At 64.3% G+C, this 57,135-nt stretch carries 49 protein-coding genes and 1 other RNA gene (2 of these 50 only partly in view); 32 read left to right on the top strand and 18 right to left on the bottom strand.

What is annotated here, in order from left to right:
- Nucleotides 1-1,305, bottom strand: the 5' portion of a protein-coding gene (locus tag ACZXDY_RS06060; RefSeq protein ID WP_464344853.1) for a phytoene desaturase family protein. The gene continues 303 nt to the left of window position 1, outside the view; only the first 1,305 of its 1,608 coding nucleotides appear in the window; it begins with the start codon at nucleotides 1,303-1,305; the stop codon falls past the left edge of the window.
- 1,155 nt (nucleotides 1,306-2,460) lie between these two features.
- Between ACZXDY_RS06060 and ACZXDY_RS06055 the strand changes: the two genes are divergently transcribed.
- The 4 genes from ACZXDY_RS06055 to ACZXDY_RS06040 all read left to right on the top strand — a co-directional run bounded on the left by ACZXDY_RS06055 (nucleotide 2,461) and on the right by ACZXDY_RS06040 (nucleotide 8,227).
- A complete protein-coding gene (locus ACZXDY_RS06055; RefSeq protein WP_464344852.1) occupies nucleotides 2,461-4,722 on the top strand; it encodes a fused MFS/spermidine synthase in 2,262 nt (753 codons plus the stop codon).
- Between the two features lie 170 nt (nucleotides 4,723-4,892).
- The gene (locus ACZXDY_RS06050; protein WP_464344851.1) at nucleotides 4,893-5,801 is read left to right on the top strand and encodes an acyl-CoA desaturase; all 909 of its coding nucleotides are present in this window, start codon (nucleotides 4,893-4,895) and stop codon (nucleotides 5,799-5,801) included.
- Between the two features lie 58 nt (nucleotides 5,802-5,859).
- Nucleotides 5,860-7,242: an MBOAT family O-acyltransferase gene (locus ACZXDY_RS06045; protein WP_464344850.1), complete on the top strand. Its 1,383-nt coding sequence runs from the start codon at nucleotides 5,860-5,862 to the stop codon at nucleotides 7,240-7,242.
- Nucleotides 7,217-8,227: a hypothetical protein gene (locus tag ACZXDY_RS06040; protein WP_464344849.1), complete on the top strand. Its 1,011-nt coding sequence runs from the start codon at nucleotides 7,217-7,219 to the stop codon at nucleotides 8,225-8,227. The genes ACZXDY_RS06045 and ACZXDY_RS06040 overlap by 26 nt, the downstream gene beginning before the upstream one ends.
- On the opposite strand, the gene ACZXDY_RS06035 is transcribed toward ACZXDY_RS06040, so the two are convergent.
- The 3 genes from ACZXDY_RS06035 to ACZXDY_RS06025 form a co-directional block, all read right to left on the bottom strand.
- The gene (locus ACZXDY_RS06035; protein ID WP_464344848.1) at nucleotides 8,228-9,949 is read right to left on the bottom strand and encodes a fatty acyl-AMP ligase; all 1,722 of its coding nucleotides are present in this window, start codon (nucleotides 9,947-9,949) and stop codon (nucleotides 8,228-8,230) included.
- A gap of 32 nt (nucleotides 9,950-9,981) precedes the next feature.
- Nucleotides 9,982-10,236 (bottom strand): acyl carrier protein, encoded by a 255-nt coding sequence (locus tag ACZXDY_RS06030; protein ID WP_028168850.1) that lies wholly within the window; start codon nucleotides 10,234-10,236, stop codon nucleotides 9,982-9,984.
- 252 nt (nucleotides 10,237-10,488) lie between these two features.
- The gene (locus tag ACZXDY_RS06025; protein ID WP_028168848.1) at nucleotides 10,489-11,265 is read right to left on the bottom strand and encodes a L,D-transpeptidase; all 777 of its coding nucleotides are present in this window, start codon (nucleotides 11,263-11,265) and stop codon (nucleotides 10,489-10,491) included.
- Nucleotides 11,266-11,552: 287 nt separating this feature from the next.
- Between ACZXDY_RS06025 and ACZXDY_RS06020 the strand changes: the two genes are divergently transcribed.
- Nucleotides 11,553-11,885: a hypothetical protein gene (locus ACZXDY_RS06020; protein ID WP_464344847.1), complete on the top strand. Its 333-nt coding sequence runs from the start codon at nucleotides 11,553-11,555 to the stop codon at nucleotides 11,883-11,885.
- Between the two features lie 138 nt (nucleotides 11,886-12,023).
- Here the strand turns inward: ACZXDY_RS06020 and ACZXDY_RS06015 are convergent, their stop codons facing one another.
- The 3 genes from ACZXDY_RS06015 to ACZXDY_RS06005 form a co-directional block, all read right to left on the bottom strand.
- Nucleotides 12,024-12,785 carry an ABC transporter permease gene (locus ACZXDY_RS06015; protein WP_028168846.1) on the bottom strand — a complete coding sequence of 254 codons (762 nt, stop codon included), beginning with the start codon at nucleotides 12,783-12,785 and terminating at the stop codon, nucleotides 12,024-12,026.
- Nucleotides 12,782-13,705, bottom strand: coding sequence for an ABC transporter ATP-binding protein (locus ACZXDY_RS06010; RefSeq protein ID WP_028168845.1), 924 nt, complete (start codon nucleotides 13,703-13,705; stop codon nucleotides 12,782-12,784). The genes ACZXDY_RS06015 and ACZXDY_RS06010 overlap by 4 nt, the downstream gene beginning before the upstream one ends.
- Before the next feature lie 108 nt (nucleotides 13,706-13,813).
- Nucleotides 13,814-16,345: an ATP-dependent helicase gene (locus ACZXDY_RS06005; protein ID WP_464344903.1), complete on the bottom strand. Its 2,532-nt coding sequence runs from the start codon at nucleotides 16,343-16,345 to the stop codon at nucleotides 13,814-13,816.
- 246 nt (nucleotides 16,346-16,591) lie between these two features.
- On the opposite strand from ACZXDY_RS06005, the gene ACZXDY_RS06000 reads away from it, so the two are divergent.
- The 4 genes from ACZXDY_RS06000 to ACZXDY_RS05985 all read left to right on the top strand — a co-directional run bounded on the left by ACZXDY_RS06000 (nucleotide 16,592) and on the right by ACZXDY_RS05985 (nucleotide 19,609).
- Nucleotides 16,592-17,578 carry a chymotrypsin family serine protease gene (locus tag ACZXDY_RS06000; RefSeq protein ID WP_464344846.1) on the top strand — a complete coding sequence of 329 codons (987 nt, stop codon included), beginning with the start codon at nucleotides 16,592-16,594 and terminating at the stop codon, nucleotides 17,576-17,578.
- 27 nt (nucleotides 17,579-17,605) lie between these two features.
- Nucleotides 17,606-17,851, top strand: coding sequence for a hypothetical protein (locus ACZXDY_RS05995; RefSeq protein WP_464344845.1), 246 nt, complete (start codon nucleotides 17,606-17,608; stop codon nucleotides 17,849-17,851).
- A 24-nt stretch (nucleotides 17,852-17,875) separates the two neighbouring features.
- Nucleotides 17,876-19,261 (top strand): phospholipase D-like domain-containing protein, encoded by a 1,386-nt coding sequence (locus ACZXDY_RS05990; RefSeq protein WP_464344844.1) that lies wholly within the window; start codon nucleotides 17,876-17,878, stop codon nucleotides 19,259-19,261.
- Nucleotides 19,262-19,435: 174 nt separating this feature from the next.
- The gene (locus tag ACZXDY_RS05985; RefSeq protein WP_027578166.1) at nucleotides 19,436-19,609 is read left to right on the top strand and encodes a DUF1328 domain-containing protein; all 174 of its coding nucleotides are present in this window, start codon (nucleotides 19,436-19,438) and stop codon (nucleotides 19,607-19,609) included.
- 10 nt (nucleotides 19,610-19,619) lie between these two features.
- Here the strand turns inward: ACZXDY_RS05985 and ACZXDY_RS05980 are convergent, their stop codons facing one another.
- On the bottom strand, nucleotides 19,620-20,132 hold the full coding sequence (locus ACZXDY_RS05980) for a thioesterase family protein (protein WP_051397288.1): 513 nt from the start codon (nucleotides 20,130-20,132) through the stop codon (nucleotides 19,620-19,622).
- Between the two features lie 86 nt (nucleotides 20,133-20,218).
- On the opposite strand from ACZXDY_RS05980, the gene ACZXDY_RS05975 reads away from it, so the two are divergent.
- On the top strand, nucleotides 20,219-21,634 hold the full coding sequence (locus ACZXDY_RS05975; protein ID WP_464344843.1) for an FAD-binding oxidoreductase: 1,416 nt from the start codon (nucleotides 20,219-20,221) through the stop codon (nucleotides 21,632-21,634).
- Nucleotides 21,635-21,840: 206 nt separating this feature from the next.
- Here ACZXDY_RS05975 and ACZXDY_RS05970 read toward each other — a convergent pair whose 3' ends face one another.
- Complete coding sequence (locus ACZXDY_RS05970; protein ID WP_464344842.1) at nucleotides 21,841-23,529, bottom strand: SulP family inorganic anion transporter; 1,689 nt, start codon at nucleotides 23,527-23,529, stop codon at nucleotides 21,841-21,843.
- A gap of 94 nt (nucleotides 23,530-23,623) precedes the next feature.
- On the bottom strand, nucleotides 23,624-24,355 hold the full coding sequence (locus ACZXDY_RS05965) for a cytochrome c biogenesis CcdA family protein (protein ID WP_130230768.1): 732 nt from the start codon (nucleotides 24,353-24,355) through the stop codon (nucleotides 23,624-23,626).
- A gap of 294 nt (nucleotides 24,356-24,649) precedes the next feature.
- Between ACZXDY_RS05965 and ACZXDY_RS05960 the strand changes: the two genes are divergently transcribed.
- The 5 genes from ACZXDY_RS05960 to ACZXDY_RS05940 are packed head-to-tail and all read left to right on the top strand — an operon-like array spanning nucleotide 24,650 to nucleotide 30,566.
- On the top strand, nucleotides 24,650-25,846 hold the full coding sequence (locus ACZXDY_RS05960; RefSeq protein ID WP_245287164.1) for an ABC transporter substrate-binding protein: 1,197 nt from the start codon (nucleotides 24,650-24,652) through the stop codon (nucleotides 25,844-25,846).
- Between the two features lie 23 nt (nucleotides 25,847-25,869).
- Nucleotides 25,870-26,727 (top strand): branched-chain amino acid ABC transporter permease, encoded by an 858-nt coding sequence (locus ACZXDY_RS05955; protein ID WP_035689052.1) that lies wholly within the window; start codon nucleotides 25,870-25,872, stop codon nucleotides 26,725-26,727.
- A complete protein-coding gene (locus tag ACZXDY_RS05950; protein ID WP_464344841.1) occupies nucleotides 26,727-28,526 on the top strand; it encodes a branched-chain amino acid ABC transporter ATP-binding protein/permease in 1,800 nt (599 codons plus the stop codon). Before ACZXDY_RS05955 ends, ACZXDY_RS05950 begins: the two co-directional genes overlap by 1 nt.
- Nucleotides 28,507-29,256, top strand: coding sequence for an ABC transporter ATP-binding protein (locus ACZXDY_RS05945; protein ID WP_165435612.1), 750 nt, complete (start codon nucleotides 28,507-28,509; stop codon nucleotides 29,254-29,256). Before ACZXDY_RS05950 ends, ACZXDY_RS05945 begins: the two co-directional genes overlap by 20 nt.
- Nucleotides 29,256-30,566: an MFS transporter gene (locus ACZXDY_RS05940; RefSeq protein ID WP_464344840.1), complete on the top strand. Its 1,311-nt coding sequence runs from the start codon at nucleotides 29,256-29,258 to the stop codon at nucleotides 30,564-30,566. The genes ACZXDY_RS05945 and ACZXDY_RS05940 overlap by 1 nt, the downstream gene beginning before the upstream one ends.
- A gap of 43 nt (nucleotides 30,567-30,609) precedes the next feature.
- Here the strand turns inward: ACZXDY_RS05940 and ACZXDY_RS05935 are convergent, their stop codons facing one another.
- Entirely contained in the window at nucleotides 30,610-31,248 is a 639-nt protein-coding gene (locus tag ACZXDY_RS05935; protein WP_464344839.1) for a TetR/AcrR family transcriptional regulator, read from the bottom strand.
- Between the two features lie 139 nt (nucleotides 31,249-31,387).
- Between ACZXDY_RS05935 and ACZXDY_RS05930 the strand changes: the two genes are divergently transcribed.
- Complete coding sequence (locus tag ACZXDY_RS05930; RefSeq protein WP_464344838.1) at nucleotides 31,388-32,617, top strand: cytochrome P450; 1,230 nt, start codon at nucleotides 31,388-31,390, stop codon at nucleotides 32,615-32,617.
- A 131-nt stretch (nucleotides 32,618-32,748) separates the two neighbouring features.
- Complete coding sequence (locus ACZXDY_RS05925) at nucleotides 32,749-36,438, top strand: AsmA family protein (protein WP_464344837.1); 3,690 nt, start codon at nucleotides 32,749-32,751, stop codon at nucleotides 36,436-36,438.
- Nucleotides 36,439-36,650: 212 nt separating this feature from the next.
- Here ACZXDY_RS05925 and ACZXDY_RS05920 read toward each other — a convergent pair whose 3' ends face one another.
- The 6 genes from ACZXDY_RS05920 to ssrA all read right to left on the bottom strand — a co-directional run bounded on the left by ACZXDY_RS05920 (nucleotide 36,651) and on the right by ssrA (nucleotide 41,661).
- Nucleotides 36,651-38,225 (bottom strand): ABC-F family ATP-binding cassette domain-containing protein, encoded by a 1,575-nt coding sequence (locus ACZXDY_RS05920; protein WP_464344836.1) that lies wholly within the window; start codon nucleotides 38,223-38,225, stop codon nucleotides 36,651-36,653.
- Between the two features lie 116 nt (nucleotides 38,226-38,341).
- Entirely contained in the window at nucleotides 38,342-38,605 is a 264-nt protein-coding gene (locus ACZXDY_RS05915; RefSeq protein WP_035688975.1) for a ribbon-helix-helix domain-containing protein, read from the bottom strand.
- Nucleotides 38,602-38,790 carry a DUF4169 family protein gene (locus ACZXDY_RS05910; RefSeq protein WP_028161785.1) on the bottom strand — a complete coding sequence of 63 codons (189 nt, stop codon included), beginning with the start codon at nucleotides 38,788-38,790 and terminating at the stop codon, nucleotides 38,602-38,604. Before ACZXDY_RS05910 ends, ACZXDY_RS05915 begins: the two co-directional genes overlap by 4 nt.
- A gap of 328 nt (nucleotides 38,791-39,118) precedes the next feature.
- Entirely contained in the window at nucleotides 39,119-40,540 is a 1,422-nt protein-coding gene (gene fumC, locus ACZXDY_RS05905) for a class II fumarate hydratase (protein WP_464344835.1), read from the bottom strand.
- Between the two features lie 72 nt (nucleotides 40,541-40,612).
- Complete coding sequence (locus ACZXDY_RS05900) at nucleotides 40,613-41,134, bottom strand: SspB family protein (protein ID WP_464344902.1); 522 nt, start codon at nucleotides 41,132-41,134, stop codon at nucleotides 40,613-40,615.
- Between the two features lie 164 nt (nucleotides 41,135-41,298).
- Nucleotides 41,299-41,661, bottom strand: a transfer-messenger RNA (tmRNA) gene (gene ssrA, locus ACZXDY_RS05895).
- Nucleotides 41,662-41,749: 88 nt separating this feature from the next.
- Between ssrA and ACZXDY_RS05890 the strand changes: the two genes are divergently transcribed.
- The 12 genes from ACZXDY_RS05890 (at nucleotide 41,750) to ACZXDY_RS05835 (ending at nucleotide 52,773) form a co-directional block, all read left to right on the top strand.
- Entirely contained in the window at nucleotides 41,750-42,361 is a 612-nt protein-coding gene (locus ACZXDY_RS05890) for a chromate transporter (protein WP_028161788.1), read from the top strand.
- Nucleotides 42,358-42,891 carry a chromate transporter gene (locus ACZXDY_RS05885; RefSeq protein ID WP_028161789.1) on the top strand — a complete coding sequence of 178 codons (534 nt, stop codon included), beginning with the start codon at nucleotides 42,358-42,360 and terminating at the stop codon, nucleotides 42,889-42,891. Before ACZXDY_RS05890 ends, ACZXDY_RS05885 begins: the two co-directional genes overlap by 4 nt.
- An 87-nt stretch (nucleotides 42,892-42,978) precedes the next feature.
- Nucleotides 42,979-43,743, top strand: coding sequence for a tripartite tricarboxylate transporter TctB family protein (locus ACZXDY_RS05880; protein WP_464344834.1), 765 nt, complete (start codon nucleotides 42,979-42,981; stop codon nucleotides 43,741-43,743).
- A 7-nt stretch (nucleotides 43,744-43,750) separates the two neighbouring features.
- Entirely contained in the window at nucleotides 43,751-45,268 is a 1,518-nt protein-coding gene (locus ACZXDY_RS05875; RefSeq protein WP_028161791.1) for a tripartite tricarboxylate transporter permease, read from the top strand.
- 123 nt (nucleotides 45,269-45,391) lie between these two features.
- On the top strand, nucleotides 45,392-46,375 hold the full coding sequence (locus tag ACZXDY_RS05870; protein ID WP_028161792.1) for a tripartite tricarboxylate transporter substrate binding protein BugD: 984 nt from the start codon (nucleotides 45,392-45,394) through the stop codon (nucleotides 46,373-46,375).
- A gap of 330 nt (nucleotides 46,376-46,705) precedes the next feature.
- On the top strand, nucleotides 46,706-47,500 hold the full coding sequence (locus ACZXDY_RS05865) for a thymidylate synthase (protein WP_028161793.1): 795 nt from the start codon (nucleotides 46,706-46,708) through the stop codon (nucleotides 47,498-47,500).
- A gap of 10 nt (nucleotides 47,501-47,510) precedes the next feature.
- The gene (locus ACZXDY_RS05860; protein ID WP_028161794.1) at nucleotides 47,511-47,996 is read left to right on the top strand and encodes a GNAT family N-acetyltransferase; all 486 of its coding nucleotides are present in this window, start codon (nucleotides 47,511-47,513) and stop codon (nucleotides 47,994-47,996) included.
- Complete coding sequence (locus ACZXDY_RS05855) at nucleotides 47,996-48,508, top strand: dihydrofolate reductase (RefSeq protein WP_464344833.1); 513 nt, start codon at nucleotides 47,996-47,998, stop codon at nucleotides 48,506-48,508. Before ACZXDY_RS05860 ends, ACZXDY_RS05855 begins: the two co-directional genes overlap by 1 nt.
- Before the next feature lie 161 nt (nucleotides 48,509-48,669).
- Nucleotides 48,670-49,812: an FtsH protease activity modulator HflK gene (gene hflK, locus ACZXDY_RS05850; RefSeq protein WP_028161796.1), complete on the top strand. Its 1,143-nt coding sequence runs from the start codon at nucleotides 48,670-48,672 to the stop codon at nucleotides 49,810-49,812.
- Nucleotides 49,809-50,729 carry a protease modulator HflC gene (gene hflC / locus ACZXDY_RS05845; protein ID WP_464344832.1) on the top strand — a complete coding sequence of 307 codons (921 nt, stop codon included), beginning with the start codon at nucleotides 49,809-49,811 and terminating at the stop codon, nucleotides 50,727-50,729. Before hflK ends, hflC begins: the two co-directional genes overlap by 4 nt.
- Before the next feature lie 74 nt (nucleotides 50,730-50,803).
- Entirely contained in the window at nucleotides 50,804-51,004 is a 201-nt protein-coding gene (locus tag ACZXDY_RS05840; RefSeq protein ID WP_028161798.1) for a DUF2065 domain-containing protein, read from the top strand.
- A 263-nt stretch (nucleotides 51,005-51,267) separates the two neighbouring features.
- Nucleotides 51,268-52,773 carry a Do family serine endopeptidase gene (locus ACZXDY_RS05835; RefSeq protein WP_028161799.1) on the top strand — a complete coding sequence of 502 codons (1,506 nt, stop codon included), beginning with the start codon at nucleotides 51,268-51,270 and terminating at the stop codon, nucleotides 52,771-52,773.
- Between the two features lie 93 nt (nucleotides 52,774-52,866).
- Here ACZXDY_RS05835 and serB read toward each other — a convergent pair whose 3' ends face one another.
- On the bottom strand, nucleotides 52,867-53,760 hold the full coding sequence (gene serB, locus ACZXDY_RS05830; protein ID WP_464344831.1) for a phosphoserine phosphatase SerB: 894 nt from the start codon (nucleotides 53,758-53,760) through the stop codon (nucleotides 52,867-52,869).
- Here serB and miaA point away from each other — a divergent pair.
- From miaA to ACZXDY_RS05815, 3 genes are all read left to right on the top strand, one after another.
- Nucleotides 53,759-54,697, top strand: a complete 939-nt coding sequence (gene miaA, locus ACZXDY_RS05825; protein ID WP_464344901.1) for a tRNA (adenosine(37)-N6)-dimethylallyltransferase MiaA — start codon at nucleotides 53,759-53,761, stop codon at nucleotides 54,695-54,697. The genes serB and miaA overlap by 2 nt on opposite strands.
- 377 nt (nucleotides 54,698-55,074) lie before the next feature.
- Nucleotides 55,075-56,850 carry an acetolactate synthase 3 large subunit gene (locus ACZXDY_RS05820; protein ID WP_464344830.1) on the top strand — a complete coding sequence of 592 codons (1,776 nt, stop codon included), beginning with the start codon at nucleotides 55,075-55,077 and terminating at the stop codon, nucleotides 56,848-56,850.
- Nucleotides 56,851-56,859: 9 nt separating this feature from the next.
- A protein-coding gene (locus ACZXDY_RS05815; RefSeq protein ID WP_464344829.1) for a threonine dehydratase crosses the window boundary here: on the top strand, nucleotides 56,860-57,135 show its 5' portion. It continues 708 nt past the right edge of the window; the window shows 276 of its 984 coding nt (coding positions 1-276); its start codon is at nucleotides 56,860-56,862; the stop codon falls past the right edge of the window.

The following is a 57,135-nucleotide window of genomic DNA, read 5'->3' as shown; positions in this document are numbered from 1 at the left end:
CGCGATCATGAGATCGGCAACCTCATCGCGATGATCGTCCCAGGATTTGTGGCCCGGCAGTTCCGGCGCGACGTGCTGGCAGAACAGGCTCGCGACATGCTGTCCCGCCGGCGCCAGCTTGTCGTCCAGCGTCGAGGGGATCAGCATTTCGACGATGGGCTCGCGGCTCCAGCCAAAGCTGCGCGCATCAAGCCATGCGCGGTCCATGTAGCCAAGGCTCGGCGCGATGATGATGCCGGCGGTGAGGTGATCGCCTGCGCCCGGCAATGCGGTGAAGGAGGGCAGGGCGGCTAGCGCGACATTCATGCGAAAGGTGCCGGAGGCGTTGCGCCAGCGCGACATGCGCTGCAGGAATTCCGGCGCCAGCGCGCCCGCCGGCAGCAGCTGCGTGTAGAGCAGTTTCGGATTGACGTTGGCGGCAACGTACTTGGCGCGAATGGCGGTGCCGTTGTCGAGCACGACACCGGCGGCGCGGCCGTTCTCAACCATCACTTCGCGCACGCCGCTATCCACTTCGATCTCGGCGCCATGCGCGCGTGCCGCGGCCGCCATCGCCTGCGTGATCGCGCCCATGCCGCCGATCGCGTGGCCCCACACGCCTTTCTTGCCGTTCACCTCGCCGAAGGCGTGATGCAGCATCACGTAAGCCGAGCCGGCGGCATAGGGGCTCGCATAATTGCCGACGATGGCATCGAAGCCGAACAGCGCTTTTACCAGGTCGTTCTCGAACCGCTCGTCCAGCATCTCGCCGGCCGAGCGGGTGAAGAGGTCGAGCAGGTCGCGCTGCTGTTCCAGCGAAAGCTTGCGCAAGAGGTTGGCGGAGCCGAGCGCGTTGAAGGCCTCGCGGAGCGCGTCCGCGCCAAATCCCTCGACGAGGTTCGGCGGTGCGCGCAACACGAACTGGCGCAGCACGTCGGCGATTGCCTCGAGCTGGCGCGAGAAGATGCCGATCTCCTCCGCATCATGCGCGCTGAGCCTGGCGACGGCTTCGGTGGTGCGGCCTTCGCCGGTGAGGAGATGGCTGCCGTCGGGGGACGGAAGAAAGTTTTGCGCGCGTCGTTCGACGATCCGCAGGCCGTGCTCGGCGAGCCTGAGATCGGCAATGACCTTCGGATTGAGCAGGCTCACCGTATAGGCGGCGACCGAGTTGCGGAATCCGGGATGGAATTCTTCCGTCACCGCCGCACCGCCCACCACCTTGCGGCGCTCGACCACTTTCACGCGCAACCCCGCCATCGCGAGATAGGCCGCGCAGGTGAGGCCATTATGCCCGGCACCGATGATGACGACGTCCGTTTCGTTCATGTCAGCTTCATTTTCTTAAGGAGCTTGCCAGTAACCCATCGTTGCGCACAAGCCACGAGTTATTTCGCCACTCGCCCGCTCCATCATTCCGGGACGCCCTCCATCCGCTCCGTCATTCCGGGCTCGTCCTTCGGACGCCCCGGAATGACAGTGGGACGCATCGCGCAATCCTCTCCTCCGTCATGGCCGGGCTTGACCCGGCCATCCACGTTCTCTCCGCGCACGGAGCCAAAGGACGTGGATGCCCGGGACAAGCCCGGGCATGATGGCGTCGTGTCATTCGCACGATTTTCCTTAATCCAATCAACGTGATTTGCCCCGTCCAGTCCTGGCGTAAAAAACATTCCGCTTTCGTCGTCGGGCAAATCAGCACTATGACTCCGCGCGTCTCACGGCGGATGAGGGGCGGGTCGCGATCGTCACGAACGTTGCGGTGAGATGCGGTGGACGCGGGGGTCACGACTGACGAGCGTGGCATTCACGGACGGCGAAGTCGTGTGGTCCTGGCGCCCCGACGCTGGCGCTAAGCTCGCGAGCAGCAAGAGCTGCCGCGGACGACGGTGGCAAGAAAGCCCGGTCACCGGGGAGAGCGCGAAGGAAACCGTAACACCATCGCGCAGGGAAGGCCGGAATGCTTCGGTTGAACCTGTGGTCCTACCCCCGTGCTTTTTGCTGCACGGGACCCATGGGTGCAACCAGCACCCGGCTTTCCCTGCGCCCTCTGTTCGATGAGAGGGTGAAACGAACGCAAACCTCGGGCGCAATGCGCCGCGAGAACGCGGACTCGCATCCCCACTGCTGTTTGCAATTTGAATCCGAACCTCACCCCACGTCGTCCCGGGCTTGACCCGGGACCCATAACCACAGGCATTTATTGTTTGCTCCGCTGCAACTGCTTGCTCGCACCACAACGCCTCCCTGTGGTTATGGGTCCCCGCTTTCGCGGGGACGACAGCCGTGCGAGGTTTACAGAATCGTAGGATGGGTAGAGCGAAACCCATCATTCGTTCCGTCGCTCCGCACTGGCATATCGTCAAGTCCACGTGACCGGGTTACATTGCCGGCCATGCCGTCATATGCTCAATTGAAACCTCTGGCGTGCATGCGCCGGAAATCTCGCCGCCGGCGTCCGCCGGGCCCCAAGCCGGAGCTTTCATGATTTCCAAGCCGTCCGCCGCGCAAAACCGGCTGGTGTTGATCGTCTACACCACCGCGATCTTCGTCAGCGCGCTCCTGTTGTTCTCGGTGCAGCCGCTGTTCACCAAGATGGTGCTGCCGCGGCTCGGCGGCTCACCGGCGGTGTGGTCGGTGGCGATGGTGTTCTTCCAGTCGCTGCTGCTCGCGGGCTACGCCTACGCGCACTATTTGATGAAGCTGAAGAGCCGCGCGGCTCCGGTCGCGGTGCATCTCTTGCTTTTGGTCGCGGCCATGCTGACGCTGCCGCTCGCGATCCAGAGCGGCTGGGGCGATCCACCGACCTCAGGTTACGCGTTCTGGTTGCTTGGCCTGTTCGCGGTCTCGATCGGCCTGCCGTTCTTCGCGCTCGCCGCCAACAACCCGCTGCTGCAGGCCTGGTTTGTGCGCACCGGCCATCCCAACGGTCCGGATCCGTACTTCCTTTATGCGTCTTCGAACATCGGCAGCTTTCTCGCGCTGCTGTCCTATCCGGTGCTGCTGGAGCCGATGTTCACGCTGCGCACGCAAAACCTGATCTGGACCGGCGGTTATGGCCTGCTGATCCTCTTGATCGCGGGTTGCGGCGTGCTGTTGATGCGTTCGTCCGCGAGCGCGGCGGCGCTGAATTTGCCGGTCGATGATGCCGATGCGCCGGCACCCTCCTGGCTGTTGCGTTTGCGCTGGATCTTCCTTGCCGCGGTGCCTTCGGGCCTTCTGATCGCCGTGACCGCGCACATCTCGACCGACGTTGCGGCAGCGCCGCTGCTCTGGGTCTTGCCGCTGTCGCTTTACCTCTTGACCTGGGTGCTGGTGTTCCAGTCGCGCCCGCTGTTTTCGCATGAGTTCATGCTGCGCGCGCAGCCAATCGCAATTGCGTGCGTCGTCATCCTGCTTGCGGTTGGTGGCGAACAGAGTCTGCTGCTGACGCTGGGCGGTCACCAGCTCGCCTTTTTCATCATCGCGATGGCCTGCCATGGCGAATTGGCGCGGACCCGGCCGGCAGCAAAATACCTCACCGGCTTCTACGTGGCGCTGTCGTTCGGCGGCATGGTCGGCGGCCTGTTCGCAGGCCTGATCGCGCCGTTTGCCTTCTCCTGGGTGGCGGAATACCCGATCCTGCTGGCGCTCGCCGCGCTGTGCCGGCCGTCCGGCGGGGGAGAGCGGCTGCCGCGCTGGAGTGCCTGGTACTGGCCGTTCCTTGCCGTGCTCGCGGTCGCGCTGATCGTGCCGTCCTATTCAACCGGGACGCTGTTCAACTGGTTGGACGAGCGGCGGTCGTGGGTGATCGGCGCGGTCGGCGTGCTCTCGGCGCTGCTGGCGCTTACGCTCAACGCGAGCCGCTGGAAGATCTTCGCGACCGTCGTGGTGGCGCTGCTGCTGTTGCGCGCTTACCCCTCCGATAACGGCCGGGTCGAGACCGTGCGCAGCTTCTTCGGCGTGCACAAGATCGTGGTGACGCCGAACGGCCAATATCACGTGCTGATGCACGGCACCACCATTCACGGCGCCGAGCGCTTCAAGAACGACAACGGCACGCCGGCAACCGGCCGGCCCGAACCCATTACGTACTATCACAAGGACGGCGGCATCGGGCAGGCGATCACGGCGATGCGCGAGCGCAAGGGCGCTCCGCTTAAGGTGGCCGTGATCGGACTCGGCTCAGGCACGCTCACCTGCGCCGCAGAGCCGGGCGAACAATGGAAGTTCTTCGAGATCGACCAGACCATGGTCGATACCGCGCGCGATCCGAAATATTTCACCTACATCCAGAATTGCGCCCCTGACCTGAAGCCGGTGATCGGCGATGCCAGGCTCACCTTCGCTCGCGAGCCTGATGGCATCTACGACCTCATCATCGTCGATGCCTATTCGTCCGACGCGATCCCGATCCATCTGGCGACGGAGGAGGCGATGGCGATCTACAAGGCCAAGCTGGCGCCGCAGGGCGCGGTGGTGATGCACGTCTCCAACCGCCACCTCGAGCTTTCCAGCGTCGTGGTCGGCATCGCCGAGGCCAACGACCTCAAGAGCTGGGTCTACAGCGAGGATTCCGGCCGTGACAGCGAGTACATTTTCTCGACCTCGGTCGTGATCTCCGCCCGCGAGGAGGCCGATGTCGGCAAGCTCGCCTCGTCCGACTCGTGGACCGAAACCGAGGCCGATGAAAAGCAGCGGGTCTGGACCGACGACTATTCCAACATCCTGGGCGCGGTTTACCGGCGATTGCGCGACGGCGAGTAGTGAGCTCGATATTTTTGCAACACCCGCCGCCCGCGTTCGCGATCTGCAGGGCAAATCCGTCGCAATGGTTGCGGGCGGGGGGCCGACTCTATACTGATGGAACTTGTTTCCCAATTGTTCCATTATTCATGCGCGACCATCGGATTATCCGGAGCCGGCATTTTCATCGATTGCAGCGGCAGCATTTTATCCTGCTCGATGTATTGCCATTCATCGGGACATTGATCGCGCTTGGCGCCCTGTTCTATCGCCCGATCGGGTCGCTCGAAATCAGCCTGTTCTTCGCGATGTGGCTGGTCACAGGCCTCGGCCTCACCGTCGGCTATCACCGGTTGTTCACGCACCGCGCCTTCACAACCGGGACAGCCGTGAGCGCGATGCTGATCATCATGGGCTCGATGGCCGGGCGGGGTCGATGGTATCCTGGGCCGCCATGCATCGTCGCCACCACGAACTCAGCGATCACGAGGGAGACCTGCATTCGCCCAATCTGCATTGGCGAGAGCTTGCTCGGCCGTCTGCGCGGCTTCCTGCATGCGCATTTGACCTGGATGATCGAGCATGATTACCCGAATGTCGCCCATTACGTTCCGGACCTGATGGCGCAGCCGGTGCTGGTCCGGGTCAACAGCTACTATTACGCCTGGGTGCTGGTGGGGCTGTTGATCCCGACCGCCATTGGCGGGTTGGTCGCCGGCAGCCTATGGGGCGCGGTGGCCGGGTTCCTCTGGGGCGGCGTGGTGCGCATGTTCGCGGTCGAACAGGCGATGTCGGCGATCAACTCCGTCATGCACACATTCGGTGCACGTCCCTACCGCACCCGGGGTGACAACAGCCGCAATCTCGGCGTAATGGCATGGTTGGCGTGGGGCGAGGGGTGGCACAATAATCACCATGCCTTTCCTTATTCGGCGGCGTTCGGGTTGCGATGGTTCGAATTCGATCCCGGCTATCTCTTCATCCGAGTGCTTGCCGCGCTGGGACTGGCCTGGAACGTCAAGGTGCCGAGTGCGGAGAAGATCGCGCTGCGCCGGCTGCACGAGCCGGCGTCCGACGTGGCCGAGCTCGAGCACGGATAGTCGTCGGCTTCCGGCGGATAAGGTGAGTAACCCGGGTCATGCCTGAGATTGCCGGCTGATGCTGTTCAACGACTACCCCTTCCTGCTGGGCTTCCTGCCGGCGGCAATCCTGATCTATCGATTTGTCGATCCGCATCCGCAGTGGCGGATCTGGACGCTCGTTGCGATGTCGCTGGTGTTCTACGCCTACGGCAATCCGCCCTTCGTCCTGCTGCTGATCCTGTCGATCCTGATCAACTGGATTGCGGCGATGACCTATGCCAGGACCAAGATGCCGTGGATCATCACCGTTGCGATCGTTGCCAATCTCGGCGTCCTCGGCTGGTTCAAATACGCCAACTTCCTCGTCTACAATATCGGCCTTGCGCTCGGCCGGCCGATGCCGGTGCTCGACATCGTGCTGCCGCTCGGCATCTCCTTCTTCACCTTCCACCACATCATGTATCTGGTCGACCTGCGCAAGGGAAAGGCGCCGACCTATTCACTGAACCGCTACGCGCTTTACATCTCCTTCTTCCCGCAGGCGCTGGCCGGACCGCTGGTGCGCTGGTCGCAGGTGATGGAGCAGTTCGGCAAGATCGTCTATGCGCCGGGCTGGCAGCGCCAATTCTGCATCGGCATCGCCTTCATCCTGATCGGGCTCGTCGAAAAGATCCTGCTCGGCGACCGCATCGCGAAGCTGATCGATCCGATCTATGCGCGGGCGCTCGAAGGTCCGGTGAGCAATGGCGACGCATGGCTTGCGCTCGGCTTCGGCATCCAGATCCTCTACGACTTCGCCGGCTATTCCGACATCGCGGTCGGGCTCGGCCTGTTGTTCGGCGTCAAGCTGCCGTACAATTTCGACGCGCCGTTCCGCTCCACCAGCATCCAGGATTTCTGGCAGCGCTGGCACATCACCTTGATGACGTTCCTGCGCGAATACCTGTTCTTTCCGCTCGCCAACAAGCGCATGGTGCCGCGGCGCTTCTACCAACTGCAATATTTCGCGGTGATGGTACTGACCATGGCGCTGTGCGGCCTCTGGCACGGCGCGAGCTGGACCTTCGTGCTGTGGGGCACGCTGCATGGCTTGGCGCTGGTGGTCTGCTCGCTGTGGCGCCGCTACGGGCCGCGGCTGCCCGCGCTCGCCGGATGGGCGCTGACGGTGATCTTCGTGCTTCTGACCGGCGTGTTCTTCCGCGCCGGCACGCTGGATGCGGCGTTGAACATCTTCCACGGCCTCGCCGTTCCGCCCAATCTGTCGGAGGGGAAGCGTTTGTGGCCGCTCGTGATTGTCCCGTTGATGGCTTTCCTGCTGCCGGCGACCCAGGACATGGTCGAACGCGTGATGCAGCGGCCGCGACCCTGGCTTGGCGTGGTGGGCGGCCTCGGCTTGCTTGCTATCCTGATCTTGCTCGGAGAAGGGAACGTTCGTGGCTTCGCCTACTACCAGTTCTGACACGTCGCCCGAATGGGGGCGTTGCCTGGCCAACTGCGTCAGGACGCTCGTGATCGGCTTGGTGCTGGTCTACGCGCTGATGATCCTGGTCGATCCCTATGACACCGGCAAGTTCGGCCTGCTCGGGATCAGAGGCGTCGACGACCACAATACCTTCACGGCAACGCCGAGCCGCGCGCGCGATCCTAATTTCGATTCTGCCATCATCGGCAATTCGACCGCGCAGATGCTGCAGCCGGCCGAGTTGTCCAAGGCGACCGGGCTGCGCTTCGTGCAGCTCTATCTGACCGGCGCCAATCCGCAGGAGCAGCTCACGGCGCTCGATTTGTTCCTGCGCAATCACCCGCGGGTGGGAGCGCTGGTCTTCGTCGTCGATCCCTATTGGTGCGCTCACGTTCCGGCGCAGTCGCCGCCGGGCGCGTTCCCGGATTGGCTCTATGACCAAAGCCGGATCGCCTATGCGGCTCGCTTGCTGTCATGGCCAGCGATCGAGCACGCCTTCCAGCGGATATCGATCGGTCTCGGATGGCACCGGCTCCGGGACCCCTCCGGCTTCTTCAGCTACGAGGATATCTGGCTGCCCGGCACGTTCCGCGAGACTAACGCGCCGCGCGATCCGCCGCCTGCGACCACCGTCGCGGAGCGCGAGACGCTTCCCGAGGTCGCGCGGCTCGATGCGCTCGTCAAGAAACTTTCGCCCGAGACCAGCGTCGTGATCGTCGTGCCGCCGACCCTGCAAAGCAAGATGCCGCAGCCCGGCACGCCCGCTGCGGCGGACCGTGAGGCGTGCAACGCGGCTCTGAAGCGCGTCGTGGCCGGCCGGCCGAACAGCAATTTCATCAACTACCGCATCGACAACGCGCTGACCCGCGACCGCGCGAATTTTGCCGATTTCATCCACTACCGCCCGAGCATCGCTAGCAAGATACAGGAGGGCATCGTCGCCAGTATCCGCGATGGCGAAGCGGCGAAGATCGACTTTTGATCAATCCGCGTCGGCGGCGAGATCTTCGAACCGGCCTTCGGACCACAGCCGGCGCGCCAGGCTGCGCTGGATCTTGCCGCTGGTGGTCTTCGGCAGCGTGCCCGGCCGGATCAACACGATATGGCGCGCGAACAATTCGTGCTGGTCGGTGACGTGCTCGCGGATCAGGCCCTTCATTTCGGCGCCGTCGATGCGGTTGCGCTCGGTGCGCTCGACCTCCTGCACGACGACAAGCGTTTCGTCGCCGTGCTCGTCGCTGACGGAGAACGCCGCGCCGCAATTGGCCCGCAGCGCGGCATGTGCCGCCTGCACCGTGCGCTCGAGATCCTGCGGATAGTGGTTGATGCCGCGGACGATGATCAAGTCCTTGATCCGTCCGGTGATGAAGACTTCACCCGTCCGATCCAGGAAGCCGAGGTCGCCGGTGCGCAGCCAGCTCGCGCCGTCGTCATCGCCCGCGATGCGCGCGTGCAGGCCGGTCCGGGTCGCTTCCGGATTCTTCCAATAGGCGCCCGCGACGTTGGCACCGTTGACCCAGACCTCGCCGACTTGGTCCACGGGCAGGCGCGCGCAGGTGTCGGGATCGACGATCGCGATCCGCTCGCCTTCGAGCGCGCGGCCGCAGCCGACCAGCGTCTGGCTATCCGCCGCATCAGCCGGCGCTTCGGCCCGATGCGCCTGCAGCGCGGCGCGGCTAACGTCGCGCGTCACATGGCCGGCGCCGCGGCTGCCGCCGGAGATCAAGAGCGTCGCTTCCGCCATGCCATAGGCCGGAAAGGTGGCGCGAGGATCGAAGCCGTGAGCGGCGAAGGTCTCGATGAATTGCTTGATCGTCTCGGCGTGCACCGGCTCGGCGCCGTTGAGCGCGATCTTCCAGGAGGAGAGATCGACGCCCTGCATCTGGTCGGCGCGGTAGCGGCTGACGCAGAGGTCGTAGCCGAAATTCGGGCAGCAGGCGACCTCGGCGCGATAATCGCTGATCGCGCGTAGCCAGTTGAGTGGGCGCTGGGTGAAGGCGTTCGGCGCCATCAGCACGCAGAGCGCTCCGACATAGAGCGCCTCCAGTGTGTTCAGGATCAGCCCCATGTCGTGATAGAGAGGCACCCAATTGACATAGGTCGACTGCTCGGTGTTGCCGAGCGAGATGCGGATCATCTCGAGATTGGCGAGCAGGTTGCCGTGGCTGACGGCGACGCCCTTGGGCTCGGACGTCGAGCCCGAGGTGTATTGCAGGAAGGCGATATCCTCTCGCGCTGGAAGCGGCAGATCGGCCGCAGGCTGCGCCGGCGTCGTGTCGAGATCGACGGCCAGCCACTGCAGGCCTTCGCGCGAAAACCGCTCCTGCAGATCGCCGCGGATGGCGAAGGCCGAACTGGTGAGCGCGATTGCAGGTTCGCAATTGGCCATGATCGCGGCGCTGGAGTCGCGCGCACTCTGCCGCCGCGGCATCATCATCGGCACTGCGATCACACGCGCGATCAGGCAGCCGAAGAAGGCGACGACGAATTCGAGACCGGGCGGAAACACCAGCATCGCGCGATCGCCCGGCCGGGTGACTTCGCCAAGCCGCGCCGCCAGCGCGCGGGCAGCGTCATGCAGCTCGCGAAAGGTGAGGATGGCTTCCTCCGCCCCGCGGTCGGAGAGGAAGATGTAGGCGCGCGCATCGGGCTGCGTTTCCGCCCGCTTTGCCAGCAGCGCCACCAGCGAGGAAAACGTCTCCATCTTGGTCAATGATATCCGGCGACGATTAGGGGTCAGGCAGCGGAGCGGGCTGCGAGCTTTTCAGCGAGGTAACGCGACAGCGCGTCGACGGTCGGATAGTCGTAGAAGTCGTCGGTCGAAAGCTCGAGGTCGAGTTTCTCCTCGAGTTCCATCATGACATAGACGACCATCGCCGAGTCGAGCCCGAGCCGGTTGAACTTGGTATCGGTCTTGATCCGGTCCTTGGCGATCCGCAGCACTTTTGCAAGCGAATCCACGCAAAAACCGGAAATTTCTTCTTGTGTCATGGGAAATCCAGCGAAACAACTAGACACAATACGGACACGGCGGTCGTTGTCAATTTGGGCTCACGCAGGCGTGTTGATGAGGATCATGCACGATCCGGACGTGCAGGATCGCATTGGCGTAAAGCGGAGTTTCAGGGGAATGCGAGGCGTTCGCGCACAGGCAAAGATTAGGCATGGAAATTGGGCGCAGAAGGAAAAAGAGCGGGATGACGCAGCCATCCCGCTCTGTCGTGCCGACCAACTCGGCGCTGGTCAGTCCTGGTAAGTGAAGAACCCGCGCGGCCGCGGCGGATAGTAATAGCCTTGCGGCGCCGGCGCGTAGCGGTCGGAATATTGCTGCGGTTGTTGCGGTTGGCGATAATAGGTCTGCGTATCATAGACGCGGCGGCTGCGCGGCGCCGGATACACCTGCGCATTGGAGCTGCCGTCGGCCGGATAGATGTAGCCGTCGTCGGCACGGGCCTGCGGCAATTGCTGCTGCTGTTGCGGTGAGATCATCACAGGATCGCCGGCAACAGCGTCATATTGCTGGTCATATGGCTGCGGCGCGCGGCGGGCGACCGCGGTGTTGCCGCGTTTCGGATTACGCGCGAGCGCCACCTGCGAGGAGCCGGTCAGCGTCACCGTGGCGTTGAGCACGCCTTGCTCCTGTACCAGGGCGTAGAGCGTGGCTGCATGTTCGCGCGACAATCGCACGCAGCCATGCGAGGCAGGGCTGCCGAGGCGGTTGACGGAATCGGTGCCGTGAATCGCGTGCCCGATCTTGGTGAAGAAGATCGAGTGCGGCATCGGCGCGTCGTCGAATTCCTTGGAGTAGTGGTCTTCCTCCATACGGAAAGTGCGGAAGCTGCCGTTCGGCGTCTCGTAGGAGGGGATGCCGGTCGAGACCGGCCAGCGATACCGCTCAACGCCGTCGACCGCGACGGTCATCTGCTGGTTATCCTTGTCGACGGTGATGGCGACTTTGGCCTGTGCGGCGCCGGCAAAAGCCAGCGTCAGGGCGGTGAAAGCAACGAGGAACGTACGCATCTTACTTTGGCCCTCCAGGCCTAACATTGCAGCGCCGCGGTTCTCCGTCCCCGGCAAGCACTATGCCCGGAATCCGGCTCGGGTTCCAGTAGCCCGGCCATGCATCGTTAATATAACGAGCGGCGCAAGCAAGGCGTCGTCGGAGAAATCCAACGCTGGCCTGCTGACTTTTTCGCGAGTGTGAGCACACGACTCGAATTCGTCACAGACGCGCAACCATTTGGCCGCAAGGGCGTTTCACACTCCCGCCTGACGGTACAATTTGCCGTGCATTTTTGGGAATTGTGATGAAGAAGACCAAGGTCAAGACGCTGGCGCTGCCTGATGTCACGCCGGCGCGGCTCATGCTTGCGGCCGGCGCCATCATCGTTGCATTGCTTGCGATGCCTCATCTGGGACATGCCCAGGGCATCGTGCGCGGCGCGCACGAGGGAGCCTACGAGGGCAATCGGATCGCCGGTCCGGTCGGCGGCGTGGTTGGGGGTGCGGTTGGCGCCGGCGTCGGCGGCGCCGTGGGTGCGGTCAATGGCGTGCTCGGCCTGCCCAATCGCGGTTGGCACCGTGGCCATCGCTGCCGCGGCTACTACACCCGCTCCGGCCATTTCCGCTGCTATCGCTGATCGTCGTGAGGGACATCGTCATTCCGGGGCGCGCGTGAGCGCGAACTGCGATGTGCACTTGCACATCGGAGAATCTCGCACCGCAATCTCTGGATTCTGGGTTCATGCTTCGCATGTCCCGGAATGACGGCGAGGCGATCAACGTTTGAGCCGGTAGCCCGTCCTGAAGATCCACCAGACGATTGCCAGGCAGGTGGCGAGGAAGCCCAGGGTCATGCCGAGGCTCAGGCCGACGCCGACATCGGCGATCCCATAGAAGCTCCAGCGGAAGCCGGAGATCAGGTAGACCACGGGGTTGAGCAGGGTGATGGTGCGCCAGCCCGAGGGCAGCATGTTCACGGAATAGAAGCTGCCGCCCAGGAACGTCAGCGGCGTCACAACCAGCATCGGGATCATCTGCAGCTTCTCGAATCCATCGGCCCAGATGCCGATAATGAAGCCGAACAGGCTGAAGGTGACGGCAGTCAGCACCAGGAAGGTCAGCATCCAGATCGGGTGATTGATGTGCAGCGGCACGAACAATCCAGCCGTCGCCATGATGATGAGCCCGAGGACGATCGATTTGGTCGCGGCCGCCCCGACATAGCCGATGATGATCTCGAAATAGGAGATCGGCGCCGAGAGGATTTCATAGATCGTGCCGACGAATTTCGGGAAATAGATGCCGAAGGATGCATTGGCGATGCTCTGCGTCAGCACCGACAGCATCACGAGCCCAGGCACGATGAAGGTGCCGTAGCTGACGCCTTCGACCTCCGTGATGCGCGAGCCGATCGCGGCGCCGAACACCACGAAATAAAGCGAGGTCGACACCACAGGCGAGACGATGCTCTGCAACAGCGTGCGCCAGGTGCGCGCCATTTCGAACAAATAGATTGCGCGGATCGCTCGATAGTTCATGGCGCTCTCACCAGGCTGACGAAGATGTCTTCGAGCGAAGACTGGCTGGTCTCGAGGTCGGAGAAACGGATCCCGGCATTGCGGAGATCGCCGAGCAGGCTGGTGATGCCGGTGCGTTCGCCCGCGGTGTCGTAATCGTAGACCAGCTCGGTGCCGCCTTCCGACAGCACGAGATGATAGGGCGCAAGCGCCGGCGGAACGGCATCGATCCTGTGCGCCAGATGCAGCTTGAGCTGCTTCCTGCCGAGCTTCTCCATCAGCTTGGCCTTGTCCTCGACCAGGATGATCTCGCCCTTGTTGATGACGCCGATGCGGTCGGCCATCTCCTCGGCTTCCTCGATGTAGTGCGTGGTCAGGATGATGGTGACGCCGGCATCCCGCAGCGTCCGCACCACCTCCCACATGCCCTTGCGCAACTCGACGTCGACGCCGGCGGTCGGCTCGTCAAGGAACAGTATCTGCGGCTCGTGCGACAGCGCCTTTGCGATCATCACGCGGCGCTTCATGCCGCCCGACAGCGTGATGATCTTGGAATCCTTCTTCTCCCACAGCGAGAGATCCTTCAGCACCTTCTCGATATGAGCGGGATTCTTCGGTTTGCCGAACAGGCCGCGGCTGAAGCTCACGGTCGCCCATACCGATTCGAAGGAATCGGTGTGCAGTTCCTGCGGCACGAGGCCGATCATCGAGCGTGCGGCGCGGTACGACTTGATGATGTCGTGGCCGTCGACCGAGACGTTGCCTTCACTCGGATTGGCGATGCCGCAGATGATGCTGATCAGCGTCGTCTTGCCGGCGCCGTTCGGCCCGAGCAGGGCAAAAATCTCGCCGCGCCGGATATCGAGATTGATGTTGTTCAGCGCCTTGAAGCCGGAGCCATAGACCTTCGAAAGATTGGAAACGGAAATGATCGGCGACATGGCTGGCGGTGATGTGATCTGGAAGTGTGGCAAGGCGTGACGCAGCGCTTGGCCGCGCAGGAGGGGGGCCGGCCCTACATAGGAACGCCCGGCCCGTTCCGCAATCCGCTACACCCGCTCCACGAAACTATCGACCACCTTTTTCTCGCCCGCCTTCTCGAAGGCGATGGTGAGCTTGTTGCCGTCGATCTTCACCACATGGCCGTAGCCGAATTTCTGGTGGAACACGCGGTCATCGAGCGAGAATTCCGAAACCGTGCCGGTGGATTTCGCGACCAGTTCGCCTTCGATCACCACGGGGGCGCGCTTGTTGCGGCCGAAGCCGCCGAAGGGCGATTGCTCCTCGTCGAATCCGCCGCGCGAGCCGCCGCCGCGGTTCTGGTTGCGGGCGCGGTTGGCCTGGGCGCGTTGCCAGCCAGGCGTTGTGTAGCTCGAGCCGAAGGCTTCGACATTGTCGAAGCGCGAGGGGCCGTAGCCGCCGGCGCCGCCCCAGCCGGAGCCGCCCTTGGATTCCGTGATCTCGACATTATGCGCCGGCAATTCGTCGAGGAAGCGCGACGGGATCGTGGTCGACCAGGTGCCGTGGATGCGGCGGTTGGTGGCGAAATAGATTTTCGCGCGGCGCCGGGCACGCGTCAGCCCGACATGGGCGAGGCGGCGCTCTTCCTCGAGGCCCGCGCGGCCCTGCTCGTCGAGCGTGCGCTGGCTTGGAAACAGGCCTTCCTCCCAGCCGGGCAGGAAGACGTTGTCGAACTCCAGGCCCTTCGCTGAGTGCAGCGTCATCAGCGACACCGCTTCGTCGCCGGCTTCGCCGTCGCGGTCCATCACCAGCGAGATGTGCTCGAGGAAGCCTTGCAGGTTCTCGAACTCCTCCATCGAGCGAATGAGCTCCTTGAGATTGTCGAGCCTGCCGGCGGCGTCCGCCGAGCGGTCCTTCTGCCACATCTCGGTGTAGCCGCTCTCGTCGAGCACGATCTCGGCCAACTCCGTGTGCGAGGTCACCTCGCTCTGCGCCCGCCAGCGGTCGAATTGCTGCACGACACCGCGCAAGCTCCCGCGCGCTTTCGGTTTCAATTCGTCGGTCTCCGCCACGGCGCGCGCGGCCTCGAACAGCGGAATGCGGCGCTTGCGGGCGTGATCGTGCAGGAGCTGCACGGTGGCATCGCCTAATCCGCGCTTCGGCACATTGATGATGCGCTCGAAGGCGAGATCGTCGGCCGGCGAGTTGATCGTGCGCAGGTAAGCCAGCGCATCGCGGATTTCGGCACGCTCATAGAAGCGCGGGCCGCCGATCACGCGATATTGCAGGCCGAGCGTGACGAAGCGATCTTCGAACTCGCGCATCTGGAACGAGGCGCGCACCAGGATCGCGATCTCGTTCAAATTCTCGCCGGCGCGCTGCAGATCCTCGATCTCCTCGCCGATCCCGCGCGCTTCCTCTTCCGAATCCCAGGAACCGGTGACGGTGACCTTTTCGCCATCCTGGTCCTCGGTGCGCAGGGTCTTGCCGAGCCGGCCTTCATTGTGCGCGATCAGATGCGAGGCGGCGGCGAGGATGTGGCCGGTCGAGCGATAGTTGCGCTCGAGCCGAATGACTTTGGCGCCGGGAAAATCGTGCTCGAAGCGCAGGATGTTGTCGACCTCGGCACCACGCCAGCCGTAGATCGACTGGTCGTCGTCGCCGACGCAGCAGATGTTCTTGGGTGGGGAAGTGGGTGCCGCAGCCGCATCTTCGTCATCACCGGGCCGACGCGCAGCGTCGTGACCCGGTGATCCATCTTGTGAAGACGCGATGGATTGCCGGGTCACGCCCGGCAATGACGACTGGGGCGATGGCGCCTGCGAGAGCAGCCGCAGCCAAAGATACTGCGCGACGTTGGTGTCTTGATATTCGTCGACCAGGATGAACTTGAAGCGGCTCTGGTATTGCCTGAGCACATCCGGGTTCTCGCGGAACAGGCGGATGTTCTCGAGCAAGAGATCGCCGAAATCGGCGGCGTTGAGGATCTTCAGCCGCTCCTGATAGCTCGCATAGAGCTTGCCGCCCTTGCCGTTGGCGAAGCTCGCGGCTTCGCCGGCTGGCACCTGCGACGGCGTCAGGCCTCGGTTCTTCCAGGTGTCGATCAGTCCGGCCAGCATGCGCGCCGGCCAGCGCTTGTCGTCGATGTTCTCCGCCTGCAGCAGTTGCTTCAACAGCCGCACCTGGTCGTCGACGTCGAGCACGGTGAAATTCGATTTGAGCTGCACCAGTTCGGCATGGATGCGCAAGATTCGGCCGGCGATCGAGTGGAAGGTGCCGAGCCACGGCATGCCTTCGACGGCCTGGCCCAGCATCTGGCCGAGCCGCAGCTTCATCTCGCGCGCCGCCTTATTGGTGAAGGTCACCGACAGGATCTCGTGCGGCCGCGCGCGGCCCTGGCTCAGGATATGGGCGATGCGGGTGGTCAAGACCCGCGTCTTGCCAGTGCCGGCACCGGCCAGAACCAGCACAGGACCGTCCAGCGTCTCCACTGCCTCGCGCTGCTCCGGATTGAGCCCTGCGAGATATTGCGGGCCTGCAGCCGCACGGGCGCGCGCGGCAATGCCGCCGGGCACGGGTGAGGCCGCCGGAGCGGGAGCGTGTGGCAGGGGCTTGCGCAGATCAGTCAATAACGAAGTCCTTGATTCTCAAGTCGATAACATGGCATTCGCGCCGCCGATTTGCGAGGGCAGCATGGCCAATAAAAGGCGCGCTTTCGGCGTGCCACGGGCGTCGCCAAAACGCCAGCCGGGATCGCAATAGTTTCATCAAGATTCGATTGACTGGCGGGCGCGTAGGCTTGCCAAAATGCGAATCTCAACTCAAGATTGTTGAATTCGTTGGCTTGCATCTCTGGGGGAGGCGTCATGGCAAGGAACGATACTCCGAAGGAACTGCTTGATGCGCTCAACCTGGTCAGCGGCGAGAAGAGCGCCCGGCCGGAATCCCTGGGGCTGCTCGAGGCAAGGCATGTTGAGCGTGTGCGGACCATCTTCGAAGATCCCAACATCGTCGGTATCGGAATTGCGGACAAGATCACCGAGAAGAAAGACACTGGCGAACTGAGCGTCTGCTTCTACGTCGAAAAGAAGGTCGCCAAGAGCCGGATGAAGAGCCAGAAGATGATCCCTCCCGTTCTGAGTGTGCCGGGCCGCAAGGCAGTATTCACCGATGTCCAGGCGATCGGAAGGGTTCGTCCCCAGGTCAACAAGCAGAGGTCGCCGCTGCTCAGCGGCTATAGCATCGGAAATCTGACGGATACGGGAACCCTTGGGGCGATCGTCAAGAAGGGGAAGAAGCTGTTCGTGCTCAGCAATTCCCACGTGCTTGCCAAGAGCGGATTGGGGAAGGTCGGCGACAAGATCGTCTTTCCCGGCGAGTCCGACAATGGCGGCAGGGATCAGGTCGTCGCGACATTATCCGCTATCCTGAAGTTCAAGACCGGTGACGATTTTCTCAACCGCGTGGATGCGGCTCTCGCCGAGATCGATCAGGACTTTCTCGACAAGATAGATTTCTCCATACGCGGAGCGGCTTCTCCCTTTGCGACCACCAATCCGGTGCGCGGGATGAAGATCGTCACGCGCGGACGGACGTCGGAAGATGCCGATGGCGAAGTCCAGGACGTCCACTTCAGGATCGTCATGCCCTATCCGGGCGTCGGCAAGATCGGCTTCCTGGACCAGGTGAAGTGCACGCATTATTCGAGGCCCGGCGATTCCGGCGCAATCATCGTCGACAAGGCAAGCAAGAAGATCGTCGGTCTGCACTTTGCCGGGTCGGGTAGCGCGAGTATCTTTAATCCGATTGCCGAGGTCATGAAGGCGCTGAAGTTCCGCTTCGTGAAAGCATGAGAAGCGGACCGGCCATGCGGATTGGTGATGGCGAACGAGCAACAGGCCAACAAGGCGCGCGAACTCAACAGTCGCGAGCTGCTGAAATGCGGCGCCCACGCCATCGGCGTGGAGGCGGGGAAGGATCACGGCAAGCGCGGCTGGGTCGTCGTCGCGCATGTCGCTCCGGAAGCCAACGTGACGCTGCCTCCCGCGCTGACCGTCGCGACGGAAAAGGGCGACGTCCATGTGCCGCTGGTCTGCGTCAGGAGCGAGCCTTTCAAACCGGAATGATTCTCGCAAACATGGGGGGATAAAATGGCGACCTTCGTATTGCGCCAATCGATGCTCAAGCATCGTGGGCCCTTTCTTGCCGAACCGCAGAGCGTTCGGGCCGAAGGCGATCGCGTGGTGCCGGTGCGGACCGACGTCTTCATGCCGGAAATGGTTCCGCGCAACTGCGATCTCGAAGCGTACGAGAAGATCAAGGTTCCCGCGGTCGACGTCGATCAGGAAATCATCGCCTATTGCTCCCCGGATTCGACTTTCGCGGTGACCAAGAAGCTCTTTGACAATGCGAAGAAGTCGATCCTGATCGGCATCTATGACTTTTCGGCCGAGTATATCAAGCAGCTCGTGCTGGATGCGCTCGCGCGCGGCGTCAAGGTCAAGCTCATGCTCGATATCGACAGCAAGGACGAGCAGGAGCTGTTCGACGACCTGAACGATGCCGGGGTCGACGGCGTGCCGGCGCCATCGTGCGCCAGTCATCGGGTGCACTTCTTCAGCTCGTCGCACGAGAAGGTGATCGTCATCGATGGCGAATGGTGCATCGTGCAGAGCGGCAACTACAGCGAGAACAGCATACCCCTCAATGTGAAGGACGGCGGCGATCCGGCGCACTTCCGGCCCGGCAATCGTGATACCGGCCTGGCGATCCGCTCCAGGAAACTGTCGAAGTTCTTCACCGGCATTCTCGAAAGCGACATGAATCTCGAGCTGACGGGACCGGAAGCGCTGGCTCAGGCCATTGAAGCGGCCAACGCTTTCATGATCGAGCGGGCGCCGACGAAGATCCCCGCCAAGCTGTTTCCGAGCAAGACTTTCAAGCTCACCAAACCGCTTGCCGTTCAGCCGGTCCTCAGTCCGGACAACTACATGCAGGTGATCCCGGGGAAGCTTCGGGCGGCAAAGAAGTCGATACTGATCGAGCAGCAATATGTCCGTGGCAAGCAGCCCGACATCCAGAAATTGCTGACGGCAATTGCGGACGCGCGAAAGCAGAACAAGAAGCTCGATATCCGCATCATCCTCGGCAAGGTTTTCGGCAAGAAGGATCTCGACGCCGAGAAGAAAAACCTGGCGCTGCTAAAGCAGCAGTTCGGCCTCGTGGCCGGCAAGAACATACGATACATCGATACGACCCGCTTCGTGCATTGCCATAACAAGATGATCCTGGTCGATGGCCAGGATGTCCTGGTCAGTTCGCAGAACTGGTCCGATTCCGCCGTCTCCAAGAACCGCGAGGCCGGCGTGTGGCTCTCTCATCCGGGCATCTGTGATTACTTCACGCAGATATTCGAGAGCGATTGGAAGACTGCGCGCAACGCGCCGACAGCTCCCGCGGAGGAGATCGTCGAGCCCGAGTCGCTGCGCGCCGGCGGATACGTCAGGGTCGCTCCCGCCGACTATCAGGAGGTGTGACAGCAGCAGCGAAGGCCTGACCCGGCTGCATCCAAAGCGCGGTTTTGTTCCGTGAGCGGCAGCAAATTTCGCTGTTTTCCGTCCCGGAACCTTCGTTTTGGGGCCGGATTGTTTCCTCGAGTTTGGTGCGATGATCGATCGCGCCGGTGGAAACGGAAAGCAGAGGGTTTGGCCATGTTAGGCTGGGTCGTAACGTTCTTGATCATCGCGTTGATCGCGGGTGTCCTGGGCTTCGGCGGCATCGCCGGTGTCTCCATCGAGATCGCCAAGGCGATCTTCTTCATCGCCATCATCCTGTTCCTGATCTCGGCAGTGGTCGGCCTGGTGCGTGGCCGCTCCAGGGTCTAGGCGGCCCGGCCTAGCGTGCGGGCATCGCCACGCTGCGCCCGATGCCCTCGGGCCGGGGGATGGATGCATGGATATCCGCGATCGCCTTGATGCGGGCGCGGATATCGGATGGAAACGGGGCGACCTTGCGCGAGTTCATGTCGATATGCAGCGACATGTTTTCGGAGGTAGCTGACAGCCAGCCTTCGGTCGCGTGGCGCAGCTCCTCGAAGGTGTGCAGCCGCTTGTCGTCGGCAGCGAGCAGATAGACCGTCACTTGGACGGGATCGCCGAGATGGACCTCGCGCAAATAGCGCACATGGCACTCGGCGGTAAAGGTCGAGCTGTGGCGCTCTTTCTTGTAGGCGGGGCCGATGCCGAGCTGCAGCCAGATCTCGTCGATGGCGCGGTCGAACATCACGTTGTAATAGGCCATGTTGAGGTGGCCATTATAGTCGATCCATTGCGGCTCGATCTGCATCACCGAGGACAGAAACGGGGCTGAGGGCAACTTGATGTCCCTGGCGGCATTAATGGTCGTCATTATTCCATCCCTGTTAGTTCGATTGGCGGTCTTGACCCGTTATATAACGTTTGCCACGGTCGGCTAAAGCCGGGAGGATATTTCACGTGGCGACTACGATTTCGAACAATCCGGCGCGTCCGGAGCCGCCGGCCCTCAAGGCCGCGATCGACGCGCTGGCGGCGCGCTTCGGCAACCGCCTCATCACCTCGCAGGCGGTGCGCGACCAGCACGCCCACACCACGACATGGCTGCCGCCGCAGCCGCCGGACGCCGTGGTGATGGCGCAGGAAACTGCCGACGTCCAGGATGTGGTGCGGATCTGCGCCAAACATCGCGTTCCCGTGATCGCCTTCGGCACCGGCACCTCGCTGGAGGGGCAGGTGAATGCGCCGGCCGGCGGCATCTGCATCGATCTGCGCGACATGAACCGGGTGCTCGCCGTGCACGCCGAAGACCTCGATTGCGTGATCGAGCCCGGCGTGACGCGGAAGGCGCTCAACGAGCATCTGCGCGACCAGGGCCTGTTCTTCCCGATCGACCCCGGCGCCGATGCCTCGCTCGGCGGCATGACCTCGACGCGCGCCTCCGGCACCAACGCGGTGCGTTACGGCACGATGCGGGAGAACGTGCTGGCGCTGAAGGTCGTGCGCGGCGACGGCGAGATCATCACGACCGGCACGCGGGCGAAGAAATCCTCCGCCGGCTATGACCTGACGCACCTGTTCGTCGGTGCCGAGGGCACGCTCGGCATCATCTCCGAGCTTACGATCAAATTGCGCGGCATTCCCGAGACGATCGCGGCGGCCGCATGTTCGTTCGAGACCGTGCGCGGCGCCTGCCAGGCGACGATCCTGGCGATCCAGACCGGCATTCCGGTCGCCCGCATCGAACTGCTCAACGCCGCGCAGGTGAAGGCGTGCAACGCCTATTCGAAACTGACGTTGCCGGAGACGCCGCTGTTGCTGCTCGAGTTCCACGGCAGCGAGGCCGAGGTCGCCGAGCAATCGAAGAACTTCAAGGAGATCGCCTCCGAATGCGGCGGGCTGGGTTTCACCTGGACCACCAGGCCGGAGGACCGCACAAAGCTCTGGCAGGCGCGGCATGACGCCTATTGGTCGGTGAAGGCGCTGCGGCCCGGCTCAGGCGTGGTCGCGACCGATGTCTGCGTGCCGATCTCGCGATTGGCCGATTGCGTCACCGAAACCGAAGAGGATCTGAAGCGGCTCAATCTGCTCTCGCCGATCGTCGGTCATGTCGGCGATGGCAATTTCCACTGTTCGCTGGTCTGCGACGTCGACAATGCCGAGGAGATGGCGCGCGGCGAGGAATTCATGCATCGCCTCGTCGAGCGCGCGCAGGCGATGGGTGGCACCTGCACCGGCGAGCACGGTATCGGGCAGGGCAAGCAGAAATATCTCGAAGCCGAGCTTGGGCCCGAGGCGATCGACGCCATGCGGGCGCTGAAGAAGGCGCTCGATCCGCTGAACATCTTCAATCCAGGCAAGATCGTGCCGGCCTAGAGCGTGATGAGATAAGGTCGAATTGTGTTCCCATGGGCGCTGCCTCTTCTCACCTCTCCCATAGGGAGAGGTCGGCGCGTAGCGCCGGGTGAGGGGATCTGCTCTATCGAGGGACCGTAACCCCTCACCCGCGCCTCCGGCGCGACCTCTCCCTTCGGGAGAGGTGAACTTGCGGCCAAGCCGATTCAACCAAATGACATCGCGCTCTAGCCTGCCAGCGCGCGAACGGCCTCGGCGACGCTATGGAAGACGTGGTTCTGCGGCAGCGTGCGATAGAGGCCGAAGCGCTCAAATGCCTGTTGGGCGCGGGTCGATTCGAGGCGAGCGATCGCAACGGTCACGCCTTGCTCGCTGCATTCACGGAACAGCGCGAGCAGCGTTTGTGCGGCGGTGAAATCGATCTCCACGATGCCGCTGGCTTCGATCACCAGCAGTGCTGGCTTCGGTGTCGCCGTCCTGATGACCTTCAGCGCATCGGCACGAAAGCTCGAGGCATTGAGAAACGACAGCGGCGCCTGCAGGCCGACCACGGCAACTTTCGGGTCGCGCTCGCCTTTGATGCTAGGATTGGCCGGCCACCAGATCGTGGTGTCCGGTACGCGGTCGAACACGACGAGCCGCGCCTGCGTCGTGCTCCAGATGCCATGGAGCAGCGAGAGCGCGATGCCGACGGCGACGCCTTGCTCGATCGGCAGGATGATGATCGAAGCTGCCGTTGCCACCACAAGCAGAAACTCGCCGACCGACTGGTGAAAGATCGCTTCAATCTGCCTGAAGCGAATGATGCGCAACGCCACGAAAAGAAGGACGCCGCCCAGCGCAGCCTCCGGAACGTGATGGAGCAGCGCCGCTCCGAACGCCAGCAGCGCCAGCACGATCGATGCGGCGAACAGTCCCGATAGCTGCGTGCGTCCGCCGGTCGCGGCCACGATGCCGGTTCGCGGCGGGCTCGCGTCCACCGGAAAGGCACCGAACAGGCCTGCAAGAAGGCTGCCGGCCCCGGCGCCGAGAAAATCGCGATCGACATCGGCAGGCTGGTCCGGATCGGAAGGAAATGCCCGCGTCGTCGCCGCGGTCTGCACCATCACGACCATTGCGATCAGGAGAGCCAATGGCAACAACTTGACCCATCGTTCCGGCGAGATTTCAGGAAACGATGGCATCGGCAGCGTGCCCGGTACGGTGCCGACCACGCTGACCCCCTTGCTCTCCAATCCGCCCCAGATCACCGCAGCGGTCGCCGCCACCAGCGCGACGAGTGCGCCGGGAATCTTGGCGCTGATGGCCTCGGATCCGGCAACAAAGGCCAGCACGAAAAGCCCGATGCTGACGCTGTAGAGATTGGCGGCAGGAAGATGCTCCGCAATCTCGGCGATCCGCTCGAGCATCGGTCCTTTCGGTGGCGGCGCGCCGAGCACGACGGGGAGTTGCGAAACCATGATGTGGATGGAGATGCCGGCAAGAAAGCCGACGGTGACCGGGGTCGACAGCAGATTTGCAATCCAGCCGAGGCGAAACAGGCTACCGACGACCAGGATCGCTCCGACCATCAGCGCCAGGGCCGCGGCAAGCGCGAGATTCTCCTGGGAGCCGGCGGCTGCCATCAGCGCAAGCCCGCCGGCGAAGATCGGCGTGATCGTGGAGTCGGCGCCGCACGACAGAAGACGGTTGCTGCCCAGCATGGCAAAACCGAGCGAACCTGCCATGAAGGCGAAAAAGCCGATCTGGGGGGTGAAGCCGCCAAGGCGCGCAGTCGCCATCTGCTCCGGTATCGCGATCGCGGCCAGTGTCAGGCCCGCGATAAGGTCGCCGGGCAAATCGCCCGGCCGGAACGCGGCCAGCGAGCGGAAGATCGGCCAGGAGCGGCCTGCTGTCCCGGGCGTGTCCTCGGCCATCGGTCCTCGGTGCGATCAGCGCTAGCGTAAGGGCCGCCCACTATTCGACATCGTGATGCCAAAGGCCAGCCTTGCTTTGGCGCTGGCACAAGCCTCAGCCGATATTCTGCAGCGCCGGAAACGTCTCGAGCAGCCAGATGCTGACATTGGTGACGGCACCGGTGAGAAAGCCGATGCCGGTGATGATCATCAGCACGCCCATGACATGCTCGACCGTCCGCAGATGCCGTTTCATCCGCGTGAACAGTGACGAGAACTGTTCGACCGCAAATGCCGCGAGCAGGAAGGGGATGCCGAGCCCGGCGGAATAGATCGCAAGCAGCATGGCGCCCTTGGTCACGGTCGCCTCGGCTGCTGCGACCGAAAGGATGGCGGCGAGGATTGGGCCGATGCAGGGCGTCCAGCCGAAGGCAAAGGCGAGCCCCATCACATAGGCGCCCCACAGCCCGACCGGTTTCGGCATGCTCATCCGCCCCTCGCGCATCAAGATCCCGATCCGCGTCAGCCCGAGGAAGTGCAGCCCCATCACAATGATGACGATGCCGGCGACGATGGAGAGCTGCGCAGACCAGGCGCGGACCAGCCCGCCGATCAGGGAGGCGCTGGCGCCGAGCGCGACGAACACGGTGGAGAAGCCGAGCACGAACATCAAGGCCGCCGACATCACCGCGCGCCTCGAGGCCTTCATGCTCTCGTCATGGGCGACATGCTCGATGGTCGCGCCTGTCAGATACACCAGATAGGGCGGCACCAGCGGCAGCACGCAGGGCGACAGGAAACTGACTAGTCCGGCGATCAAGGCTGCCGGGATCGAGACATCGTGCATCAACTGACCTTCGAGAGCGACATCTGGCGTGGCAACCTATTGACGTGGACGGCGACAAGTTTCCAGAGATTTCATGCGCTCAAAGCCCAAGAGATCGGTCACAGGCCCGTGTCCGGGCAATGTTCGCGAATCGTCTCCGCAATTCTACGGGATAAACGCTGGACAAGCCGGTGTCGTCAGGCTCAAACTTCAATGCCGCGACAAGCCTCGGCCGTCAGCCGGGAAATAAAAATCATGCGGACGCCTGCGATTCAGAGATGGGCGCCGCAAAAAGGAAACGAACGGGAGCATCACATGGCTGTTTCACGCCGCAACCTGCTGTTGGGAAGCGCCGGCGCCTTGGGCGCCGCATCATTTTCATTCCCGAAGCCTGCCATTGCCCAATCCGAGCCGATCAAAATCGGGTGCCTCGCGGCGATCACCGGCCCGAGTTCCGCGCCGACCGTCGGTTTCAACCGCGGCATCAACTTTGCGGTGGACAGCATCAATGCGGGTGGCGGTGTCAAGGGCCGCAAGATCGAGCTCGTCATGCGCGACACGCAGGGTGATCCGACCAAGGCGGTGAACGCGACGCAGGAATTGATCAGCCAGGCCAAGGTCCACGCCATCTGGGGGCCGGTCAATTCCGGCGAAGCGCTCGCCACCACGCCGATCATGGCGCGAGCGAAGATTCCGGACATTCATCCTTGCGTGGTCGAAACCCTGATCGACACCACCAAATATCCGAACGCTTTCCGCATGGCGCCGTCCAACAGCCAGTGGGACGACGCCGTCCGCAACTACTGCCTCAACGTGCTGAAAGTGAAGAAAGTTGCCGTCATCGGCGATACCACGGGCTATGGCGTGACCGCCGTCGGCGCCTCGGTGGCGGCGTTCAAGAAGGACGGCGCCGACGTCGTCTACCAGGCCAATATCGATGCGACCCAGCCGGACATGACGCCGGACATGCTGCGCGCCAAGAATGCGGGCTCCGAGGCCATCGTGGTCTGGAGCGTCACCACCGGCATGGAGGCGCGGATGTTCAACACCCGTGCCGCCATGGGCTGGGACGTGCCGTTCGTCGGCCATCCCTCGCTCGCCTCGGGAGAGCTCGCCGGCCTCGTCGAGAAGCCGGAGAACTGGAAGAAGGTTTACGCGGTCGGTTACAAGAGCTGCAGCTACGATGCAGCCGGCAAGCTGCCGCCAAAGAGTGAGGAGTTGGTGGCGCGCCTGGCCAAGGCGAATATTGCGCTCAACGACACGCTGTTGTGGTGGGTCGCTGGTGGCATCGACGCGATCGAGCTGATCGCCAAGGCGGTTGCCGAGAGCGGTTCGACCGAAAGCGCCGGACTCATCAAATACTGGAACACGCTGTCGAAATATCCCGGCTATTTCGGCACCTACACCTTCACGCCGACGCAGCATAACGGCTATCCGACCGAAGAGATCGTGATGTCGGAGGCCTCTACCGCCAAGAACGGGACGTTCGCGCTCGCGCCGGGCTATACATAGGCCGGCGGCAGAGGGTGCATCCGATGCTCGCCTCGATCCTCGCATCCGGTCTCGCGGCGGGCGCGATCTACGCGCTCGTCGGCGTCACCTACAACACGATGTTCTCGACCTCGCGGGTGATGAGTTTCACCGCAGGCCAGCTTGCCATGCTGGGCGGCGTGCTCGGCTCGATGTTCACCTTGAAGATGGGCATGCCCATCATCGTGGGCTTCGTGCTGACGCTGGCCGCGTGCGCGATCGTCGGCATCATCACCGAATTCGTCGCGGTGCGGCCGGTTCTGAAGAGTCTCGACCAGCATCTCTACGTGCTTTCGACGCTGGCGCTGGCCTTGATGATCCAGCAGGTCGCGGCGATCAAATGGGGCACCGAGCCGCAGCCGTTCCCGCGCGTGATCGGGCTCGGCAGCGGCGTCTGGGACGAGAAGTTCTGGCTGCCGGTGGTTGCCTGCGCGGTGACGATCGTGGCGCTGGAATATCTCTACCGCCGCACGCTGGTCGGCCGCGCCTTCGTCGCGATCGCGGAGGATAATTTCGCTGCGCGCGCGCTCGGTCTTCCCGAGCGCAACCTGCGGGTCGCGAGCTATGCGCTCGCTGGCGTGATCGGCGGCATCGCCGGTTTCTCCGGCGGCCAGCTTCTGCTGGCGTTCTTCGCCAATGGCGCGCTGCTCAATTTCTACGGCTTCGTGCCGGTGGCGCTCGGCGGCCTCGGCAACAACCGCGGCGCCATTTTCGGCGGGCTCGCGCTCGGCCTGTTCCAGCAGGCGGCGAATTTCCTGGTCGGCGGCATCTTCTCTTCCGTTGCCGTGTTCACTCTGTTCATCGTGGTCCTCTTGGCGGCGCCCCAAGGCCTGTTCGGCGGAACCACGGCGCGGAGGGTGTGATGACGGCTGTCACTGCAACCTCTGCCCAAACTGAAAGCGGCGCCTGGCGCGCCGCCTTGCCGCACGTCGCGCCGTTCCTCGGCATCCTCGCGCTCGCATTGCTGCTGCCGTTCGTCAGCAACGACTATTGGGCGCTGATCGGCACGCGCATGGCGATCTATTGGGTGCTGGTCTCCGGCCTCAACCTCGTGGTCGGCTTCGCGGGCCATCTTGCGATCGGCTATGTCGCGCTATTGACGCTAGGTGCCTACACGACGAGCGTGCTCGTCGCCGGCAATGTCACGCCGGCAGTGCCGGTTTTCCTCGCGCTGCCGATTGCCGGCTGCGTCGGTGCGCTGTTCGGCGTGATCGTCGGATTGCCGGCGCTGCGCCTGCGCACCTTCTATTTCGCGATGTCGACGCTCGGTTTCGCCACCATCGTGACGCAGATCGCGCTGGCCTGGCAGAGCGTGACCGGCGGCGGCATCGGCATCGCCGGTCCGGAATTCCCGGCGCCGTTCGATACGCCGTGGGGCTTCTACGCACTCTGCGTCGCGTTCGCGGCGGTCGCCACCTGGATGAGCGCCAACATCGCCCGCAGCCGATTCGGCCGCGCCCTGATCGCGGTGCGCGATGCCGAGGTGGCGGCGGAAGCGACCGGCATCTCCAAGCCGAAGATGCTGATTGCGATCTTCCTGTTTGCGGGCGCGCTGGCCGCGATCGCCGGCGGATTGTTCGCGACGCTGCAGACCTACATCACGCCCGATGCCTTCACCTTCGACCTGTCGGTCCTGTTCTTCATCGCGATCCTGATCGGCGGCCGCGGCTCGATCCTGGGGCCGATGCTCGGCACCATCATCCTGACCATCCTGCCCGAGATTGCCGCGCCGCTGGCGGCATGGTCGACATTCCTGTACGCCGTGCTGCTGCTCGTGATCGTGCTGGTGATGCCCGGCGGCATCGCGGCGCTGCTCGACTTCCGCAACCGACGTCCGCTCGCCAGCAACCGCGCCATCGTGCCGCGTCCGGCCGTTCTCGCCGACATCGTCCGCCGCCGCAGCGGCGGCAAGCACCTGAAGCTGCGCGACATCGCGCTGAGCTTCGGCAATGTGAAGGCGATCGACGGGCTCGACCTCGACGTAGCGCCAGGCGAGATCCACGGTCTGATCGGCCCGAACGGCAGCGGCAAGACCACGACGCTCAACGTCATCTCCGGCTATTACGCCGCCAAGGCCGGCACGATGACGCTGGGCGATGACATGCTGCCGCCGGGCCAGCCGGCATTGCGCGCAGCTTGCGGCATTGCGCGGACGTTCCAGACCCCGCGCGTGATCGGCGAGGCCTCGGTGCTGGAGAACGTGATGATCGGCGGCTCGGTGGAGGGCAGGGCGACCTTCGTCGAGGCGATGCTGTCGGCCCCGCGCAATCGCGAGGACGAGCGGATGCTCGCGGCGAAGGCGCGGGCGCTGCTCGGCGTGGTCGGGCTGGAGACGCTGGCGGAGGTGCGCGCCGACCGCCTGCAGCACAGCGAACTCCGCTTCATCGAGATCGCGCGTGCCTTGATGCTCGATCCCGATTTCCTGCTGCTAGACGAGCCCGCGGCGGGCCTCTCCAATGACGAGATTGAGCGGCTGGCTTCGTTGATCAAGGCGATCAGCGCGCGCGGCACCGGTGTGTTGCTGGTGGAACACCACGCCGATCTCATCTTCGACATCTGCCACCAGGTCACCGTGCTCAATCTCGGCCGCACGCTGGCGGCGGGCACGCCGGCCGAGATCCGCGTTCACAAGGAGGTGGTCAGTGCGTACCTCGGCGGCTGAACCTCTGCTCTCCGTGACCGCGCTGGAATCCGGTTACGGCAAAATCCGCGTGCTTCATGGCATCGATTTCCAGGTCGCCGCCGGCGAGGTGGTGGCGCTGCTCGGACCCAACGGCGCCGGCAAGACCACGATGCTGCGCGCGCTGTCCGGATTGCTGCCCGTGACCGCGGGACAGGTGCGCTTCGACGGCCGCGACATGACCAATGCGACGCCGCGGGATGCCGCGCGCGCCGGCCTCGTCCATGTGATCGAGGGCCACCGTGTGTTCACGCAAATCTCCGTCACCGACAATCTGCTGCTTGCCGGCTACGACGTGCCGCGCGCCGAGCGTGCGCAGCGCGTCGAGGAAGCGCTGGCGTATTTCCCCGAGATCGCCGAGAAGCGTCACGAGCGCGGCGGCGCGCTGTCGGGCGGGCAACAGCAGATGCTCACCGTCGCGCAAGGCCTGGTACGCCGCCCGCGGCTGTTGATGCTCGACGAGCCCTCGGCCGGCCTGTCGCCGGTGCTGGTCGATCGGGTCCTCAACGTCATCGGCCGCTTGCGCGCACAGGGCACCGCGGTATTGCTGGTCGAGCAATTGCTGGAGAAGGCGCTGGCCACGGCGGACCGCGTCTACGCCCTGGTGCAGGGGAATATCGTGCTGGAAGCATCGACCGAGGAAAGCAATCTGGCGCAGCGGCTGGAGCGCGCCTATTTCGGCCATGAGAGCCACGCGCTGGTGACCCCTTGATGCGGCTTCCCTTCTTCTACGGCTGGATCATCATCGCGGTGACCTTCGTCACCATGGCGATCGGCGTCAATGCGCGCACTGCGTTCTCGCTGTTCTATCCGCCTGTTCTCAGCGAGTTCGGCTGGGATCGCGGCGTCACCGCCGGCGCGTTCTCGTTCGGCTTCGTGGCCTCCGGCATCGCCAGTCCGTTGATCGGCCGCCTGATGGATCGCGCCGGCCCGCGCGCGGTGATGGAGCTCGGCGTTGTGCTGATGGGCGCGGGGTTCCTGCTGGCACCGCTGACGACGCAGCCCTGGCATCTCTATCTCAGCATCGGCGTTCTCGTCGGCGCGGGGAGCGTCTGCCTCGGCTATTCCGGTCAATCATTCTTTCTGCCGAACTGGTTCATCCGCCGTCGCGGTCTCGCGATCGGGATCGCCTTTGCCGGTGTCGGCATCGGCTCGGTGACCTTGCTGCCGTGGGTGCAGCACATGATCGAGGGCACCGGCTGGCGCACTGCCTGCACGGCGATCGGCATCCTCGTGCTGGTCGTGCTCGCGCCGATCAATCTGTTGGTGCGAAAACGCCCTGAAGATATCGGGCTACTGCCGGACGGCGACGCCGCGCCGACCGCCACTTCGGCAAAGCCGGTGTCGAACATCGTCGATCCCGTCTGGGCCGGCACCGATTGGACGCTGTCCCGGGCGCTCCGCACCGCGCGCTTCTGGTGGATTGCGCTCGGCTATTTCTGCGGACTTTACATTTGGTACGCGGTGCAGGTGCATCAGACCAAATTCCTGCTCGACATCGGCTTCAGCCCGAATGTCGCCGTGTGGTCGCTTGGCGTCGTCAGCCTGCTCGGCATTCCCGGCCAGATCTGGCTTGGCCATCTCTCCGACCGTATCGGGCGCGAAACGGTGTGGGCGATCAGTTGCGCTGGCTTTGCGATCTGCTTTGCGTGCCTGGTCGCACTGAAATATGCGCCGCTATTGCCGCTGGTCTATCTGATGGTGTTCACGCAAGGCGCGCTCGGCTACGGCCTGACCTCGGTGATGGGGCCGGTCGTGGTGGAGATCTTCCAGGGCAGGCATTACGGCAGCATCTTCGGCACCATCATGCTGGCCGCGCTTGCGGGGGGCGCCGCCGGCCCGTGGGCGACGGGGCTGTTGTATGATCTCACCGGCAGCTACACGGCGGCCTTTGCGATCAGCATTGCCGTGAGCGCGTTGTCCGCCTTCGCGATCTGGCAGGCCGCACCGGGAAAAGTCCGCGCGGTCGCGGGGCGTTTGCACACGTTGCAGAGCCGTAGCCCGGGTGAAGCGTCAGCGTAACCCGGGGCCGCTTGCAAGCGCTGACGCAGGGTCCCGGGTTACGCTAGCGCTCCACCCGGGCTACAGCTACGCCGCGGTCGGCGCTCCCGATCGTGCGCTGCAGGTCGCCGATCGCGCGCAGGAAGCTGTCGGCCGGCGTGGTCTCCGGATCGATCAGGCGGTGCAGGCGAAAGCCGTCCTCGAGCGCCAGCACGATTGCGGCGGTCCACGCCGCATCCAGCCGGCCGTTCCTGCCGCTATCCTTCCGCGCGGTCTCGATGATGTCGGTGACCAGCTTTCGCCGGGCGCGCAGGCGCTTTGCAAGTTCGGGCCGCCGCTTCTCCGCGCGCGCGACGAACAGGATCATCTCCATGTGCAGAAGCGGCGAGCGGCCGAGCGGATCCTGCCTGGTGCGGTCCATGTGCTTCAACGCGTCGATGAAGTCGGCGAGGTTGGTGTGTTGAGCAAGCAGGTCGAGGTTGCGCCGGATCGATTGCTCGACATGGTCCTCGAGCATCGCGATGATGAGCTCTTCCTTGCTCTTGAAGTTCGAATAGAACGCCCCGCGCGTGAAACCGGCGGCGGCCGCGATCGCCTCGATGCTGGCGCCGCCGATCCCCTGTTCCTCGAACACGCGTGCCGCCGCCTCGAACAGCTTTTCGCAGGTGTCGTCCCTGGTCGGTCTGGTCCTGACTCTTGACATCGGCCCTGTTTAGGCCACAATGCAACTCGATACAAGAGTGTATCGAGTTTCGGGGGGGAAACGCTTGGGTCCGCACGAAGCGGCGGCCGGTAGCGTTCAATGTGAAATCGTCGCAATGCGGCAACCGATTGAGGTCACCATGAACGAGCAAGCTCGGCCGGCGAACAGCGATCCGCTGTTCAATCCCCTGGCGCCGGAATTCATCCGCAATCCCTATCCCCATTACGAGCGGCTGCGCACCGAGGACCCGATGCACGTCACGCCGTTCGGCGCTTTCGTCGCGAGCCGTCACGCGGAGGTGAGCTTCGTGTTGCGCGACAAGCACTTTGGCAAGGACTATGCCGGCCGCGCCATACGCCGCTATGGGCCAAAAGCCATGGAGGACCCGGTCTTCCGCAGCATGAGCCAGATGATGCTGCAGCAGGATCCGCCCGATCACACCCGTCTGCGCGGCCTTGTGGTGAAGGCGTTCACGGCGCGCCGGGTCGAGGACATGCGGACGCGGATTCAGGAGATCGTCGATCAGACGCTCGATCGTGTCATCCCGCAGGGCAGGATGGACCTGATCGAGGACTTTGCGTTTCGGCTGCCGGTGACGGTGATCTGCGACATGCTCGGAATCCCCGAGGAGCATCGCGAAACGTTTTATACCGGCGCGCGCGACAGCGGGCGCATCCTCGAACCGGTGCCGTTGTCGCCTGAGGAGATCAAGCAGGGCAACGCCAGGACCAAGATGTCGGAGATGTATTTCCAGCAGCTCTTCGAGCTGCGGCGGAAGCAGCCCGGCGACGACCTGACGACGCAGCTCGTGCAGGCGGAGGAGGATGGCCACAAGCTCAGCAACGAAGAGCTGACCGCCAACATCATCCTTCTGTTCGGGGCCGGGCACGAGACGACCGTCAACCTGATCGGCAACGGCCTCTTAGCGCTGCACCGCAATCCCGATCAGCTCGCGCTGCTCAAGGCCAATCCTGGCCTGATCACCAACGCGATCGAGGAATTCCTGCGCTATGATTCCTCCGTGCAAATGACCGGGCGCGCGGCTCTGGAGGACATCGATCTCTGCGGCAAGCGCATACCCAAGGGCGAAGCCGTGCTGTGCCTGCTGGGCTCGGCCAACCACGATCCGGCTGTCTATCCCGACCGCCCGGAACGGCTCGATATCACCAGGCCCAACGTGAAACCGCTGTCCTTCGGCGGCGGCATCCATTTCTGTCTCGGCGCCCAATTGGCGCGGATCGAGGCCGAGATCGCGATCTCGACGCTGCTCCGCCGCCTGCCGGACCTGCGGCTGGATGACGCGGAAAATCCACAGTGGCGGCCGACCTTCGTGCTGCGGGGGCTACGGCGCCTGCCGGCGAGCTGGTAACCTTCTCGACCCTCGCCAGCGGGTGCAGCGCGATACCGCTGTGACTTCGCCATACTTCTCTCTATATACTGGGCTGCTCCGGCGCTGTATTGGCCACGTGCGCCGCGGGGCGGGGCTCAAAGGGAGACACCGTGCAGACGACGCTGCTCGGCCTGGCAATCGCGTTCATTCTTGCGCTGATCGCCGCGCTGGTCGGACCGTACTTCATTGACTGGAACCAGTTCCGTCCGCAATTCGAGGCAGAGGCGACGCGAATCATCGGCGCGCCCGTGCGCATCGGCGGCGAGCTTGACGCGCGGCTGCTGCCGGCGCCGCAGCTTCGGCTGCGTTCGGCCGTGATCGGCGGCGGCAATGATCGCGGCAAGATCCGGGCCGACAAGCTCGACGTCGAATTCAGCCTGGGTTCGCTGATGCGCGGCGAATGGCGCGCTACGCAGCTCACCGTCAATGGCATGTCGGTGGATCTCGGTCTGGACCAGAAGGGACGGATCGACTGGCCGGCCTCGCAGGGCACGTTCGACTTCGCCTCGCTGGCGATCGATCGCGTCAACCTCACCGGCCGCATCGCCCTGCATGACGCCGCGAGCCGCAGCACGCTGGAATTGAGCGACATCGCGTTCAGCGGCGATGTCCGGTCGCTTGCCGGCGCGATCCGCGGCGACGGCAATTTCACGTTCGACGGCTCCCGCTATCCGTTCCGGATCTCCTCCGGCCAGAGCGCCGACGGCAACGGCACCCGCGTGCATGTCAACATCGACCCAGGCCAGCGCCCGCTCTCGGCCGATCTCGACGGCATACTCACCTTCGAGGCCCGCGCGCCGCGCTTCGAAGGCGTGCTGGCGCTGGCCTCTCCGCCCGCATCAAAGAACGACGCGGCCGCGCCGACGCCCTGGCGTGTCGGAGCCCGGATCAAAGCGGATTATTCGGCGGCGCGGCTCGACCAGATCGAGGTCAGCTATGGCAATGACGAGCGCGCGCTGAAGCTCGCGGGCGCAGGCGACATCCGTTTCGGCGCTTCGCCGCTGCTGCGCGCCTCGCTGGCGGCGCGGCAACTCGATGTCGACCGCTTTGCCGCGAAGGACAACAATGCTGAGCCGATTCATGCGCTGCCGGCGCTGCGCGCTCTGCTGTCGGGCGTTCCGCACATCGCGCTGCCGTCGCAGATCGAATTCTCGTCCGAGCAAATCATGCTCGGCGGGCGGCCCTTGCAGGATATCGCCGCCGACCTTCACGGCGACGACAAGGGCTGGACAGTGCGGCGGCTCGACTTCCGCGCACCGGGCGCCACGCGCGTTTCGCTCAGCGGTGCTGGCCCGCAAAGCGCCCAGTCGGACAGCTTCAAGGCGGCGCTCAATGTCGAGTCGTCCGATCCCGATGCGCTGATGGTGTGGCTGCAGGGCCGTAGCGATCCGCCGTCTCGCAATCAAAAACCGCTCAAGCTGCGTGGCGACGTCACGCTCGCCGCAACCGGCTTTGCGGTCGATGCCATGAAGGCCGAGATCGACGGTGGTGCGATCACCGGACGTGTCGCGGTGTCGTATCCCACCGGCAATCGTGGCGCGAAGGTCGACGCCACCGTGAAGGCCGACCGGCTGGATCTCGATGCGGCCACCGCGGTCATACGCTCGCTGGCGGGACCGCAGGCCGAATGGCCGGAGGAAGCGCAGCTCTCGCTTGACATTGCTCGCGCGATGTCGGCCGGGCAGGAGCTGCGTCCGCTGCAGGCCAAGCTTGCCTTTGGGCCGAAGATGGTCTCGCTCGAGCGACTTAAGATCGGGCAGCCGGACAGTGTGACGATCGAGGGCACCGGCAATTTCGATCGCATCAACGCGACCGGAAAGCTCGCGCTCGACGCAAACGCGGCCTCGTTCAGCCAGTTGACTGGTCTGGTCTCATCGTTCGCACCGTCAGCCGCATCGCGCTTCAACACACTGGCTGCGATCCCGGGTCCGGCGCGGCTGAAGCTCGCGCTTGATCTCGACAAGGGACAGGCCGATCGCGGCAGCCTTCGCGCCGCTCTGGAGCTCGACGCGGCGCAGCTCAAGGGCACCGCTACGGTGACAGCGAAGCCGCAGGTCGCAGCGATCCGCAGCACCGATCTCGATGCCCTCAGCCGCAGCGATCTCGGCGTCGACGCCAGATTTTCAGCGGGGCAGGGGCGTGCAATGCTCGCGCTGCTCAACTTCGATCGAGTCATCGCCATCGGCGACGGCCCCGCGCAATTCGAAGGCTCGATCAACGGCGCCTGGCGCGCGCCGTTGCGGCTGAAGGCGAGGATCTGGGGCGCGGGGCTTGATGCGGACGCCGAAGGCGCAGCCGAGCCATGGGACGAGGCGAAGAAAGCCAGCATCAACCTGCGGGTCAGGAGCGCCGACATCAGTCCGCTGCTCGATCTCAAGCCGTCGGACACCCCGGTGAACGGCGTCCGCCTGTCGTCGCGCGTCTCACTCGCCGGCAACAAGCTCTCGTTCGACGATCTCGACAGCATCATCGGCGGCTCGCGACTGCGTGGCCGGGTTGCGCTCGCCATGGGGGAGGAGAAGAACATCGAGGGTGAGATCGGGCTCGACCAGGTCGCGCTTGCACCGGTGTTTGCGTTTGCGATCGGTGCCGGCGGACATGATTCGACCGAGCCGCTCGGCGGGGGCATCATCAAGGGCTGGCGCGGCAACATCGTCTTCCAGGCGTTGCGCGGCGAGCTGCCGGGCGGCAGCGAAGTGCAGCCGGTGAGCGGCACGATCAAGAGCGATGGCCAGGCGCTGACCTTTGAGGCCCTCAAGGGCAAGATCGGCAGCGGCGATCTCAGCGCCGCCATCGATGCAAGGCCGAGTGCGAATGGCATCACCGTCAATGCGAGCGTGCAGCTTAGCGGCGTCGATGGCACGGCGTTGCGCTACCGAAATCTCGGCATGCCCAAGGGGCGCGCCTCCTTGCAGATGACATTGATGAGCCAGGGCCGCAGCGCGTCGGCGCTGGCTGGCGCGCTGTCCGGCAGCGGCACGGTCGCGCTTGAAAGTGCGCGCATTGCCGGGCTCGATCCGCGCGCCTTCGACGTTGCGATCCGCGCCAGCGAGAACGGGCAGGTTTCGGATGACGCTAGCCTGAAGCAGATCGTCGAGCAGGCGCTCGCAAACGGCGTGCTGTCGGTCGCCTCAGCCCAGCTTCCGTTCAACATTCGCGACGGGCGGATCCGCGTTGGCGCCAGCACGCTGGCGGCCAATGGCGTCAACGCCACGATCTCCGGCGGCTACGACATTCCGGCCGATCAGGCCGACATCCGCGCCGTGCTGGTGCCGACCGCGATCACCGCGGCGAGTCGGCCGGAAATCCAGTTGCTCGCGGTGGGCACGCCCGACGGGCTCACCCGCAGCGTCGATGTCGCGGCGTTGTCGTCGTGGCTCGCGGTGCGCGCGATCGACCGCGAGACCAGGCGATTGGATGCGATTGAGCGCGGCGAGCCGCCTCCAACGTTCCAGCCGACACCGCCGCTGATCCCGCCGCAGGAGCCGGCGGAAGCTCCCGATGCAAGCGCGACGATCCCACCGACAGCAACTGATATGCCGATCCCGGGCCGCGATCCGCGCAAGGGAGCCCAAAAGCCGAAAACGAGCGCACCGCGTCCGCCGCAGGTCCAACCTCCGGCCAGCGCGCCAGCCGCCAATCCGCCCGCGTCAGTCGCGAGCCAACCGCAGCTCGCGCCATTGCCGCCGCCGATCGACGTCAAGCCGCCGCCGGGCGCTGCGAAACCAAAACCCCGTCCGCCGCTCGCACTGACGCCCCAGGTCGCCAACCCACCATCGCGTCCGGCGGCGCAGAATTAGAGCGCGATTAAGGTCAGGGTCGAACTGCGTCCGCGACCGGGGCTGCGCTTCCTCTCCCAGTTCTTACGGGGAGAGGGTTAGGGTGAGGGGCTCTCTCCGCGAGCACGGTGACAGAAGGACTCGCGGAGGCTCCCCTCACCCGAAATTCGAGCTGTGCTCGAATTTCGACCTCTCCCCGCAAGCGGCGCGAGGTGAACCCGGGGCTCGCCGCCTCAGAGCGTAATCTCCCGTTCGATCCCGATCGCCTGCAGGAACGCCCTGTCATGGCTGACGACGACCAGCGCGCCATCGAAGTCGCGCAGCGCGCTTTCCAGTTCTTCGATCGCGGTGAGGTCGAGATGGTTGGTGGGTTCGTCCAACAGCAGCAATAGCGGCGGCTCCGGCCGTGCGAACACGCAAGCCATACCTGCGCGAAGGCGCTCGCCGCCGCTCAACGTATCCACGATCTGCAATGCGGCCCTGTTGCGGAAGGCAAATCGCGCCAGCGCGGCATGCGCTTCATTGGCTGACAATTCCGGGTTGAGCCGGCGCAGATTGTCCAAGATGCTGGTGCCGGCATCGAGCAGGCCGGCATGCTGGTCGAGCATCGCGATCCGCTCGGTGCGACGATGGATCATGCCGGCGGTCGGCTGCGCCTCTCCGGTGATCAGGCGCAGCAATGTGCTCTTGCCCGTGCCATTGGCGCCGTCGATCGCAACGCGCTCGGGGCCGCGCAGTTCGAACGACAGCGGCCCGAACAGGCGGCGGTTGGCAAAGGCCATCGCCACGCCGTCGAAGGCGACGAGCTCGCGATTGGAGGGAAGGGCGGTCTTCGGCAGGTCGATCGACAGCGGCGTCACGATCTCCACCCGCGCGCGGGCCTCCTCGAAGGCATCCGCGCGCTCGCCGATCAGGCGCTCGGCGAGATGGCCTTCGCGGGCGGCGCTGGCCTCCGCGCGTTCCTTCTCGCGATCCATGAACATCTTGTCTTCGATGCCCTTGGCGCGCCAGGCTCGGCCGGCCTTGTCGCGGCGCGACTTTCTTTCGCGCGCCTTCTGCGTCGCGCGCTCGGCGCTGCGCAGCGCGTCAGCCGCCCGCTCCAGTTCGGTTTCCGCACGCGAGCGCGCCGCGTCGCGCTGCTCGGCGAAATCAGGCCACGCGCCGCCGAAAATCGTGACGCCAACCGGCGTCAGTTCGACGATGCGGTCGACATGCTCGAGCAGCGTACGGTCGTGGCTTGCGACCACGATGCCGCCTTGCCATCGCCTGAGCAATTGCGCCACCGCCTCGCGGCCGTCGGCGTCGAGATTGTTGGTGGGCTCGTCCAGCAGCAGCACGTCAGGTGCCTGGATCAACAGGCGCGCCAGCGCGACGCGCGTTCGCTCGCCGCCGCTGAGCGATGCCACCGCGCGATCGAGCGATAGCGCGGGCAGGCCCGCTTCCGTCAGCGCGGTCTGTAGTCGTGCTTCCAGTGTCCAGTCAGCCGCGGCGGCATCCTCGAGTGTGCCGTCGCCGCGCTCGAGCCGGCGCAGGCACGCGAGCTCGCTATCGACGCCGACGGCTTGCGCCACCGTCGCCCGTTCGTCGGCGATCTGCGCGAGCATGCCGATCGATCCTGCACGGTAAACCGATCCGGCTGCCGGTTCGATCTCGCCCGCGATCAGGCGCAGCAGTGTCGATTTGCCGCAGCCGTTCCGTCCGACGATGCCGGTGCGCTCGCGTCCAATCGCGAGCGTCAGCTCATCGAACAGTGAGCGGCCGTCAGGCGCGTGAAGCGAGATGGAATCCAGGACGACAAAGGCAGGCATGGAGAGCTTCCGAAATGGACAGGTTTCGCGGCGCGGTTAGCTTGGCGATATCCATTTCGCTCTCCACTCAGGTTTGTCGGTGAAGCGGTGCCTGAGCACCGGCTATCTGCAACGGATCAGGCTTGCGGCCTGTTGTCCGGTGCCTGGACCGTCGTCGCGGCGACTGCGCGCGAACGGAAATACTCCAGCACGAAAAGTCGGATCGCCGACGACAGGTTGCCCTGCTGGCGATTGCTGTCGATTTCGCCGACCAGCTCCGACAGCGTCATGTTCCGGAGGCCCGAGATTTCCTTCATGCCATTCCAGAACGCTTCTTCCAGGCTGACGCTGGTCTTGTGGCCGGCGACCACGATCGAACGTTTGACGACGGGCGATTTCATGATGCGTCTCCGCCGTCGATACGATGCTGATCCAACAGCTTCTCGTCGCGCGCTTTGCGAAGCTCGTCCGCTTTCCGTTCGGACTTGGTGCGACCAAATCGTGCGCGGTTGGTTTCAGCTTGCTTCGCAGCTTCTTTGCGTTGCTCTTGTTTTCTTGCTCGGTTCAAGTTGATCACGTCCCCCATGCTCGCCCCATCATCCAGCGATCCGAAGGCGCAAATGCCTGTTGGCGAAACAGGCCGCAGCCAAGTTGCGCGCAAGCACTGCACATGCCCATCCGAAATCCCTATATAGCGCCTAGTGATAAGCATCAAAAGGTCAGCTTCGCCCCACGAAAACCATATATTTCGCTGCTGTCCCATGCGTCAACGCAACGCCCGCTGCAACCGATCTTATTCTTTAGGCGTTATGATCCATAATTATATCACGCGCGGGGCGAGCGCTAATTCGTAGCGAGTCAGCGCAACGCATCACCGTTTTTTCCCGGGAAAATTATGCAATTTGCAGTTTCACTTAACCCGGATGTGTCATTTTGTCCGGCTGCACCAGGGAGTCGAATTCACGTTCCGATACATAGCCGAGCCGCAGCGCCTCTTCCTTGAGCGTCGTGCCGCGCGCATGTGCTGCTTTCGCGACTTTCGCGGCGTTGTCGTATCCGATCTTCGGTGCAAGCGCAGTGACGAGCATCAGCGATCGCTGCATCAACTCGGCGATGCGTTTCTCGTCGGCACGTATCCCGACCACGCAATGCTCGGTGAAGGAGCGGATAACATCCGACAGGAGCTGAACGGAACTCATCATGCAATACGCCAACACCGGCTTGTAGACGTTCAGCTCGAAGTGTCCCTGGCTGCCCGCGATGGTGACGGCGGTTTCGTTCCCGAAGACGTACGTGCATACCATCGTCATCGCCTCGCATTGCGTCGGGTTCACTTTGCCCGGCATGATCGATGAGCCCGGCTCGTTCTCCGGCAGGATCAGTTCGCCGAGGCCTGAGCGCGGGCCCGAGCCGAGGAAGCGGATGTCGTTGGCGATCTTGAACAGCCCGGTCGCCACCGAATTGATCGCGCCGTGCACCAGCACATAGGCGTCGTTGGAGGCCAGCGCCTCGAACTTGTTCGGCGCACTGATGAACGGCAGCTTCGTGATCTTGGCGACGTGCCTTGCGAACAGTCTCGCAAAGCGTGGCTTGGAGTTGAGGCCGGTGCCGACGGCCGTGCCGCCTTGCGCGAGCGGCAACAGATCCTTCGCCGCCGTACGTAGCCGCGCGATGCCGCTCTCGACCTGCGCGGCATAGCCGGAGAATTCCTGACCCAGCGTCAGCGGCGTCGCATCCTGGGTGTGGGTGCGGCCGATCTTGACGATCTTCGCGAACGTTTTCTCCTTGCGGCGCAGCTCGCGATGCAATTCGCCGAGCGCAGGAATCAGCCTCTCGAAAATTCCCTGCGCCGCCGCGATGTGCATCGCCGTCGGAAACGAGTCGTTCGACGACTGGCTCATGTTGACGTGGTCGTTGGGATGAACCGGTTTCTTCGCGCCGAGTTCAAAGCCGAGCAGTTCGTTGGCGCGGTTGGCGATCACCTCGTTGAGGTTCATGTTGGTCTGCGTGCCCGAGCCTGTCTGCCACACCACCAGCGGGAAATGATCGTCGAGCTTGCCTTCGATCACTTCTTTCGCGGCACGCGTGATCGCGTTGGCTCGGCGCGCGTCGATCAGGCCAAGCTCGCGGTTGGTGAGCGCTGCCGCCAGTTTCACGATGCCGAGCGCATGCACGATCTCGATCGGCATGCGGTCGCGGCCGATGCGGAAGTTCTGTCGGGAGCGTTCGGTCTGCGCGCCCCAATAGCGATCGGAGGCGACGTCGATCGGACCGAAACTGTCGGTCTCGACGCGGATGGTTTTGTTTTTTTGTGAAGAGGATGTTGATCGAGCCATTGCCAATGTCCGTTGCGCCGTGAAGCGGCGTAACGTTCATTCTACAGCGTCGATGATCGGTGCGTGTTTAGATTATTTCTTGCGGAAGCGGTCGAGCCGAACCACCTCGGCGCCTTCGCTCGGCTTGTCCGAGTCTTCCGTTTCTTGCGAAGCAGTCTCGGCCGCCGGAGCAGGCGGCGGTGGCGCCGGCGAAGCCGCAGGCAGCTTGGGCTCGGGCTTCTCGGGCGCGACGTCCTCCTCGGACGGTTCGAAATGCAGGCCGAACTTCACGGAGGGATCGAGGAAGCTCTTGATGGCGGCGAATGGCACGACGAGCCGTTCCGGAATGCCGCCGAACGAAAGTCCGACCTCGAAACGATCGTCCGTCACCACGAGGTCCCAGAACTGGTGCTGCAGGATGATCGTCATCTCCTGCGGATATTGCGCGAGCAGCCGCGGCGATATCTTCACGCCGTCGGCGTTGGAGATGAAGGTGATGTAGAAATGATGCTCGCCGGGAAGTCCGTGCTCCGCGGCGTCCGCCAGCACGTGGCGTACCACCCCGCGCAGCGCGTCGCGCGCCAGCACGTCATATCGGATGTGATCGGTCGCCATGATGGTCCTGTCGCGTTCAAAAATGGCCGGCCGCATGCCGGTCGCCCGACTCGCCTTTAGCTCTATGCTATCCCGGCCACAAGCCAAGGTCAGCAGGCCTTCCGGATCGAATTTGCGGCACAAGCACCCGCTTGGGATGCACGCACTTTACCATGCGAATGTGAAGTGGAGGCTTCTGTTGCCAGGTGCCTCCGAACCCCGCCTAGCGGAGCTTAACCCGCTAGGGCTTTAAAGTGGTCTTTCAAACTGCGTTACGCAGCCTGAGCAACCGGAGCATAGTTGTCGTTGGCAACTATTGCATTGGCCCGATATCGGCGGAACCATACCGAGAAAAAACACGCCCTTTACGCCCTCGTCGATCCTATTTCGCCCCCGCCGGAACCCACGGCTTGCGTTCCGCATGGGCTCTGGTGGAGGCGCCGGGTACCGCCCCCGGGTCCGAATGGTTTATTTCGACGGTCGTTTATTTCCATAGCCGGCAAGCCGGCAGCCCCAATATAGGCTGCAAAGCGACGGAAAAACAGACCCTTGGCGGCCCCATCCCGGCGTTTCGTGCATGGAACGGCTTCGGTTTATCGCCTTGGCCGGCAGGATGCGGCATTTTAGGCTCTTGCCATGTCCTCCGATTCTCCGCCGGCCGCCGCTCCCGTGGCGGACCTTCCTGCCTCGACCCCGCCCATCCAGCCCAGCCTGGGGGAACTGTTCGTGGCCTTTGCAAAAATGTCCCTGGCCGGGTTCGGCGGGGTTCTGGTCTGGGCGCGCCGGGGCATTGTCGAGCAGCACCGCTGGATGACCGCGGACGAGTTCAACGAGACCTTCGCGCTGTGCCATTTCCTGCCGGGGCCGAATATCGTCAATCTGTCGTTCGTGTTCGGCTCCCGCTTCCGGGGGCTTGCCGGTGGGATCGCGGCCTTTGCCGGGCTGGTCGGCCCGCCGATGCTGATCGCGATCGTGCTCGCGGCGCTCTACAAGAACTATGGCGAGATCGAAGCGCTGCGGCGAACGCTCGCCGGCGTAGCCTGCGTCGCCGTCGGCCTTCTGCTGTCCGTGATGCTCAAGATGACGATGCCACTGGTCAAGCGGCGCGATATCGCCGGCCTCGTGGTCCTCGTCGCGGTCTTCGTCGCCATCGGGGTGTTGCGGCTGCCGTTGGCAGAGGTGCTGCTGGTCGCCGTTCCCACAAGCCTGGCCGTGACACTGTTGATTCGCCAACGGGGGCGGGCATGAACGAGCATACGAATCCGATTGCGACGCTGATCTGGACGTTCGGCCTGATGTCGCTGTTTGCCGTCGGCGGTGCCAATGCGGCCATCCCCGAAATGCACCGGATCGCCGTCGAGGTCCGGCACTGGATGACCGACAAGGAGTTCGCCGACGTCTTCGCGATCTCGCAATTGTCGCCAGGGCCGAACGTGCTGATCGTGACCCTGATCGGCTACTCCGTCGCCGGCGTTGCCGGTGCGCTGGCGGCGACGCTTGCGATGTGCGGGCCGACCGCGCTGCTTGCCTATTATGTGAGCGGGCTGCTTGCGCGCTCGCGCCATTCGCGCTGGCCGGCGATCATCCAGGCGGCACTGGTTCCGCTTTCGATCGGGCTGATGGCCGCGAGCGGGTTCATTTTGGCCCGGACCTCCGACCAAAGTTGGATTGCCGCTCTGACGACGGTGATAACGGCCATTGTTGCCTTTGCGACGCGACTTAACCCTTTTTGGCTGCTACTGGCCGGGGGCGTCCTCGGTTTCGCTGGCGTTATTTGACGAAAATCGCTAGGCAAGGCCGGGGCAGGTTGCAAATCCAGCCGATAGAATAACAGGGCCCGCGGTGCGGGCACGGAGGAGACATGCATGGCCGAAACGATGGGCCAAACCGCATCAAGCACACGTAACACGAACGCCGCCATCGGCATTTTCGTGCTGGCATTGGCGCCGCAGCTTTTCGAGCTTGTGTGGTCGCTCGGCACGATCTTCGGACTGGGTACCGGCCGCGGGCCGGCACAGGTGCTGCTCGCGCATGGCGGGGCGCTACTATCCGCCGCACCCAACGCGGTGTTCGGATCGGTCGCCGCCGACGCCAAGAAGGGCTTTTCCTCGGATGTGCTGCTGGCGCTGATCTATTCCTATCCGCTATTCGCGGTTGCAATCGTCACGCTGTTCGTCAAGATCCGCGCGCCGCAGGATTATATCGGCGGCATCGTGCTGATGGCGCTTGCGCTGCTGGCGCTATGGGCTTCAAGCGACCTGCAGGGCATGCGCGGCTTCTCCTTCGGCGCCGGCACCGCTCCGCGGATGTTCGGCGTGCTGCTGGTTGCGCTCGGCGCCGGCATTGCGGTGACGGGGCTGTTCACCGACGGACCGGAACTTGCGCATTATTCCTGGCGCGGACCGCTGTTCGTAATGGCCGCAATCCTCTTTTTCGCTCTCGCGATCCGGCCACTCGGTTTGGTGGTGTCGGCGTTTGCAAGCTTCATGATCGCGGCGACCGGATCGCATGAGACGCGATGGGTCGAGGCCATCATCGTCGGCGCCTGCCTGACGCTCGCTTGCGCGCTCCTGTTCCCCTATGTGCTCGGACTGCCGATGCCGATGTTCCCGCGTTTCCTGATCCAGTGAGGGCGTGATGGTCGATCTTTTTGCTAATCTCGCCCACGGTTTTGCCGTCGCCTTCTCGCCGATCAATCTGTTGATGTGTCTGATCGGTGCGCTTGTCGGCACGCTGGTCGGCGTGTTGCCGGGCATCGGCACCATCGCCACGGTGGCGATGCTGCTCCCGATCACGTTCGGCTTGCCGCCGGTCGGCGCGCTGATCATGCTCGCGGGCATCTATTACGGCGCCCAATATGGCGGCTCGACCACCTCGATCCTGGTCAATATCCCGGGCGAGGCGACCTCGGTCGTCACTGCCCTTGACGGCCACCAGATGGCAAAACAGGGCCGCGCCGGCCCGGCGCTGGCGATCGCCGCGATCGGCTCGTTTTTCGCCGGCTGCGTCGCCACCGTCCTGATTGCCATCCTGGGAGCGCCGTTGACAAAACTCGCGCTGGCGTTCGGGCCGGCCGAATATTTCTCGCTGATGGTGCTCGGCCTGATCTTCGCGGTGGTGCTCGCAAAGGGATCGGTGCTGAAGGCGATCGCGATGATCGTGTTCGGGCTGCTGCTGTCGATGGTCGGCTCCGACATCGAGACCGGCGCGTCCCGCATGGCCTTCAACATCCCCGAGCTTGCCGACGGCCTCGGCTTCGCCACCGTGGCGATGGGCGTGTTCGGCTTCGCAGAGATCATCCGCAACCTCGACCACGGCGCCGAGATGAGCCGCGATCTGGTGCAGCAGAAGATCACCGGCCTGATGCCGACGAGAAAGGACCTCATCGACTCCGCGCCGGCGATCGGACGCGGCACGGTGCTGGGATCGATCCTCGGCATCCTGCCGGGCGGCGGCGCCGTCATTGCCTCCTTCGCCGCCTATACGCTGGAGAAGAAGCTCGCCAAGAATCCGTCGCGGTTCGGCCGCGGCGCGATCGAGGGCGTGGCGGCGCCGGAGAGCGCCAATAATGCCGCGGCGCAGACCTCCTTCATCCCGCTGCTCACGCTCGGCATCCCGCCCAACGCAGTGATGGCACTGATGGTCGGCGCGATGACCATCCACGGCATCGTGCCGGGACCGCAGGTGATGCAGAAGCAGCCGGATCTGGTCTGGGGCATGATCGCCTCGATGTGGATCGGCAATCTGATGCTGGTCATCATCAACCTGCCGCTGGTCGGCATCTGGGTGCGGCTGTTGCGCGTGCCGTACCGGCTGATGTTCCCCTCGATCGTGATCTTCTGCGCGATCGGCATCTACTCCGTGAACAACGCCCCGGTCGACGTCATCCTGGCCGGCGTGTTCGGCCTGGTCGGCTATTGGCTGATCAAGCACGATTTCGAGCCGGCGCCGCTGCTGCTCGGAATGGTGCTCGGGCCGCTGATGGAGGAGAACCTGCGCCGGGCGCTCCTGATCTCGCGCGGCGACTGGAGCGTGTTCGTCAGCCGCCCGCTGTCGGCGGTGCTGCTGGCGATCGCCGCCGGCCTGCTGGTGCTGGCGGTGTTGCCGACCCTGCGCGCCAAGCGCGACGAGGTGTTCGTGGAGTCCGAAGGCTGACGTTCGCCTGCGTCGGCGTGTCGCAGGCGGAAGTCGTATCGACTCCCCAAAGTTCGGTATGAAAAGAAATGCCGGCCGGTTGGCCGGCATTTTCTTTAACGAGCCTTCTCAGGGGGGAGTACGATGAATTGGTGTGGTCGCTCGCTTGCGAGTGCTTCTCTCGCGCTGGCAGCCTTGCTGTCGGCTGTTGTCGCGCCGGCGCGCGCGCAGGACTATCCGACACGCAGCATCACCATGATCGTGCCGTTCGCGGCTGGCGGCCCGACCGACGTCATCGCGCGCATCGTCACCGGCCATATGGCGCAAACGCTCGGCCAGAGCATCATCATCGAGAACGTGGTTGGAGCTGGCGGCACCACGGCGAGCGCACGCGCGGCGCGCGCCGCCAATGACGGCTATACGCTGATCACGGGGCACATGGGGACGCACGCGGCCTCGGTGCCGCTCTATCCCAATCTGGCCTACCATCCGGAGAAGAGCTTCGAGCCGGTGGGGCTCCTGGCCGGCACGCCGATCCTGATCTTGGCGCGCAAGGACTTTCCGCCGAAGGACCTGAAGGAATTCGTGACTTACGTGAAGGCCAACGCCGAGAAGGTCAACGCGGCGCATGCCGGCGTCGGATCGGTCTCCCACGTCTCCTGCCAACTCCTGAACTCGGTCCTCGGCATCGAGCCGGTCGGCGTGCCCTTCAACGGCACGGGCCCGGCGATGAACGCGCTGGTGGCCGGACAGGTCGACTATATGTGCGACCAGATCGTCAACGCCGTGCCGCAGATCAATGCCGGCACCATCAAGGCCTATGCGATCGCGACTCCGGAGCGGAACCCGTCGCTGCCGAATGTTCCGACCACGGCGGAGGCTGGTCTGCCGGCCTTCCAGGCCCAGGCCTGGAACGCGATCTTCGCGCCCAAGGGCACGCCGGCGCCGATCATTGCCAAATTGAACGCGGCAGCCGTCAAGGCGCTGGACGACGAGACTGTCCGCAAGCGCCTGCTCGAACTCGGCAGCGTCATCCCGCAGCCAGCCGACCGCACGCCGGAGGCGCTGGGGACGCTGGTCAACAACGAGATCAAGAAGTGGACCCCGGTGCTCAAGCCGGCCGGCTAGAGCCCCGTAACCCGGGTGGAGCGCAGCGCAACCCGGGACATCTCGCCGTCATTCCGGGGCGTCCGAAGGACGAGCCCGGAATCCATCGGGCGGCATGCGCCGGCGGCGAAATGGATTCTCTGATGTGCAATTGCACATCATAGCTCGCGCTCCGCGCGCCCCGGAATGACGGCGAGAAAAGCAAGTGGCGGAACGCAGGTTCCGCCCTTGTCGTTTAAGAATGGGCCATCATTTTTCGGGGTATAATCGCCAGGGAAGGCCGAATCGCCGTGTCGACGGCCGTTTGCGGCCGGTACATTCGCCGTTCCCGAAAGGCCCGAAGCTCACGCCATGAACCAGTATCACGACCTGCTCGAACGCATCCTCGCCGATGGCGCGGAGAAGCACGACCGTACCGGCACCGGGACGCTATCGATCTTCGGCCACCAGATGCGCTTCAACCTGTCGGCCGGCTTCCCGATGCTGACGACCAAGCGGTTGCCGCTGAAGGCGATCGTGCATGAACTGCTCTGGTTCCTGGCTGGCGACACCAACATCAAATATCTGCGCGACAACGGCGTCACCATCTGGGACGAATGGGCCGACGCCAATGGCGATCTCGGCCCGGTCTACGGTTCGCAATGGCGCTCCTGGCCGGCACCCGACGGCCGCAGCATTGATCAGATCGCGAACGTGATCGACATGATCAAGCGCAATCCGGATTCGCGCCGCCTGATCGTCAGCGCCTGGAATCCGGCCGACGTCGACAAGATGGCGCTGCCGCCCTGCCACTGCCTGTTCCAGTTCTATGTCGCAGGCGGCAAACTATCCTGCCAGCTCTACCAGCGCTCCGGCGACGTCTTCCTCGGCGTGCCCTTCAACATCGCGTCCTATGCGCTCCTCACCATGATGGTGGCGCAGGTGACGGGACTGAAGCTCGGCGATTTCGTGCACTCGCTCGGCGACACGCATCTCTATTCCAACCATATCGAGCAGGCGCGGCTGCAGCTCACGCGTCCGACCCGGCCGCTGCCGGTGATGAAGATCAATCCCGAGGTGAAGGACATCTTCGCCTTCCGCTACGAGGACTTCAAACTCGAGGGCTACGACCCGCACCCGCATATCAAAGCGGAAGTCGCGGTATGAGCGCTTAAGGATGTCGCTGACGATCCGCCGCGCGCGCGTCGATGAAGCCGGGCTCGTCCATTCGTTGGTTCGCGAGCTTGCCGAATACGAGAAGCTGCTGCACGAGGTGAAGGCCAGCGAAGCCGACATCGCCGGCGCGCTGTTCGGCGACAATCCGCGGCTCATTTGCGATATCGCGGAGTGGGACGGCGAACCTGCGGGCTTTGCCGTCTGGTTCGTCAATTTCTCCACCTTCGCTGGAAGCCACGGTATCTATCTCGAGGATCTGTTCGTCCGCCCGGCGCTGCGCGGCAAGGGCATCGGCAAGGCGCTGCTGGTGCATCTTGCCAGCGAATGCGTCGCCAACGGCTGGTCGCAATTGCAGTGGGCGGTTCTCGACTGGAACACGCCCTCGATCGAATTCTACAAATCGCTCGGCGCCGTGATGATGGACGAATGGACGCTGTGCCGCGTCACCGGTCCGGCGCTACAGGCGCTGGCGGACGGGGCGCGCTGATGGAGATCGTGCTGATCGCAGCGGTTGCCGAGAACGGCGTAATCGGGCGCGACAATGCGATCCCGTGGCGCTTGAAGAGCGACCAGCAGCGCTTCAAGGCCATCACCATGAACAGGCCGGTGGTGATGGGACGCAAGACCTTCGAGTCCCTGCGCAGGCCGCTCCCCGGCCGGACCAACATCGTGGTGACGCGCGACGCGAACTATCGCGCTCCCGGCGCGATCGTCACCCAGTCGTTCGAGGACGCCCGCGCGATCGCGCTTGGCGATGCGCTGCGGCGTTTCGCCACCGAGATCGCCGTCATCGGCGGCGCCGAGATCTACGCGCAGTGGATCGAAAGTGCCGATCGGCTCGAAATCACCGAAGTGCATGCGCGGCCGGAAGGCGATACGTATTTCGCCACAATTGACACGGCGAAATGGGAAGAAGTGGCGCGGGTGCGAAATCCGGCCGGGCCGCATGACAGCGTCGATTTTTCCTATGTGACATATCGCCGGCGGATCAAGCGTTAACCCCGCTAGCCAATGTTTGCATTGACAATTATGTCCGCAGGCATAGCTCGTTCAGCTTGGAAGCTTGCGTTGTAAGGGGCCATCCGGTCCCCTATAAAGCCGGGCGACTGACGAGGCCGGGCGTCCATCATCCATCCCGGGCTTGCCGAGGAGAAGCGTTAATGCCGTGGAAGAATCAAGGCGGGGGGCCGTGGGGCTCGGGTCCGAAGGGACCATGGGGCACCGGACCGCAATCGCCCGGACCGCGCCCGCCGGATCTTGAGGACCTCCTGCGCCGCGGCCAGGACCGCCTGCAGCAGCTCCTGCCCGGCGGTCATTTCAGCAGCATGGGGATCGCGCTTGTCGTCGTCGGCGCGCTCGCGATCTGGGGCCTGTCCGGCTTCTTCCGGGTGCAGTCGGAAGAACTCGGCGTCGTCCTGCGCTTCGGTAAGCATGTGCGCACGGTGCAGCCGGGCCTGAACTATCATTTGCCTTATCCGATTGAGACAGTGCTGCTGCCGAAGGCGCTGCGCGTCTCCACCATTTCGATAGGCATGACCCTGATCGACGACCCGGCGCGGCGCGGCCGCACCATGCGCGACGTTCCGGAAGAGAGCCTGATGCTGACCGGCGACGAGAACATCGTCGACGTCGATTTCACCGTGCTGTGGCGGATCAAGCCCGACGGCGTCGGCGACTTCCTGTTCAACATCCAGAATCCCGAGGGCACCGTGAAGGCGGTGGCGGAGAGCGCCATGCGCGAGGTGATCGGCCGGTCGCAGATCCAGCCGATCCTCACCGGCGCGCGCACCACCACCGAGCAGAACGTGCAGGAATTGATGCAGAAGACGCTCGATACCTACGGCGCCGGCGTCCTGATCACCCAGGTGCAAATGCAGAAGGTCGATCCGCCGCAGCAGGTGATCGACTCGTTCCGCGACGTGCAGGCCGCGCGGGCCGACCTCGAGCGGTTGCAGAACGAGGCACAGACCTATGCCAACCGTGTGATCCCGGAGGCGCGCGGCCGCGCTGCCCAGATCGTGCAGGCGGCCGAAGGCTACAAGGAGCAGGCGGTGGCGGAGGCCAAGGGCCAGAGTGCGCGCTTCCTGAAGGTCTATGACGAGTACAAGAAGGCCCCCGACGTGACGCGGCAACGCATTTATCTGGAGACCATGGAACGCATCCTCGGTGGCTCCGAGAAACTGGTCTATGACGGCGGCGCGTCGGGCCAGAACAGCATCGTGCCTTATTTGCCGCTGAGCGAGCTGACGCCGCGGCGTCCGTCCGCCACCACCGGTCAGCAGCAGGGCGGAGGCACGCGATGAGGTCCCCCGTCACCGGCATTGCCGCGCTGATCATTCTGCTGGTGCTGGTCATCATCGGCTACAGCTCGGTCTTCACCGTGCAGCAGACCGAGCAGGTCCTGGTGGTCCGGCTCGGCGAACCCGTCCGCGTCGTCACCGAGCCCGGCCTCAACTTCAAGGCGCCGTTCATCGATTCCGTGATCTCGATCGACAAGCGCATCCTCGACCTGGAAAACCCGTCGCAGGAAGTGATCGCCTCCGACCAGAAGCGACTGGTGGTTGACGCCTTCGCTCGCTACCGCATCAAGAACGCGCTGCGCTTCTATCAGAGCGTCGGCACGATCCAGGCGGCCAACGTGCAGTTGACGACGCTGCTCAACGCGGCGCTGCGCCGCGTGCTCGGCGAGGTCACCTTCATCAACGTCGTCCGCGACGAGCGCGAGAGGTTGATGGCGCGGATCCGCGACCAGCTCGACCACGAGGCCGACGGCTACGGCATCCAGGTCGTCGACGTCCGCATCCGCCGCGCCGACCTCCCGGAGCAGAACAGCCAGGCGGTCTACCAGCGGATGCAGACCGAGCGCCAGCGCGAGGCGGCCGAATTCCGCGCCCAGGGCGGTCAGAAGGCGCAGGAGATCCGCTCCAAGGCGGATCGTGAGGCAACCGTCATCGTCGCAGAGGCCAATTCGTCCGCGGAGCAGGTACGCGGCGAGGGCGACGCCGAGCGCAACCGGCTGTTCGCCGAAGCCTATGGCAAGGACGCGGATTTCTTCAGCTTCTACCGCTCAATGACTGCCTATGAGAACGGCCTGCGCGCCAACGACACCCGTTTCCTGTTGCGCCCGGACTCCGATTTCTTCAAATATTTCGGCAGCGCGTCCGGCCGTCAGCCGGCCCTCGGTCCGTCGGCAGCGGCCGCCGCGCCGAAGCAGCAGTAACCGCATCACGAGGGCGAAGCATCCGCTTCGCCCCTTAGCCAAGAAGAAACGCCCGGACGAGAGGTCGCCATCCGATGAGGTCCATAGCGTTCACCGACTTCCTCATCGGTGTGGGAATTCTGTTCGTGCTCGAGGGCCTGATGTTCGCGGCAAGCCCGTCCTGGATGCGGCGCGCGATGAAAAGCGCGCTGGCAACGCCGGACAATGTCTTGCGCGTGGTCGGGATCGGATCGGCGGTGGCTGGCTTGATCCTGATCTGGCTGGTGCGGCGGTAGCGGTCGCCGCGAACGCAGGCATCGTCATGCCCGGGCTTGGCCCGGGCATCCACGTTCTTGGCCGCCACAAAGAAAGCGCGTGGATGGCCGGGACAAGCCCGGGCATGACGAAAAAAATTGGCTGCCCGGAACTCGTCGGTCCAACGCGATCGTGAGCCGCAAGGCGCCGGTTTTTCGCCGAAATGGTTGTCTCAAATGCTTGCGCGGCCACCCCGTTCGGGCGCACTGTGGCGCTATATTATACTTCCTGGAGAGAAGCTGACATGACCGGTGCCAGACCCGCCTTGAGCCGTCGCCTGCGCCTGATGGGAGCCGCGATCGCCATCGGCGCCGCCGGCATGTTTGCCTCGGTGCCAGCGGCCTTCGCGCGAGGACCCGACGGCATTGCCGACGTTGCCGAAAAGGTGATCGATGCGGTCGTGAACATCTCGACGTCGCAGACGGTGGAGGCCAAGGGCGGCGGCGCCATGCCGCAACTGCCGCCGGGCTCGCCCTTCGAGGAGTTCTTCGACGACTTCTTCAAGAACCGCCGTGGTCCCGGTGGCGGCAAGGGCGGCGACAAGAATGGCGAGTTTCAGCCGCGCAAGACCAACTCGCTCGGCTCCGGCTTCATCGTCGACACCGCAGGCATCGTGGTGACCAACAACCACGTGATTGCCGATGCCGACGAGATCAACATCATCATGAACGACGGCACCAAGGTGAAGGCGGAGCTGGTCGGCGTCGACAAGAAGACGGATCTTGCCGTCCTGAAGTTCAAGCCGCCGAAGCCGCTGACCGCGGTGAAGTTCGGCGATTCCGACAAGCTCAGGCTCGGCGAATGGGTGATCGCGATCGGTAACCCCTTCAGCCTCGGCGGCTCGGTGACCGCCGGCATCGTGTCGGCGCGCAATCGCGACATCAGCCAGGGTCCCTATGATAGCTACATCCAGACCGACGCCGCCATCAACCGCGGCAATTCGGGCGGACCGCTGTTCAACCTCGAAGGCGAAGTGGTCGGCGTCAACACGCTGATCATCTCACCGACCGGCGGCTCGATCGGCCTCGGCTTTGCCGTGCCGTCGAAGACGGTCGCTGCCGTCGTAGATCAACTGCAGAAATTTGGCGAGCTGCGCCGCGGCTGGCTCGGCGTGCGAATCCAGCAGGTCACCGACGAGATCGCCGACAGCCTCAACATCAAGCCGGCGCGTGGTGCGCTGGTTGCCGGCGTCGACGACAAGGGGCCGGCGAAACCCGCGGGCATCGAGCCTGGCGACGTCGTGGTCAAGTTCGACGGTAAGGATGTCAAGGATCCCAAGGATCTCTCGCGCGTCGTCGCCGACACCGCCGTCGGCAAGGAAGTCGACGTTGTCGTCATCCGCAAGGGCAATGAGGAGACCAAGCGCGTCACGCTCGGCCGGCTCGAGGACACCGACAAGGTGCAGCAGGCCAACGCCAAGACCAAGGATGAGCCGGCGGAGAAGCCGGTGACGCAGAAGGCGCTCGGGCTCGATCTTGCGGCGCTGAACAAGGATCTCCGCACCAAGTACAAGATCAAGGACAGCGTGAAGGGCGTGATCATCACCGGCGTCGATGGCTCCTCCGATGCCGCCGAAAAGCGCCTGTCCGCCGGCGACGTCATCGTCGAGGTCGCGCAGGAAGCGGTCGCCAACGCCGCCGACATCAAGAAGCGCGTCGACCAGTTGAAGAAGGACGGCAAGAAGTCGGTCCTCCTGCTCGTCTCCAACGGCGACGGCGAACTGCGCTTCGTGGCGCTGAGCGTGCAGTAGCGCTCGTCATTGCCGGGCTTGACCCGGCAATCCATCGCCTTCTTTCAAGTGGATGGATGCCCGGGTCAAGCCCGGGCATGACGGTCAAGGAGCCTACCCCTCCACGAATTCATCCCGCCGATAGCCCTGTGCGTAGAGCAGCGCGGTGAGGTCGCCGTAGTCGATCCGCGCCGCCGCGGCGGCTGCGACCGCGGGCTTGGCGTGGTAGGCGACGCCGAGGCCGGCGGCCTCGATCATGCCGAGGTCGTTGGCCCCGTCGCCGACGGCCAGCGTGTCGATGGCATCGAGGTCGAAGGCCTCGCGCAGCTCGATCAGCGTGGCGAGCTTGGCGGCGCGGCCGACGATCGGCTCCTTCACTTCGCCCACGAGCTTGCCGCCTTGCGCGATCAGCTCGTTGGCGCGGTTCTCCTGGAAGCCGATCTTGGCGGCGATGGCGCTCGTGAACAGCGTGAAGCCGCCCGAGATCAGGCAGGTCCAGGCGCCATTGGCGCGCATGGTCATCACCAGTTCGCGGCCGCCCGGCGTCGGCGTGATGCGCTTCTCCAGGACCTCGTCGACCACGCTGACCGGCAGGTCCTTCAATAGCGCGACGCGCTCGCGCAGCGCCGGCTCGAAGGCGATCTCGCCGCGCATCGCGCGTTCGGTGATTTTTGAGACGTGCTCCTTCATCCCGGCGAAATCGGCGAGCTCGTCGACGCACTCCTGGCCGATCATGGTGGAATCCATGTCGGCGAGAAAAAGCTTCTTGCGCCTGAAGGCGCGAGGCTGCACCACAATATCGATCGGCAGGTCGCCGCGCGCCTCTTGCAGGCGGGCTTCGATCGCCTTGATATCCTCGCTGCCGTCAAAGGGGATGTCGATGGCGACTTCGTCGAACAGCCACTCTGCCGCGCCGGGCGACGGCAGGACGGCCAGCGCGCCGTCGACAATGGTGGAATCGAGCGCCGGATTGGCGGGATTGCAGATGAGGGTGGCGACGAGCGACATGGCGGCGACTTCGAAAGCTGGGACAAGAGCGGTGCTTATCGCAGGGCCGACCGCCAGCGGCAAGTCGGCGCTGGCGCTCGAGCTTGCGCAAAGGGCTCGCGGCGTCGTGATCAACACTGACTCGATGCAGGTCTATCGCGACCTGCGCATCATCACGGCGCGGCCGACGGTGGAGGAGGAGGCGATGGCTCCGCACCGGCTCTACGGCCATGTCGACGCAGCTACGAATTTCTCCGCCGGGGCCTGGGTCGCGGATGCCGCGAAGGTGCTTTCCGAGGTGCGCGCCGAGAACCGGCTGCCGATCTTCATCGGCGGATCGGGCCTGTATTTCAAGGCGCTCACCCGCGGGCTGTCGGCGGTGCCGCCGATCGCTGCCGAGGTGCGCGAGGTTGTGCGCGAGCGGCTCGAGCGTGACGGCGTCGAGGCGCTGCATGCGGAACTTTCCCGGCGCGATCCCGCCTATGCCGAGCGCCTGAAGCCGCGGGACCGCACCCGCATCGCCCGCGCGCTCGAAGTCGTAGAGGCGACCGGCCGCTCGCTGACCGATTGGCATCGCGACGGCCTGCCGCCGCTATTGCCGCCGGGCGAGTTCTCCGCGCTGTTCCTCGCGCCCGAGCGCGACAAGCTCTATGCCCGGATCGATGCCCGGTTCGAGGCGATGCTGAACGCTGGCGCGCTGGACGAGGTCGCAAAGCTCGCGGCGCGCGATCTCGATCCCTTGCTGCCGGCGATGAAGGCCCACGGCGTGCCGGCCGTGATCCGGCACCTCAAGGGCGAGATCAGCCGCGAGGAGGCATGCGAGATCGGCCGCGCCGACACCCGCCATTACGCCAAGCGCCAATTCACCTGGTTCCGCCACCAATTGCCGGAATTCGAATGGGTGGCGCCGGAAGCGGCGAGGGGATGGGTGGACAGCGTCGTTCCAGGGCGCAACTGAAAGGAGCGAACCTCGAGATTCCGGGTTCGCGCTGCGCGCACCCGCGTTGTGGGGCCAATCTCGCATGGCTGGGAACAACAATTTCACACTCGCCGAACGCCAGGAACCCCGCTACATTGCGAAAAGTCGCGCTGAACGCGTCCCTGCCTTGACATTCGGGCATTGGTCGGTATGGTCGCGCAACCTTTGGGAAGCCTGAGCCGGTCCATGCGTAACATTATTACCAAACTCATCGTCGTCGTACCCAGGCACACCGCCGGGGATGGCTAGCTGCCATCTGACAGACAGGCGGTGTGCATGGGGCCTCTCGGGCCCTTTTTTATTTCCCAAATGAAAGACCTAACGCCGCGCAAGAAACCGCGCATCCGGAGCCAGCCATGAAAGACAAGAGCCACGATCCGAACCAGATGACGGGAGCCGCGATGATCGTCCGCGCGCTGATCGATCATGGCGTGCAGCACCTTTTCGGCTATCCCGGCGGCGCGGTGCTGCCGATCTACGACGAGATCTTCCAGCAGAGCGAGGTCGAGCACATCCTGGTGCGGCACGAGCAGGGCGCCGGCCACGCGGCCGAGGGCTATGCGCGCTCGACCGGCAAGCCCGGCGTCGTGCTCGTGACCTCCGGCCCCGGCGCCACCAACATGGTGACGGCGCTCACCGACGCGCTGATGGATTCGATTCCACTGGTCTGCATCACCGGCCAGGTGCCGACGCATCTGATCGGTAACGACGCGTTCCAGGAATGCGACACGGTCGGCATCACGCGCCCCTGCACCAAACACAATTGGCTGGTGCGCAACGTCAACGACCTCGCAAAGGTCCTGCATGAGGCGTTCTACGTGGCGACCTCCGGCCGTCCGGGCCCGGTCGTGGTCGACGTGCCGAAGGACGTGCAGTTCGCGGTCGGCACCTATCATCCGCCGCGCAAATCCGACGTTCACATCTCCTACGCGCCGCGCGTCAAAGGCGATGCGGCCCAGATCCGGAAAGCCGTGGCACTGCTCGCGTCCGCCAGGCGGCCGGTGATCTATTCGGGCGGCGGCGTCATCAATTCCGGCCCTGAGGCCTCCAAGCTGCTGCGCGATCTCGTCGAGTTCACCGGCTTCCCGATCACCTCGACCTTGATGGGCCTCGGCGCCTATCCGGCCTCGGGCAAGAACTGGCTCGGCATGCTCGGCATGCACGGCACCTACGAGGCCAACATGACCATGCATGATTGCGACGTCATGCTGTGCGTCGGCGCGCGCTTCGACGACCGCATCACCGGCCGCACCGACGCGTTCTCGCCGGGCTCGAAGAAGATCCACATCGACATCGATCCATCCTCGATCAACAAGAACATCCGCGTCGACGTGCCGATCATCGGCGATTGCGGCAACGTGCTCGGCGACCTCTTGCAGGTGTTCAAGGCCGAAGCGAAGCGGCCGGACATCAAGGCGTGGTGGCAGCAGATCGCGCAATGGCGCGCGCGCAACTCGCTGTCCTACCGCAAGAACAACGATATCATCCTGCCGCAATATGCGATCCAGCGCCTGTTCGAGCTGACGCGCGGCAAGGACACCTACATCACGACCGAAGTCGGCCAGCACCAGATGTGGGCGGCGCAGTTCTACGGCTTCGAGGAGCCGCACCGCTGGATGACCTCCGGCGGTCTCGGCACCATGGGCTATGGCCTGCCGGCCGCGGTCGGCGTGCAGGTGGCGCATCCCGACAGCCTCGTCATCGATATCGCAGGCGACGCCTCGGTGCAGATGACGATCCAGGAGATGTCGACGGCGGTCCAGTACGAGCTGCCGATCAAGATCTTCATCCTGAACAACCAGTACATGGGCATGGTGCGGCAGTGGCAGCAGCTTCTGCACGGCAACCGCCTGTCGCATTCCTATACCGAGGCGCTGCCTGACTTCGTCAAGCTCGCGGAGGCCTATGGCGGCGTCGGCCTGCAGGTGATCAAGCCGGCCGATCTCGACGGCGCGATCAAGGAGATGATCGCGATCAAGCGCCCGGTGCTGTTCGACTGCCGCGTCGCCGCGCTCGAGAATTGCTTCCCGATGATCCCCTCCGGCAAGGCGCACAACGAGATGTTGTTGCCGGAGGAGGCGACCGACGAGGCAACCGCGACCGCCTTCGCCGGCGGCAAGGCACTGGTGTGAGATGGACTGATGTTCGACCTTGGACAGCTCGAGCGCGCGCAGGCGGTTGTCGGCACGGTGGTGCCGCCGACGCCGGTGTATGCCTGGCCGCTGCTAGCTGAGCGGCTGGGTGCGAATGTCCTGGTCAAGCATGAGAACCACACGCCGACCGGCGCCTTCAAGGTGCGCGGCGGGCTCGTCTATCTCGATCGGCTGAAGCGCGAGCAGCCCGATACGCGAGGGATCATCTCGGCGACGCGCGGCAATCACGGCCAGAGTCTCGCCTTCGCCGCGCGTCGTAATAAT

Source organism: Bradyrhizobium sp. LeoB3 (genome assembly GCF_055456055.1).
This window is presented reverse-complemented; position numbering and strand designations above follow the sequence as displayed.

Coding starts and splice junctions, on each gene's coding strand:
- ACZXDY_RS06055 (WP_464344852.1), top strand. CDS start 2,461: ATGATTTCCAAGCCGTCCGCCGCGCAAAACCGGCTGGTGTTGATCGTC.
- ACZXDY_RS06045 (WP_464344850.1), top strand. CDS start 5,860: ATGCTGTTCAACGACTACCCCTTCCTGCTGGGCTTCCTGCCGGCGGCA.
- ACZXDY_RS06035 (WP_464344848.1), bottom strand. CDS start 9,949: ATGGAGACGTTTTCCTCGCTGGTGGCGCTGCTGGCAAAGCGGGCGGAA.
- ACZXDY_RS06030 (WP_028168850.1), bottom strand. CDS start 10,236: ATGACACAAGAAGAAATTTCCGGTTTTTGCGTGGATTCGCTTGCAAAA.
- ACZXDY_RS06025 (WP_028168848.1), bottom strand. CDS start 11,265: ATGCGTACGTTCCTCGTTGCTTTCACCGCCCTGACGCTGGCTTTTGCC.
- ACZXDY_RS06020 (WP_464344847.1), top strand. CDS start 11,553: ATGAAGAAGACCAAGGTCAAGACGCTGGCGCTGCCTGATGTCACGCCG.
- ACZXDY_RS06015 (WP_028168846.1), bottom strand. CDS start 12,785: ATGAACTATCGAGCGATCCGCGCAATCTATTTGTTCGAAATGGCGCGC.
- ACZXDY_RS06010 (WP_028168845.1), bottom strand. CDS start 13,705: ATGTCGCCGATCATTTCCGTTTCCAATCTTTCGAAGGTCTATGGCTCC.
- ACZXDY_RS06000 (WP_464344846.1), top strand. CDS start 16,592: ATGGCAAGGAACGATACTCCGAAGGAACTGCTTGATGCGCTCAACCTG.
- ACZXDY_RS05995 (WP_464344845.1), top strand. CDS start 17,606: ATGGCGAACGAGCAACAGGCCAACAAGGCGCGCGAACTCAACAGTCGC.
- ACZXDY_RS05990 (WP_464344844.1), top strand. CDS start 17,876: ATGGCGACCTTCGTATTGCGCCAATCGATGCTCAAGCATCGTGGGCCC.
- ACZXDY_RS05985 (WP_027578166.1), top strand. CDS start 19,436: ATGTTAGGCTGGGTCGTAACGTTCTTGATCATCGCGTTGATCGCGGGT.
- ACZXDY_RS05980 (WP_051397288.1), bottom strand. CDS start 20,132: ATGACGACCATTAATGCCGCCAGGGACATCAAGTTGCCCTCAGCCCCG.
- ACZXDY_RS05970 (WP_464344842.1), bottom strand. CDS start 23,529: ATGGCCGAGGACACGCCCGGGACAGCAGGCCGCTCCTGGCCGATCTTC.
- ACZXDY_RS05965 (WP_130230768.1), bottom strand. CDS start 24,355: ATGCACGATGTCTCGATCCCGGCAGCCTTGATCGCCGGACTAGTCAGT.
- ACZXDY_RS05960 (WP_245287164.1), top strand. CDS start 24,650: ATGGCTGTTTCACGCCGCAACCTGCTGTTGGGAAGCGCCGGCGCCTTG.
- ACZXDY_RS05955 (WP_035689052.1), top strand. CDS start 25,870: ATGCTCGCCTCGATCCTCGCATCCGGTCTCGCGGCGGGCGCGATCTAC.
- ACZXDY_RS05950 (WP_464344841.1), top strand. CDS start 26,727: ATGACGGCTGTCACTGCAACCTCTGCCCAAACTGAAAGCGGCGCCTGG.
- ACZXDY_RS05940 (WP_464344840.1), top strand. CDS start 29,256: ATGCGGCTTCCCTTCTTCTACGGCTGGATCATCATCGCGGTGACCTTC.
- ACZXDY_RS05935 (WP_464344839.1), bottom strand. CDS start 31,248: ATGTCAAGAGTCAGGACCAGACCGACCAGGGACGACACCTGCGAAAAG.
- ACZXDY_RS05930 (WP_464344838.1), top strand. CDS start 31,388: ATGAACGAGCAAGCTCGGCCGGCGAACAGCGATCCGCTGTTCAATCCC.
- ACZXDY_RS05920 (WP_464344836.1), bottom strand. CDS start 38,225: ATGCCTGCCTTTGTCGTCCTGGATTCCATCTCGCTTCACGCGCCTGAC.
- ACZXDY_RS05915 (WP_035688975.1), bottom strand. CDS start 38,605: ATGAAATCGCCCGTCGTCAAACGTTCGATCGTGGTCGCCGGCCACAAG.
- ACZXDY_RS05910 (WP_028161785.1), bottom strand. CDS start 38,790: ATGGGGGACGTGATCAACTTGAACCGAGCAAGAAAACAAGAGCAACGC.
- fumC (WP_464344835.1), bottom strand. CDS start 40,540: ATGGCTCGATCAACATCCTCTTCACAAAAAAACAAAACCATCCGCGTC.
- ACZXDY_RS05900 (WP_464344902.1), bottom strand. CDS start 41,134: ATGGCGACCGATCACATCCGATATGACGTGCTGGCGCGCGACGCGCTG.
- ACZXDY_RS05890 (WP_028161788.1), top strand. CDS start 41,750: ATGTCCTCCGATTCTCCGCCGGCCGCCGCTCCCGTGGCGGACCTTCCT.
- ACZXDY_RS05885 (WP_028161789.1), top strand. CDS start 42,358: ATGAACGAGCATACGAATCCGATTGCGACGCTGATCTGGACGTTCGGC.
- ACZXDY_RS05880 (WP_464344834.1), top strand. CDS start 42,979: ATGGCCGAAACGATGGGCCAAACCGCATCAAGCACACGTAACACGAAC.
- ACZXDY_RS05875 (WP_028161791.1), top strand. CDS start 43,751: ATGGTCGATCTTTTTGCTAATCTCGCCCACGGTTTTGCCGTCGCCTTC.
- ACZXDY_RS05870 (WP_028161792.1), top strand. CDS start 45,392: ATGAATTGGTGTGGTCGCTCGCTTGCGAGTGCTTCTCTCGCGCTGGCA.
- ACZXDY_RS05865 (WP_028161793.1), top strand. CDS start 46,706: ATGAACCAGTATCACGACCTGCTCGAACGCATCCTCGCCGATGGCGCG.
- ACZXDY_RS05860 (WP_028161794.1), top strand. CDS start 47,511: ATGTCGCTGACGATCCGCCGCGCGCGCGTCGATGAAGCCGGGCTCGTC.
- ACZXDY_RS05855 (WP_464344833.1), top strand. CDS start 47,996: ATGGAGATCGTGCTGATCGCAGCGGTTGCCGAGAACGGCGTAATCGGG.
- hflK (WP_028161796.1), top strand. CDS start 48,670: ATGCCGTGGAAGAATCAAGGCGGGGGGCCGTGGGGCTCGGGTCCGAAG.
- hflC (WP_464344832.1), top strand. CDS start 49,809: ATGAGGTCCCCCGTCACCGGCATTGCCGCGCTGATCATTCTGCTGGTG.
- ACZXDY_RS05840 (WP_028161798.1), top strand. CDS start 50,804: ATGAGGTCCATAGCGTTCACCGACTTCCTCATCGGTGTGGGAATTCTG.
- ACZXDY_RS05835 (WP_028161799.1), top strand. CDS start 51,268: ATGACCGGTGCCAGACCCGCCTTGAGCCGTCGCCTGCGCCTGATGGGA.
- miaA (WP_464344901.1), top strand. CDS start 53,759: ATGGCGGCGACTTCGAAAGCTGGGACAAGAGCGGTGCTTATCGCAGGG.
- serB (WP_464344831.1), bottom strand. CDS start 53,760: ATGTCGCTCGTCGCCACCCTCATCTGCAATCCCGCCAATCCGGCGCTC.
- ACZXDY_RS05820 (WP_464344830.1), top strand. CDS start 55,075: ATGAAAGACAAGAGCCACGATCCGAACCAGATGACGGGAGCCGCGATG.